This is a genomic window from Claveliimonas monacensis (genome assembly GCF_014982975.1).
Taxonomy (GTDB): domain Bacteria; phylum Bacillota; class Clostridia; order Lachnospirales; family Lachnospiraceae; genus Claveliimonas; species Claveliimonas monacensis.
This window is the reverse complement of record NZ_JADCKL010000004.1, coordinates 115,343-173,013: the sequence shown is the minus strand read 5'-3', so window position 1 is coordinate 173,013 and position 57,671 is coordinate 115,343. Positions and strand designations below refer to the sequence as shown.

General features: G+C 54.0%; 47 protein-coding genes and 1 riboswitch (2 of these 48 running past the window's edge). Of the genes, 37 read left to right on the top strand and 10 right to left on the bottom strand.

The features are described 5' to 3' along the window. The 4 genes from INF30_RS07705 to INF30_RS07690 form a co-directional block, all read left to right on the top strand. Positions 1–2,234, top strand: partial view of a glycoside hydrolase family 2 TIM barrel-domain containing protein gene (locus INF30_RS07705; RefSeq protein ID WP_226394798.1) — the 3' portion only. The gene continues 787 nt to the left of window position 1, outside the view; the window shows 2,234 of its 3,021 coding nt (coding positions 788–3,021); its start codon lies off the left edge, out of view; its stop codon occupies positions 2,232–2,234. 60 nt (positions 2,235–2,294) lie between these two features. Then, complete coding sequence (locus INF30_RS07700; RefSeq protein ID WP_226394797.1) at positions 2,295–2,537, top strand: sensor histidine kinase; 243 nt, start codon at positions 2,295–2,297, stop codon at positions 2,535–2,537. 19 nt (positions 2,538–2,556) lie between these two features. Further along, on the top strand, positions 2,557–3,399 hold the full coding sequence (locus INF30_RS07695) for an AraC family transcriptional regulator (protein WP_226394796.1): 843 nt from the start codon (positions 2,557–2,559) through the stop codon (positions 3,397–3,399). A gap of 109 nt (positions 3,400–3,508) precedes the next feature. Continuing rightward, positions 3,509–5,752 (top strand): alpha-galactosidase, encoded by a 2,244-nt coding sequence (locus tag INF30_RS07690; RefSeq protein ID WP_226394795.1) that lies wholly within the window; start codon positions 3,509–3,511, stop codon positions 5,750–5,752. A gap of 62 nt (positions 5,753–5,814) precedes the next feature. On the opposite strand, the gene INF30_RS07685 is transcribed toward INF30_RS07690, so the two are convergent. The 3 genes from INF30_RS07685 to INF30_RS07675 form a co-directional block, all read right to left on the bottom strand. After that, complete coding sequence (locus INF30_RS07685; protein WP_226394794.1) at positions 5,815–6,222, bottom strand: PIN domain-containing protein; 408 nt, start codon at positions 6,220–6,222, stop codon at positions 5,815–5,817. After that, the gene (locus INF30_RS07680) at positions 6,219–6,440 is read right to left on the bottom strand and encodes a type II toxin-antitoxin system Phd/YefM family antitoxin (protein ID WP_076778747.1); all 222 of its coding nucleotides are present in this window, start codon (positions 6,438–6,440) and stop codon (positions 6,219–6,221) included. Before INF30_RS07680 ends, INF30_RS07685 begins: the two co-directional genes overlap by 4 nt. Positions 6,441–6,559: 119 nt before the next feature. Continuing rightward, positions 6,560–7,414 carry an AraC family transcriptional regulator gene (locus INF30_RS07675; protein WP_226394793.1) on the bottom strand — a complete coding sequence of 285 codons (855 nt, stop codon included), beginning with the start codon at positions 7,412–7,414 and terminating at the stop codon, positions 6,560–6,562. Between the two features lie 206 nt (positions 7,415–7,620). On the opposite strand from INF30_RS07675, the gene INF30_RS07670 reads away from it, so the two are divergent. The 5 genes from INF30_RS07670 (at position 7,621) to INF30_RS07650 (ending at position 14,843) form a co-directional block, all read left to right on the top strand. After that, on the top strand, positions 7,621–8,910 hold the full coding sequence (locus INF30_RS07670) for an ABC transporter substrate-binding protein (protein WP_226394792.1): 1,290 nt from the start codon (positions 7,621–7,623) through the stop codon (positions 8,908–8,910). Positions 8,911–8,931: 21 nt separating this feature from the next. Further along, on the top strand, positions 8,932–9,798 hold the full coding sequence (locus tag INF30_RS07665) for a carbohydrate ABC transporter permease (protein ID WP_087173835.1): 867 nt from the start codon (positions 8,932–8,934) through the stop codon (positions 9,796–9,798). Beyond that, on the top strand, positions 9,798–10,643 hold the full coding sequence (locus INF30_RS07660) for a carbohydrate ABC transporter permease (RefSeq protein WP_226394791.1): 846 nt from the start codon (positions 9,798–9,800) through the stop codon (positions 10,641–10,643). The genes INF30_RS07665 and INF30_RS07660 overlap by 1 nt, the downstream gene beginning before the upstream one ends. A gap of 117 nt (positions 10,644–10,760) precedes the next feature. After that, positions 10,761–12,944, top strand: a complete 2,184-nt coding sequence (locus INF30_RS07655; RefSeq protein ID WP_226394790.1) for an alpha-galactosidase — start codon at positions 10,761–10,763, stop codon at positions 12,942–12,944. Between the two features lie 27 nt (positions 12,945–12,971). After that, entirely contained in the window at positions 12,972–14,843 is a 1,872-nt protein-coding gene (locus INF30_RS07650; RefSeq protein ID WP_226394789.1) for an alpha-amylase family protein, read from the top strand. A 94-nt stretch (positions 14,844–14,937) separates the two neighbouring features. Here the strand turns inward: INF30_RS07650 and INF30_RS07645 are convergent, their stop codons facing one another. The 3 genes from INF30_RS07645 to INF30_RS07635 are packed head-to-tail and all read right to left on the bottom strand — an operon-like array spanning position 14,938 to position 19,109. Then, positions 14,938–15,837, bottom strand: coding sequence for a helix-turn-helix transcriptional regulator (locus INF30_RS07645; RefSeq protein WP_226394788.1), 900 nt, complete (start codon positions 15,835–15,837; stop codon positions 14,938–14,940). Between the two features lie 18 nt (positions 15,838–15,855). Then, positions 15,856–17,058 (bottom strand): MFS transporter, encoded by a 1,203-nt coding sequence (locus INF30_RS07640; RefSeq protein WP_076778720.1) that lies wholly within the window; start codon positions 17,056–17,058, stop codon positions 15,856–15,858. Then, positions 17,040–19,109: a TIM-barrel domain-containing protein gene (locus tag INF30_RS07635; RefSeq protein WP_226394787.1), complete on the bottom strand. Its 2,070-nt coding sequence runs from the start codon at positions 19,107–19,109 to the stop codon at positions 17,040–17,042. The genes INF30_RS07640 and INF30_RS07635 overlap by 19 nt, the downstream gene beginning before the upstream one ends. Before the next feature lie 116 nt (positions 19,110–19,225). Between INF30_RS07635 and INF30_RS07630 the strand changes: the two genes are divergently transcribed. Further along, entirely contained in the window at positions 19,226–20,149 is a 924-nt protein-coding gene (locus INF30_RS07630) for an AraC family transcriptional regulator (protein ID WP_076778713.1), read from the top strand. Here INF30_RS07630 and INF30_RS07625 read toward each other — a convergent pair. Together INF30_RS07625 and INF30_RS07620 are read right to left on the bottom strand one after the other, a co-directional pair. Continuing rightward, positions 20,040–21,362 (bottom strand): MATE family efflux transporter, encoded by a 1,323-nt coding sequence (locus INF30_RS07625; RefSeq protein ID WP_076778710.1) that lies wholly within the window; start codon positions 21,360–21,362, stop codon positions 20,040–20,042. The genes INF30_RS07630 and INF30_RS07625 overlap by 110 nt on opposite strands. After that, on the bottom strand, positions 21,349–21,804 hold the full coding sequence (locus INF30_RS07620; RefSeq protein ID WP_226394786.1) for a MarR family winged helix-turn-helix transcriptional regulator: 456 nt from the start codon (positions 21,802–21,804) through the stop codon (positions 21,349–21,351). The genes INF30_RS07625 and INF30_RS07620 overlap by 14 nt, the downstream gene beginning before the upstream one ends. Positions 21,805–22,017: 213 nt before the next feature. Here INF30_RS07620 and INF30_RS07615 point away from each other — a divergent pair, with 213 nt between their 5' ends. The 23 genes from INF30_RS07615 (at position 22,018) to INF30_RS07505 (ending at position 51,550) form a co-directional block, all read left to right on the top strand. Further along, on the top strand, positions 22,018–22,812 hold the full coding sequence (locus INF30_RS07615; protein ID WP_226394785.1) for a Cof-type HAD-IIB family hydrolase: 795 nt from the start codon (positions 22,018–22,020) through the stop codon (positions 22,810–22,812). A gap of 99 nt (positions 22,813–22,911) precedes the next feature. Next, positions 22,912–24,078: a galactokinase gene (locus INF30_RS07610; protein WP_226394784.1), complete on the top strand. Its 1,167-nt coding sequence runs from the start codon at positions 22,912–22,914 to the stop codon at positions 24,076–24,078. A 36-nt stretch (positions 24,079–24,114) separates the two neighbouring features. Next, positions 24,115–25,605 carry a UDP-glucose--hexose-1-phosphate uridylyltransferase gene (gene galT, locus INF30_RS07605; protein ID WP_226394783.1) on the top strand — a complete coding sequence of 497 codons (1,491 nt, stop codon included), beginning with the start codon at positions 24,115–24,117 and terminating at the stop codon, positions 25,603–25,605. Between the two features lie 224 nt (positions 25,606–25,829). Further along, positions 25,830–26,003 (top strand): type II toxin-antitoxin system HicA family toxin, encoded by a 174-nt coding sequence (locus tag INF30_RS07600; RefSeq protein WP_226394782.1) that lies wholly within the window; start codon positions 25,830–25,832, stop codon positions 26,001–26,003. Between the two features lie 66 nt (positions 26,004–26,069). After that, complete coding sequence (locus tag INF30_RS07595; RefSeq protein WP_226394781.1) at positions 26,070–26,483, top strand: type II toxin-antitoxin system HicB family antitoxin; 414 nt, start codon at positions 26,070–26,072, stop codon at positions 26,481–26,483. Positions 26,484–26,794: 311 nt separating this feature from the next. Beyond that, complete coding sequence (locus INF30_RS07590; RefSeq protein ID WP_226394780.1) at positions 26,795–27,844, top strand: glycosyltransferase family 2 protein; 1,050 nt, start codon at positions 26,795–26,797, stop codon at positions 27,842–27,844. Then, complete coding sequence (locus INF30_RS07585) at positions 27,735–30,254, top strand: YfhO family protein (protein WP_226394779.1); 2,520 nt, start codon at positions 27,735–27,737, stop codon at positions 30,252–30,254. Before INF30_RS07590 ends, INF30_RS07585 begins: the two co-directional genes overlap by 110 nt. 107 nt (positions 30,255–30,361) lie before the next feature. Next, positions 30,362–31,825 carry a UDP-N-acetylmuramoyl-L-alanyl-D-glutamate--2,6-diaminopimelate ligase gene (locus INF30_RS07580; RefSeq protein ID WP_226394778.1) on the top strand — a complete coding sequence of 488 codons (1,464 nt, stop codon included), beginning with the start codon at positions 30,362–30,364 and terminating at the stop codon, positions 31,823–31,825. Between the two features lie 17 nt (positions 31,826–31,842). Continuing rightward, a complete protein-coding gene (priA, locus tag INF30_RS07575) occupies positions 31,843–34,071 on the top strand; it encodes a replication restart helicase PriA (RefSeq protein WP_226394838.1) in 2,229 nt (742 codons plus the stop codon). A gap of 54 nt (positions 34,072–34,125) precedes the next feature. After that, entirely contained in the window at positions 34,126–34,602 is a 477-nt protein-coding gene (gene def / locus INF30_RS07570; protein ID WP_076778678.1) for a peptide deformylase, read from the top strand. Next, the gene (gene fmt, locus INF30_RS07565) at positions 34,603–35,535 is read left to right on the top strand and encodes a methionyl-tRNA formyltransferase (RefSeq protein WP_226394777.1); all 933 of its coding nucleotides are present in this window, start codon (positions 34,603–34,605) and stop codon (positions 35,533–35,535) included. It abuts the gene before it with no gap. Positions 35,536–35,619: 84 nt separating this feature from the next. Continuing rightward, positions 35,620–36,327, top strand: a complete 708-nt coding sequence (locus tag INF30_RS07560) for a zinc metallopeptidase (protein ID WP_330601288.1) — start codon at positions 35,620–35,622, stop codon at positions 36,325–36,327. An 11-nt stretch (positions 36,328–36,338) separates the two neighbouring features. After that, entirely contained in the window at positions 36,339–37,637 is a 1,299-nt protein-coding gene (gene rsmB, locus INF30_RS07555) for a 16S rRNA (cytosine(967)-C(5))-methyltransferase RsmB (protein WP_076778674.1), read from the top strand. A 16-nt stretch (positions 37,638–37,653) separates the two neighbouring features. Next, positions 37,654–38,727 (top strand): 23S rRNA (adenine(2503)-C(2))-methyltransferase RlmN, encoded by a 1,074-nt coding sequence (rlmN, locus tag INF30_RS07550; protein ID WP_083582699.1) that lies wholly within the window; start codon positions 37,654–37,656, stop codon positions 38,725–38,727. Beyond that, positions 38,705–39,448, top strand: coding sequence for a Stp1/IreP family PP2C-type Ser/Thr phosphatase (locus INF30_RS07545; RefSeq protein WP_076778670.1), 744 nt, complete (start codon positions 38,705–38,707; stop codon positions 39,446–39,448). The genes rlmN and INF30_RS07545 overlap by 23 nt, the downstream gene beginning before the upstream one ends. Next, positions 39,442–41,454: a Stk1 family PASTA domain-containing Ser/Thr kinase gene (gene pknB / locus INF30_RS07540; protein ID WP_226394776.1), complete on the top strand. Its 2,013-nt coding sequence runs from the start codon at positions 39,442–39,444 to the stop codon at positions 41,452–41,454. Before INF30_RS07545 ends, pknB begins: the two co-directional genes overlap by 7 nt. Positions 41,455–41,457: 3 nt before the next feature. After that, positions 41,458–42,336, top strand: coding sequence for a ribosome small subunit-dependent GTPase A (gene rsgA / locus INF30_RS07535; RefSeq protein ID WP_226394775.1), 879 nt, complete (start codon positions 41,458–41,460; stop codon positions 42,334–42,336). A 4-nt stretch (positions 42,337–42,340) separates the two neighbouring features. Further along, on the top strand, positions 42,341–43,003 hold the full coding sequence (gene rpe / locus INF30_RS07530) for a ribulose-phosphate 3-epimerase (protein ID WP_226394774.1): 663 nt from the start codon (positions 42,341–42,343) through the stop codon (positions 43,001–43,003). Further along, positions 42,996–43,655, top strand: a complete 660-nt coding sequence (locus tag INF30_RS07525) for a thiamine diphosphokinase (protein WP_226394773.1) — start codon at positions 42,996–42,998, stop codon at positions 43,653–43,655. Before rpe ends, INF30_RS07525 begins: the two co-directional genes overlap by 8 nt. Before the next feature lie 31 nt (positions 43,656–43,686). Beyond that, a complete protein-coding gene (ychF, locus tag INF30_RS07520) occupies positions 43,687–44,787 on the top strand; it encodes a redox-regulated ATPase YchF (protein WP_076778659.1) in 1,101 nt (366 codons plus the stop codon). A gap of 30 nt (positions 44,788–44,817) precedes the next feature. After that, on the top strand, positions 44,818–45,696 hold the full coding sequence (lgt, locus tag INF30_RS07515) for a prolipoprotein diacylglyceryl transferase (protein ID WP_226394772.1): 879 nt from the start codon (positions 44,818–44,820) through the stop codon (positions 45,694–45,696). A gap of 92 nt (positions 45,697–45,788) precedes the next feature. Next, positions 45,789–49,328, top strand: coding sequence for a pyruvate:ferredoxin (flavodoxin) oxidoreductase (gene nifJ, locus INF30_RS07510; protein WP_076778655.1), 3,540 nt, complete (start codon positions 45,789–45,791; stop codon positions 49,326–49,328). Positions 49,329–49,591: 263 nt separating this feature from the next. Then, a riboswitch (Lysine riboswitch) is annotated at positions 49,592–49,762 on the top strand. Between the two features lie 168 nt (positions 49,763–49,930). Next, a complete protein-coding gene (locus INF30_RS07505; protein ID WP_226394771.1) occupies positions 49,931–51,550 on the top strand; it encodes a Na+/H+ antiporter NhaC family protein in 1,620 nt (539 codons plus the stop codon). Positions 51,551–51,605: 55 nt separating this feature from the next. On the opposite strand, the gene INF30_RS07500 is transcribed toward INF30_RS07505, so the two are convergent. Then, positions 51,606–52,493 (bottom strand): LysR family transcriptional regulator, encoded by an 888-nt coding sequence (locus INF30_RS07500; protein ID WP_226394770.1) that lies wholly within the window; start codon positions 52,491–52,493, stop codon positions 51,606–51,608. A 156-nt stretch (positions 52,494–52,649) separates the two neighbouring features. On the opposite strand from INF30_RS07500, the gene INF30_RS07495 reads away from it, so the two are divergent. Genes INF30_RS07495 through INF30_RS07485 form a run of 3 tightly spaced genes read left to right on the top strand, consistent with a single transcriptional unit; the run spans position 52,650 to position 56,018 of the window. Further along, positions 52,650–54,113, top strand: a complete 1,464-nt coding sequence (locus INF30_RS07495; RefSeq protein WP_076778649.1) for an SLC13 family permease — start codon at positions 52,650–52,652, stop codon at positions 54,111–54,113. Between the two features lie 40 nt (positions 54,114–54,153). Beyond that, positions 54,154–55,416 (top strand): FAD-dependent oxidoreductase, encoded by a 1,263-nt coding sequence (locus INF30_RS07490; RefSeq protein ID WP_226394769.1) that lies wholly within the window; start codon positions 54,154–54,156, stop codon positions 55,414–55,416. Between the two features lie 41 nt (positions 55,417–55,457). Continuing rightward, positions 55,458–56,018 carry a chorismate mutase gene (locus INF30_RS07485; RefSeq protein WP_226394768.1) on the top strand — a complete coding sequence of 187 codons (561 nt, stop codon included), beginning with the start codon at positions 55,458–55,460 and terminating at the stop codon, positions 56,016–56,018. 74 nt (positions 56,019–56,092) lie between these two features. Here the strand turns inward: INF30_RS07485 and INF30_RS07480 are convergent, their stop codons facing one another. Continuing rightward, positions 56,093–56,629 carry a GNAT family N-acetyltransferase gene (locus INF30_RS07480; protein ID WP_226394767.1) on the bottom strand — a complete coding sequence of 179 codons (537 nt, stop codon included), beginning with the start codon at positions 56,627–56,629 and terminating at the stop codon, positions 56,093–56,095. Positions 56,630–56,801: 172 nt separating this feature from the next. On the opposite strand from INF30_RS07480, the gene INF30_RS07475 reads away from it, so the two are divergent. Beyond that, positions 56,802–57,671 carry the 5' portion of an insulinase family protein gene (locus INF30_RS07475; RefSeq protein WP_226394766.1) on the top strand. It continues 2,052 nt past the right edge of the window, so 870 of the gene's 2,922 nt are visible here — the first part of the coding sequence; the start codon lies at positions 56,802–56,804; its stop codon lies off the right edge, out of view.

Below are 57,671 nucleotides of genomic sequence, written 5' to 3'. Positions count from 1 at the left end.
AGGGAAATAAGGTGGCCGAGGGCTCCTGCCAGGCGGACAGGGAAGTCTCTCTTACGTGCGGCGCAGGAAAGGTGAGATGCTGGAGCGCCGAGGACCCTTACCTGTACACACTGCGCATTTACCTGGAGGACCAGGAAGGAAATATAGCCGAGGTGGTGCCCGAAGAGGTGGGCTTCCGGAGATTTGAGATGATTGACAAAGTCATGTGTCTCAATGGAAAGAGGATCCTTTTCCGGGGTGTGAACCGCCACGAATTCAATGCCAGAAGAGGCCGTGCTGTGACAGAAGAAGATATGCTGTGGGACATCCGCTTTATGAAGCGGCACAATCTGAACGCGGTGCGCACCTCCCATTATCCAAACCAGACGCTGTGGTACCGCCTGTGCGACAGGTACGGCATCTATCTCATCGACGAGACTGATCTGGAGAGCCACGGCTCCTGGCAGAAACTGGGCCAGTGCGAACCGTCCTGGAACGTGCCGGGAGATAAGGAAGAGTGGAAAGCCTGCGTCCTGGACCGGGCAAACTCCATGTTCCAGAGAGATAAGAACCATCCCAGTGTGCTGATCTGGTCCTGCGGAAATGAGTCTTACGCAGGCACCTGTATCGAGGCCATGTCGGATTTCTTCCACAGGGAGGACCCGGGCAGGCTGGTGCACTACGAGGGCGTGTTCTGGAACAGGGCCTTTGACCATATCAGCGATATGGAAAGCCGCATGTACGCAAAGCCCCAGGAGATCCGGGAATATCTGGAAAAGGATCCGAAGAAGCCCTATATAAGCTGCGAGTACATGCACGCCATGGGCAACTCCTGCGGCGGCATGAAGCTGTACACAGACCTGGAGAGGAAGTTCGATCTGTACCAGGGAGGATTTATCTGGGATTACATCGACCAGTCCCTGTACAGGATCAACGAGCAGGGGGAGGAAGTGCTGACCTACGGCGGCGACCACGACGACCGGGCTACGGACTATGAGTTCTGCGGAAACGGCCTTGTGTTCGCAGACAGGAAAGAGTCTCCCAAGGCCCAGGAAGTGAAAGCGCTCTATTCCAATGTAAAACTGATGCCCACTGAAGAAGGCGTCACTGTGCGCAACGAGAACCTGTTTATCACCACAGGCGGATATACATTCAGATACCGTCTGCTAAGAGACGGCGTCTGCATATTTGAAAAGACCCGCAGCGATATTGCCATCCCTGCCCGGAGCGAAGCATTTGTGGAGCTGGATTACCCGGAGGCAGAAGAGCCAGGAGAGTATATCTTTGAAGTGCAGATGCTTCTTTCAGAAGACACACTGTGGGCCAAGGCAGGCTATGAGATCTGCTTTGGCCAGCATGTGAAAAAAGTGGAAGAAGAAAAGAAAGAGAAAAAAGTTTCCATGGAGATCATACACGGCGATGTGAATATCGGCGTAAGAGGCGAAGGATTTACTGTCATGTTCTCCAAAGCGGAAGGGGGCATCGCCTCCCTGTGCTACGACGGGAAGGAATATATCACAAGAACGCCGAAACTGACATACTGGCGGGCCCTCACGGACAATGACAGGGGCGCGAAGCTTGGATCTGCCTGTGCTCCGTGGATGACGGCGGGGCTGTTCCCGAAACTTACCGGCGGGGATATGCAGGAGGAGAAGGACAAAGTAAGTATTACCTTTGAGTACACTCTGCCTGTAGTGCCTGTGACAAAAAGCTTTGTCACCTACACCGTGACAGGGGACGGCGTGATCCACGTCCACCTTCTTTACAGAGGGGAAAAGGGACTGCCCCATCTTCCGGCTTTTGGTATGGACTTCCGTCTCAAAGAGAGGTATCATAATGTAAGATATTATGGATATGGACCGGAGGAAAATTACATTGACCGCAGGGAGGGCGCGAAGCTGGGCGTCTACGAAAGTACCGCGGCGGACAATGTATCGCCCTATCTTGTACCCCAGGAATGCGGCAATCACACAGGGGTCAGATGGGTGGAAGTGACAGACGACGAAGGGGCGGGCCTTCGCTTCCAGGCGGAGGAAGGATCCTTTGAAAACAGTGTGCTGCCCTGGAGCGCTTATGAGCTGGAGGCTGCCACCCACCAGGAAGAGCTGCCGCCTGTGCACTACACATGGGTGCGGATACTGGCAGCCCAGATGGGCGTGGGAGGAGACGACAGCTGGGGAGCTCCTGTACATGATCAGTTCCTTATTTCCTCTGACAGTAATCTGGAGCTGCGTTTTGCCATCAGAAAATCTTAGAGGAGTGAGCCGCGGCGCGTGCTTTCATAAGGCATGCGCCCAGTTTCTTTTGTGTGAAATATGAGTGAGTATTGCAAAGTAGTAATTGTAGACATTGAAGACGACGGCGTCGGCATGACCACGGAGAAGCTCATGGATATCCGGGGGAAAAACGGGCAGAAGACAGAGCATTTCACAGGCATCGGGGTCAACAATGTGGACAACTGGATCAAGATGATCTACGGGATGGACTACGGCATCAATATTGTCAGCCAGGAGAACGAGGGAACGAAGATCACCATCTTATTGCCTTTGAGAGAGTAAAAAGCCGGAGGAGTTTTGTATGGAAGACGCACATGTATTGCAGTTAAAAAACAGAAAATTTTCAGATCTGTATCTTTGCTTCTGCGGCTACGCCCGGTGCCTGCCCCTGCACAGCTTCGGCCCTGCGGTCAGACCCAATTATATTCTTCATTATATCATAAAAGGGAAGGGCCGGTTCACGGTGGGAAATGAGGAGTACCGGCTCCGCGGGGGACAGGGCTTTCTCATTGAACCGGAGGTACTGACATTTTATGAGGCGGATAAAGAAGATCCCTGGACGTACGTGTGGATCGGATTTTCCGGGGAGCGGGCAGGAGAGTACCTGCGGGATCTGGGCCTTGGCAGCGGACACCCTGTCTACCAGTGTTCCAACGGAGAGAAGCTGGAGAAGATTGTCCAGACCATGCTGGAGAACAAGAATTACACAGTGGCAAACGAGTATCTGCTGGAAGGGCTGCTCTACCAGTTTTTCTCTGTGCTGGCAGAAAATATAGAGATCGGGGAGGGACGGAAGGAAAAAGATGACAACCTCTATATCCGTAAGGCGGTGGAGTATATCCAGAACCACTATTCCTACCCGGTGCAGGTGGGGGAGATCGCCGACTATGTGGGCATCAACAGGAGCTATCTCTGCACCCTCTTTAAAGAACATCTTCACTTGTCGCCCAAAGAGTATCTGACCAGCTTCCGCATCACAAGGGCCGCCCAGCTTCTGGAGATCACGGAACTGTCCATAGAGAGCGTGGCCATGTCCTGCGGCTACCAGGATACGCTGGGATTTTCCAAGATCTTCAAGGCCAGGATGGGGGTGACGCCCTCTGCCTACAGAAAGAAAAACGAAGAGCGTCAGTTAACATTCTGACTGTTTTTTATCACGTAATAACCTGTTGCAGGAGCTCCCTTTTATATATAATGGTGGGAGCAGTAAAGCGAAGAGACAAAAGACTTTTCAGACAGGAGGCAGAAGAGAGATGAGTATGGTATGGAGAGAAGAGAACAGGACATTTCATCTTTATAATGAAGAGATCAGTTATATCATGCAGGTGCTTCCCAGCGGACATCTGGGACAGCTCTATTTTGGAAAAAGGGTACATGACAGGGAGGATTTTTCCTATCTGCTAGAGAGCCTGCCCAGGCCCATGGCGTCCTGCGTGTTTGAAGGCAACAAGGCGTTTTCCCTTGAACATATCAAGCAGGAGTATCCTTCTTACGGAACAGGGGATTACCGCGCCCCGGCAGTGGAGGTTCTGCAGGAGGACGGAAGCAGGATCTCGGATTTTATCTATAAAGAACACAGGGTAAGGAAAGGAAAGCCGTCTCTGGAAGGACTTCCGGCCACCTACACGGAGGCTGACGATGAGGCGGAGACACTGACTGTGGCGCTGGAGGATGGGATGACAGGGCTTGGCCTGGAGCTGTCCTACACCATCTTTGCAAAAGGAGGGATCATTGCCCGGAGTGCCAGATTTGTGAACAGAGGGGAGAAGGATCTGCATCTGACGACAGCCATGAGCCTTTGCATGGATCTGCCGGACCACGACTACGAGTGGATGCAGTTCTCCGGCGCCTGGTCAAGAGAGAGACACACCCGGGTGAGAAAGCTGGAATACGGTGTGCAGTCTGTGGGCAGCAGAAGAGGACACTCCTCCCACGAGCATAATCCATTTGTCATACTGAAGCGTCCCCATGCGGATGAATTCCAGGGGGAGGCCATAGGCTTCAGCCTTGTGTACAGCGGCAATTTCCTGGCCCAGGCGGAAGTGGGGGCCCACGACACCACAAGAGTGCTTCTGGGGATCCACCCGGACGGCTTTGACTGGAAGCTGGAGCCCGGGGAGACTTTCCAGACACCGGAGGCGGTGATGGTCTACACAGACCGAGGACTGAATGATCTGAGCCAGACCTTCCACCGGCTGTATCAGAAAAGGCTGGCCAGGGGATACTGGAGGGACCGGGAGCGCCCCATCCTTATCAACAACTGGGAAGCCACCTACTTTGACTTTACAGAGGAGAAGATCCTGGAGATTGCCGGAAAGGCAAAGGCGTGCGGCGTGGAGATGTTCGTCCTGGACGACGGCTGGTTCGGCGCGCGGTGCAGCGACCGGGCAGGTCTTGGTGACTGGACACCCAACACAGAAAGGCTGCCGGAGGGGATCACTGGTCTGGCGCAGAAGATCGAGGATATGGGAATGAAGTTCGGTCTCTGGTTTGAGCCGGAGATGGTGAACAAAGACTCAGATCTCTACCGGGCCCACCCGGACTGGATCCTCCATGTGCCGGGAAGAGCCACTTCTCACGGCAGATACCAGTATGTGCTGGATTTCTCCCGGGAAGAAGTGGTGGACTGCATTTACAATATGATGAGAAAGATCCTGTCAGAGGCAAAGATTTCCTATATTAAATGGGACATGAACCGGAGCATTACAGAGTGCTTCTCTGTGGCGCTTCCGGCGGACCGGCAGGGGGAAGTGTTCCACCGGTATATTCTCGGCGTGTACAGCCTGTACGAAAGGCTGACAAGGGAGTTCCCCCATGTTCTTTTCGAGTCCTGCGCAAGCGGCGGGGCCAGGTTCGACCCGGGGATGCTGTACTACGCGCCCCAGGCATGGACAAGTGATGACACAGATGCGGTGGAGAGACTGAAGATCCAGTACGGCAGCTCCTACTGCTATCCGGTGAGCAGCATGGGCAGTCATGTGTCCACCATCCCCAATCACCAGACAGGCAGGACGGCGCCCCTTCACACAAGAGCCAATGTGGCCTTTTTCGGAACATTTGGCTACGAGCTGGATCTGAATACGCTGACGGATGAGGAGCAGGAGGCGGTGAAGAAACAGATCCGCTTTATGAAAAAATACAGACGGCTTCTCCAGTTCGGTACCTTCTACAGGCTGGAAAGTCCTTTTGAGGGAAATGTCACCGCCTGGATGGCGGTAAGCCCGGACAAAAAGGAGGCTGTGGCAGGCTGGTACAGGACGCTCTCCGGCGCCAACCTGGCTTACACAAGGCTTCCGCTCAAAGGGCTGGACCCGGAGACGAGATATGAGATCCAGGTGAGAAAAGAGACAGAGAAACCGTACGGAAGCTTTTACGGCGATGAGCTGATGAACATCGGCCTTATCACGACAGACGGAACTGCCGGGGAGGTGACAGACCGGGAGCAGGCGCCCCGGGACTTTGACTCCAGGCTGTTCCTTTTGAAGGCGGTAGAATAAGACAAAATTTGAAAACGGAAGTATCCCTATTGTTTTCAGTGGATTACTTCCGTTTTTTGATGTTACTTTTTCAAAAATTCAGTCGGTGTGATCGCCGGAACAGAGGAACCGGCAAAATCTTTGATATTCCTTGTGAGAATATACTTTGCACCGTTCCGCTCCGCCACAGCGTCTACAACGGCATCTTCAAAGTCGGGCATAGAGCGCATGAGTGCGGTATGAATATCTACACTCTGTACATCAGCAAATGTGACAAGTTGAGAAAGCTGTTCAATCCGATCCTTTGCCTTTTGAGCGGATTGAAACGCTTTGCGGAGTATATAGAAAATATCTGTGGCAGCAGATGCGGAGATGAGACATTCCACATCATTTTCTATGGCCTTGCGGAACGCTTGGTAGGAGTCTGCGAAAAACGGTTCTCGTCTTTGGATAATATCCATAATGACATTGGTATCAATCAGTATTCTCATTGTCTGGCCAACCGCTCCTCTCGTATAGTATCTTCATCCATTGTCTGACTTTCTGGAATAATTCCCACAAGATCATCAAGAAGAGCCAGTTTATTGACAGCGGGGCTTGTAAGGCGGGCAATATTTTTGCCGTTCTTGGTAATAAAAATATCCTGGGACGCTGCTATTTCCAGATATTTTCCAAGGTTGGTCTTAAATTCGGTTGCAGTAATGATCATACAAATTCCTCCCTTCGAGGTGTGGTTTATATATTGTTATTATACACAAATCATACGAAAATATCAATATATTATCGTACGACATTATATGTTCGATGCGGATGATGTTTAAGGATCAACTACTCCATTTTCTCCTGCTGTTCGTACCGCCACGCCCTGGGGGATACGCCGTACACGTTTTTAAATGCCCTTGAGAAATGCAGCTGGTTCGGATAGCCCACCGCGTTTCCGATGTCCGCAATAGACAGGGACGTCATCTTCAGAAGTTCTCCCGCCTTGGATATGCGGTAGGAGATCAAAAACTCCTGGGGAGATTTCCCTACGGTGTCCCGGAAGATCTTTCCAAAGTAGCTCCGGTTCAGATTACAGAAAGCGGCAATGTCCTCCACTGAGATATCATTCTGGAAATTCTGCTCAATGAAAGAGAGGGCTTCCTTAATATAGAAGTCCCGCATCCTGTTCCCCTGGGTCTGGATGGGGGAGGAGTTGGACTTTGCCAGATAGTCCAGAAAGAGGTACAGATGGCCGATCAGATGTAAGGGGGACTCCTGGGAATGGTTGGCGATGTAGAGCATCTCATACGTCATCTGTTGTGCAATGTCTTTGTGCCGGGGCCGGTAGATGGGTGTGTTCATGGTGAGCCCGGCAGTCTCGATGAACTCCTTTACTTTCAGCCCGTCAAATTCAAGCCAGGTGTACTCCCAGGGGAGTTCGCTGTCAGCGATGTAAGTGCAGATCTGGTGCGGGAAGAGCATAAATCCCTGGCCGCTCTTGACGTTGTAGGTGACGGACTCCCGTCGGGAGTTTTCCGCGGTCAGAGTGCCGGTCCCGGATATGACGTAGTGGAACAGATAGTGGTTCCTGGCGGCAGGTCCGAAGGAGTGGGCCGGGTCACACTGTTCCCACCCATACTGGTAAAGCCCCAGGTCTATAAAGTTCTCGCTTGGAAAGATGGAGTACAGTACATTGCTCATACATTCACCTCCTGCAGCATTTTTTCGGTATCTTTCGTATCTGATATCATTATATACCAAAATGCTAGATGACATCAATATATAGGACAAAAACAAGTATAAAGGCATAAAACAAAAAAAACAGCGGTATTTATAGACGCATATTGATATGTTAAAATGGAGCTACCGTAAAAAAGAAAGGACAGAGAGAGAAAGGAGATATGAAAATGAGAGGAAAAAGCGCAAGATATCTCAGCGCTGCGCTGGTCGTTGTCATGACCGGCGGGCTGATGCTGTCGGGCTGCTCGGGAAGCGGCGAGTCCAGCGGGAAGACCGAGATCGAGATCCTGCAGTACAAGCCGGAGGCGGCTACCTACTTTGATCAGGTGGAAGAACAGTTTAATGCCACCCACGATGACATCCATCTGACCATCGACTCCCCCAACGATGCGTCCACCATCATGCGGACAAGGTTTATCCGGGAGGACTATCCGGATATCATCGGCATTGGCGGTGACATCAACTATTCTTACTATGTAGATGCGGAGATACTGGCTGACGTGTCCGACTACGCTGGGATGGCGGACATCAAGGATTCCTACATCGACATTGCGGAGGCTCTGGAGATCGTTCCCACAGACGGCACCTACATTGTGCCCTATGTGGCCAACGCGGCAGGCATCCTTTATAACAGGGACATGTTTGAGGAGCACGGATGGGAGATCCCCACAAACTGGGGAGAGCTGATGAGCCTGTGCGAGGAGATCAAGGCGGAGGGTATCCTTCCCTTCTATTTTGGGTTCCGCGACACCTGGACATGTCTGGCACCCTGGAACGGCATTGCGGTGGACTTAGCTCCCTCTGACCTGTGCAAGCAGGTGAACAGAGGAGAGGCGAACTTTACAGAAGGCTACGCAGAGGCTGCTGAGAAATATATCCAGCTTATGGAGTACGGCCCGGAGGATCCGGTGGCATACGGCTACAACGACGCATGTACAGCCTTTGCAAGAGGCGAGTCCGCCATGTACCCCATCGGAAGCTACGCGGTTCCCCAGATCCTTTCCGTCAATCCGGATATGAACATTGACTCCTTCGTTATGCCTGCCAGCGACTCTTCAGACGGCAACACGCTGAACTCCGGTATCGACCTTGGCTTCTGCGTGACAGCGGACTGCCCCAACAAGGAGGCTGCCTATGAAGTCCTTGACTTCCTGCTGGAGGATGAGAACATCCAGGCCTATGTGGATGACCAGAATGCCATCCCCTGCCGTGAGGGAGACTTTGAGCTGGCCCCCTACGTGGACGGCATGACCGAGTACATAGAGTCCGGCAATATGACCGACTACCAGGACCACTACTATCCGTCGGAGATGGCTGCGGACGCGATCCTTCAGACCTATGTGATCGACAAGGATACAGACGCCTTCCTGGCACGATTCGATAAGGACTGGCAGCGGTACAACCGCGACATCATCCGCGAAGTACAGGAGTACGAAGAAAACGGCGGCAATGAGTAGTAGGAAAGGAGTGGGGATACAATGAAAAATGAGAGAAAACGCACCTTCCTGTTGATAACGATACCGATCCTGGCATTATTTGTGTGCTTTAACACCATCCCTCTGATCCGGGGCGTTATCTACAGCTTCACGAACTTTAAAGGCTTTGGGACCTACGACTGGGTAGGCCTTCGGAATTACATGGACCTGTTCACGGACTCACGTGTGGGCGGCTCCTACCTGTTTACATTTAAGCTGGCCATCTGTGCCACCATCATCACCAATGTGATCAGTCTGATCCTGGCCCTGGGGCTGAACAGCAAGATCCGGGCAAAAGGATTTTTCCGGGCAGCCTACTTCCTGCCAAACGTGCTTGGCGCCCTGGTAGTAGGTTATGTGTTCCAGTATCTGTTCACCTACATCCTTCCGGCTCTCGGCGAGATGATCGGAAGCGAGACCTTGAGCTCCAGCCTTCTCTCCAACGAGAGCACGGCCTGGTTTGCCATCGTCATCGTGTGCTGCTGGCAGAATATAGCCATGAACACCATCATCTACATCTCCGGTCTGCAGACCGTGCCGGAGGACGTGTACGAGGCAGGCTCCCTGGACGGAGCTACGGGATGGAAGCAGTTCAGACATCTGACCTTCCCGCTGATCATCCCCTTCTTCACCATCAACATGGTGCTGTGCGTGAAGAACTTCCTCATGGTATTTGACCAGATCATGGCCATGACACAGGGAGGACCTGCACAGAGCACAGAGTCCATTTCATTCTTGATCTACAACAATGGTATGAAGGGCGGAAGCTTCGGTTACCAGAGCGCTAACGCCGTCATCTTCTTCATCGTGATCGTGGCTATCTCCGCGGCGCAGATGAGCATCTCCAGCAGGAAGGAGGAGCAGTTATAATGAATAAAAAAGTAGATAAAGTCAAGACAAACTGGCCGGTCGTGGTCCTTCTCATCCTGGGACTGAGCACCATCGTGTTCCCGCTGTACATGGCGATCGTCATCGCCTTCAAGCAGCCCTCTGAGATGACCAACAGCATCTCCGGCATCCTCTCCCTCCCGGAGAGCTGGAGTCTTTCCAACTTTGCCCAGGCTATGGAGGTGACGGACTTCTGGAGATCCCTGGGGAACAGCGTGCTGATCACAGTCGTGACCGTGGTGCTCTCCATCGTGCTCCACTCCATGATGGGATACGCCATCGGCCGGAACCGCGCCCACAGCAAATTTTATAAATTCGTGTACCTCTTCATTGTAAGCGGTATGTTCGTACCTTTCGCCATCCTGATGATGCCCCTGGCAAAACAGACGGCGGAGCTGGGACTTGCAAACTGGGCTGGCGTTATCATCCTGTATGTGGTATTCTATATGCCTATGAACGTGCTTCTGTACTCGGGGTATCTGGTGAACATTCCCATTGCCCTTGAGGAGGCGGCAAGGGTGGACGGCGCCAGCACATGGCGCACATACTGGAAGGTCATCTTCCCCATCATGAAGCCTATGCACGCTACAGTGGCCATCATCACAGCACTGGCTGTATGGAACGATGTGATGACACCACTTGTCATCATGTCCGGTACAGGGCAGAACACACTGCCTCTGGCACAGCTGAATTTCCAGACGCAGTTTGGTACAAACTACAACCTGGCATTTGCATCTTATCTGCTGGCGCTGATCCCGATCCTTATCTTCTACGTGATCTGTCAGAAACAGATCATCAACGGTGTTGTAAATGGTGCTGTAAAATAAATACATTCAGATACACCATACAGATGGATGTATCTGCCGCAGAGCGGGTCTGTGTACCGGAAGGTATATGTACCCGCTCTTGCGGCACTTGATAATTTACAGAGCAGGAGAGACAAAATGAGCATTATTTATGATGAAAAGTATAAGACCATCACATTACACACAAGAAATACCACGTATCAGATGCAGATAGACCGGTACGGCTTCCTTCTGCACCTGTACTACGGAAAGACAGCGGAAGGGTGCATGGATTATCTGCTGACCTATTATGACCGGGGATTTTCAGGAAACCCCTACGAGGCGGAAACGGACAGGACCTACTCCATGGACGCGCTGCCCCAGGAGTTCCCGTCCCTGGGAACCGGGGACTACCGCACGCCGGCCTGCATCATCAAAAACACGGACCGCACCTACGCCAGTGATTTCCGGTATGTGAGCCATACCATCAAAGAAGGAAAGTACTCCCTTCCCGGCCTTCCGGCTGTGTACGCGGACACGGACGAGGCCCAGACCCTGGAGGTGGTGCTGGCAGATCCGGTGACAGGGGTGCAGGCGGTACTTCTCTACGGCGTGCTGCCCCAGTATGATGTGATCACAAGAAGTGTGAAGATTGTCAATGCCAGCAAAGGGCATATCTCTGTCAAGAAGCTGGCGCCGGCCTGCCTGGACCTTGTGGGCGGAGCGTATGATTTTATTACATTTTACGGCCGCCATGCCATGGAGAGAAACTGCCAGCGGATGCCTGTGGGACACGGCGTGGCAAAGATCGGAAGCCTTCGGGGAACTTCCAGCCACCAGTACAACCCGGCGGTGATCCTGGCGGAGCATGACGCCACGGAAGACGCAGGAAGCTGCTACGCCATGACGTTCGTCTACAGCGGGGGATTTCAGAGCGAGGCAGGACAGGACCAGTATTACCAGACCCGTCTGCTCATGGGAATGAGCGAGGAGCAGTTTGCCTACCCGCTGAACCCGGGAGAGCAGTTCCAGTCGCCGGAGGTGATCTTAAGCTATTCTTCCGAAGGACTCTCAAAGCTGTCCCAGAATATGCACCGCTGCATCCGTTCCCATCTGTGCAGAGGAAAATATAAAGAGACTGTGCGCCCTATTCTCCTCAACAGCTGGGAGGCCTCCTACTTTGACTTTACAGGGGACAGCCTTCTTGCGCTGGCGCAGCAGGCAGCGGACTTAGGGATTGAGATGTTCGTTCTGGACGACGGCTGGTTTGGAAAGAGAGACAGCGACATGCGGGGCCTGGGAGACTGGGTTGTCAACGAGGAAAAGCTGGGCTGCACGCTTGGGGAACTCATTGAAAAGATCAACGGCATGGGACTGAAATTCGGTATCTGGATCGAGCCGGAGATGGTCAACGAGGACAGCGACCTCTACCGGGAGCATCCGGACTGGGCTTTTGTCATACCGGGACGCCGCCCCAACCGCTCCAGATACCAGCTTGTCCTGGATTTCTCCAGAAAAGAAGTGGTGGATTACATCTACGAGAAGATCTGCGCTGTCCTGGACCAGGGCAATGTGGAATATGTGAAATGGGATATGAACCGGAGCCTTGCGGACATCTATTCCGCCACGGCGGACAGCCAGGGGAGGGTGCTCCACGACTATGTGCTGGGACTCTATGATTTCCTGGAGAGGCTGGTGGACCGGTATCCGGATATTCTCATCGAGGGATGCAGCGGAGGCGGCGGACGTTTTGACGCGGGCATGCTGTACTATACGCCTCAGATCTGGTGCAGCGACAATACAGATCCCATTGACCGCCTGGAGATCCAGTACGGCACCTCCTTCATTTACCCGGCTTCCTCTGTGGGAGCCCATGTGTCCGCCTCGCCCAACCATCAGACAGGGCGTCTCACATCCATGAAGACCAGGGGCATGGTGGCCATGGCAGGCACCTTCGGCTACGAGCTGAACCTAAATGAACTGAGTGCGGAGGACAAAGAGGAGATCCGCCGCCAGATCGCGGAGTATAAAAAGTATGCGGCTCTTGTGCAGAGAGGAGACTACTACCGACTCACCAATCCCCAGACTGACAACCAGGGGGCCTGGGAGTTTGTGTCCGAAGACCGGAAGGAAGCTCTCGTGCAGGTAGTGGGCATCCGGAAACATGCCAACATGACTGTGGACTACATCAAAGTCAGAGGGCTGAAAGAGAACACCATGTACCGTGATACAGAGACCGGCATGCTGTACAACAGCACGGCCCTTCGGGAAGTGGGTGTGCCAAAGCCGGTGCTGGAAGGAGAGTACCAGGCGTACCAGTGGCATTTTGTATGTGAAGACTAAAATGATTGTGATCGGGGGATAAGACAGATGGCAGGAAAAACAGCGAAAAAAAGAAAACCCGCAGGAAAGGCGGCAGCCGACCGGATTTTTGCGGAGAGGCTTGGCCGGCATCACGATGAGCTGCGGTGGCTGTACATGGAGCTGTACGGCAACGACGACATGTTTGCCGAGCTCTGCGACCAGATGAAATGGTACTATGACCAGAGAAACGACAAACTGAAGAAGCTGGACGCCCGGCGGGAGGCGGAAGGCGCATGGTACCGGAAGAGAGACATGCTGGGCATGATGATGTACATTGACAACTTTGCCGGAAATATAAAAGGGGTGGAGGAGAAGCTCTCCTACCTGGAGAAGTGCCATGTGAATTACGTGCATCTGATGCCCTTCCTGGACTCCCCGAAAGGGAGATCAGACGGAGGCTACGCCGTGGCGGACTTCCGGAAGGTGAAGCCGGAGCTTGGGACCATGGAGGATCTGGCCCGCCTGGCGGGAAAATGCCATGAAAAAGGGATCAGCCTGTGCATGGATTTTGTCATGAACCACACCTCCGAGGATCACGAGTGGGCCAGGAAAGCCCGCCAGGGAGACGGAGAGTACATGAGCCGGTATTTCTTCTACGCCGATCCGGCCATCCCGCGGGAGTATGAGAAGACGGTGCCCCAGGTGTTTCCCACCACAGCGCCGGGTAATTTTACCTATCTGCCGGAGATGGGACATTATGTGATGACGACGTTTTACCCCTACCAGTGGGATCTGAACTACAGCAACCCCAGGGTATTCAACGAGATGATGTACAATTTCCTCTACCTGGCCAACCAGGGCATGGACATCATCCGCATCGACGCAGTGCCCTATATCTGGAAGCAGCTGGGGACCAATTGCCGGAACCTGCCCCAGGTCCACACCATTGTCCGCATGATGCGCATGATCGGCGAGATCGTGTGCCCGGGGATCGTGCTCCTGGGAGAAGTGGTCATGGAGCCAAAAGAGGTGGCTCCCTATTTCGGCACAGTGGAGAAGCCGGAGTGCCACATGCTCTACAATGTGACCACCATGGCCACTACCTGGCACACGGTGGCTACAAGGGATATCCGCCTGCTTCGCAGACAGATGGACGTGGTCTGCTCTCTCCCGAGAGAGTACACATTCCTCAACTACCTCCGGTGTCACGACGACATCGGCTGGGGGCTGGACTATGCCTCCCTGCGTGAGTGGGGCATGGAGGAAGTGTCCCACAAGAAATATCTGAATGACTATTTCCAGGGAAAGACAGAGGGAAGCGTAAGCCGGGGCGAGCTGTACAACGAGGACCCGGTTACCGGGGACGCCAGGTTCTGCGCCACCACGGCGTCCATGTGCGGTGTGGAGAGCGCGGGATTTGAACAGGACCAGGAGAAAATGGCCTGCGCCATCCGCAAGGATCTCATGCTCCACGCCTACATGTTTACCCAGTCCGGCATCCCCATGCTCTACAGCGGGGACGAGATCGGCCAGGTGAACGACTACACCTACAAGGAGGATCCGGACAAAGCGCCCGACTCCAGATATATCCACAGGGGAAAATTCTGCTGGGATCTGACAGAGCGCATCAAAGACGGGTCCAGCGTACAGGGCCGGATTTTCGCAGGACTGGAAGAGCTGGAGAAGATCCGAAGGACAGAAGCCGTGTTTGGCGCGGATGCAGAGGTGTACACAAAGGATTACAACGATAACTCCATCCTTTGGATCGTGCGCAGGGCTGGAGATGAGGAACTTCACGCTGTGTTTAATTTCAGCGATGAGGGACGCACCATCTGGATGCCGGAAAAAGCGCAGTACACAAACCTTGTGACAGGCGTCACCAAGGAAACGGAGACAGTGGAACTGTCCGGATGGGATTTCGTCTGGATGAAGAGGTAGAAAACAGTGAAAAACAGCGCCCGCGGGAATTATATTTCCTGCGAGGCGCTGTTTTTGCAGTATAAGAGGGTGCTCTGCCCCCAGAAATCCATGGTCAGCTTTGTTTCTTTGCATGGACCGATTTCGTGTACTCCCTGGGAGTGCAGCCCATAAACTTGCGGAACAGCTTTGTGTAGTAGGAGGGGCTGGAGAACCCGCACTGCAGGGAGATGTCCGTGATGCTGTCCTTCCCCTGGACGAGAAGGGGGATGCTCTGCCGGATGCGGTAGTGGAGGAGGTAGTCAAAGAGAGGCTGGTTCATGTTCCGCTTGAACAGACGGCAGCACTCGCTCTTGCACATATTGACGCATCCGGAGATATCCTCCAGAGAGATGTGTTCCATATAATGTCCGTGTATGAAGGTGACGATGCGGCGCAGCCGCTCCAGCTCCCGCACATCCCCGGAGGAGGGGCGTGCATCCAGGTCCAGGTGGTCAAAAAGCAGGATCCAGATCTGGTAGAGCTCCGTGAGGAGCCGCAGCTCGTAGGAGCGTGGCGGCTCCTGCCAGAGCTGCCGGATCGTGTCCAGATGGGAGAGGACCTCCCTCTCCCAGGGCACCTCTCTGGAGAAGGAGGCGGAGGGGAGGAGCGGGTTTTCTGTCACGGGCTGGATGAACTTGGTCTGCAGAAGGCTGGCCTCGTAGCCGTACAGAAGGGAAGGGTTGACGGTGACCGACAGATAGGTGCAGTCATGGCTGTCCGCGTGGCGGCCTGTGTGCAGCATGTTGGCGTTGCAGAAGACGCCGTCCTCCTTTTTCAGGTGATAGGTGCGGTCATTGACCTGGTACAGGATTTCGCCCGTAAGGATCAGGGTAAACTCAATCTCCGGGTGCCAGTGGCAGGCAAAGCTGCCCATCTCATAGGCGTCCAGCCGCTCAGGGCTGACAAGCACGGGGAAAGCGTAGTCCCCGTGGGACTTGATCTCCCGCCCGTCGCTGCGCAGTGTGATCTGCATGTTCCTTCCTCCTTATTTTTACAGGGATTTCGCGGTTTTCTTCAGCATCTTCTCGTGCATCACAAACATCAGTACAAGGATGGCAAGCAGATAGAAGGGAAACAGGGAAATGCTGATGTGGTTTGCCATCAGTCCGAATACAGGCGGCATGAGGCAGGTGCCCACGTAGGCAGAAGCCATCTGGACGCCGATAAGTGCCTGGGACCGGTCTGCGCCGAAGCGCTCCGGTGTGGAGTGGATGACACAGGGGTACACAGGCGCACAGCCAAGGCCCACGATGATCAGCCCTGCCAGGGACGTGTTTCCACCCAGGGGCAGGAGGATAGTCAGCACGCCTGCAAGGATCAGGATCAGACCCAGCCGGATCATCCGGGTATCGTTAAAGCGCATGGTGAGAAAGCCGCTGGCCCCCCTTCCCACGGTGATGCCGATGTAGAAGAGGCTGGCGTAGAAAGCGGCGGTCTCGGAGGAGATGCCTTCGTGGAGCATAAGGTAGCTGGCTGCCCAGAGCCCTGCCGTCTGCTCCAGGGCGCAGTAGCAGAAGAAGGTCACCATGACCTCTTTTGCCCCGGGGATGGCGGCGATCTGCTTTAAGGACAAGGGCTTTGCCGGGGCGGTCTGTCCGGAGTCCTCCGGGGCATGTCCCCGGGAGGCCTCACTGTCCGTTCCGGTCTGCCGGTTCTTCCACAGAGGAAGGCTGAGGAGCAGGATGGCCGTGAGGATGACCTGCAGGATGCCGACATACCGGTAGCCGGTGTTCCAGGGGGCGCCGCCGGAGAGTACAAGGCCCATGATGTAGGGGCCTGCGGAGGCTCCCACACCCCACATGCAGTGGAGCCAGCTCATGTGTGTGCTGGAGTAGTGGAGAGCTACATAGTTGTTGAGGGCGGCGTCCACGCTGCCCGCACCCAGGCCGTAGGGAATGGCCCACAGGCACAGAAGGATGAAGGAGTGGCTGAAGGAGAAGCCGAACAGGGCGGCCGCTGTCATGGCCACACTGATAGCTGTCACCTTTCCGGGCCCCAGGCGCAGGGTCAGCCGGTCGCTCTGGAGGCTGGAGATGATGGTGCCTGCCGCGATGATCATGGAAATGATGCCGGCGTAGGACACCGGCACCTGGAATTCCTGGTACATGGAGGGCCAGGCGGACCCAAGGAGTCCGTCGGGAAGGCCCAGGCTTATAAATGCAAGGTAAATGATCGCTAAGAGCAGATGAAACATATGTCGATAGTCCTTTCCTGTGATCCCTCATATCTTACCCCGCCGTCTGCTGTCACGTCAATAGCGGACAGGTGGGAGGGATCCTCGTAGTCTTTTCCGTAGCCGTCATCATCGTAGAGTGTGTAGCAGCATGTATCCGCAGGGTAAGCGATGACATGCAGGTGGGATGCGTCCAGTTCTTCCACATTTTTTGCCGCCTCTGCCAGAGGAAGGAGATGGCCTTTGCGGACGAAGAAGATCAGTTCCTCTTCCGCCACAGGTACATAGTGGTGTCCGGCCGTCATTTTCTGACAGCGGAAATCCTCCGGCCCGGAGGTGGTCACGCAGAGCATGTCCTCCGGCAGGTAGACGTAGCGGCCTGTGGCATTCTGCTGATAGACGGGGGCCAGCATAAGACTCTCGCCAAGGAGGATCTGGTCCTCCACCTGGGCAGCTAAAGCGTCATCCGGGTAGGCGAAGGACAGGGGCTGAAAGAGCATGTCGTCGTTGAGAGCCGCTTTCATGTACTCGCTGTACAGGTAGGGCAGCAGGCAGTAGCGGAGCCCTATGATCTGTCCCAGCGCCTTTGCGTTTGAGAAGCGGTAAGCCTCCTGCTCCCTTGTGCCCATGGCGGAGTGGTTCCGCATGAGCGGGGTGAAGATGCCGAACTGGAGCCAGCGCATCACCAGATCCTCCGTGGTGTCCGCCCCGAAGCCTGCCAGGTCCGCCCCTGTGTAGAGGAAGCCGCACATGCTAAGGGAAGGCATCATTTTCACGTTCATGAGCAGATGGGACCACCAGGACAGGTTGTCTCCCTGCCAGATGCCGCCGTAGCGGTGCATACCGATGTAGGAGGAGCGGGAGAACATAAGGATCCGCTTGTCCGGCTCCAGCTCCTCAAAGGCCTCCCCGGCTGCCCGGGTCATGTTGTAGCCGTACAGGTTGTGGACTTTGTCGTGGCGCACTCTGGGAAGGCCGCCGCCCGGCTGGTGGTAGAAGCTCCGGTAATCCTCCGGGTTGTTTGCCAGGGTGTTCACAAGGCCCAGCAGGTGATCGTTCTTGTCCAGATCCAGGTTCTGCCCCTTCATGGAGGCCACCTCGTCAAATACTTTGTTCAGACGCTTCTCGGAGTAGAAGATGGCTGGCTCGTTCATGTCGTTCCAGAAGCCGTCGATGCCCTGGTCCAGAAGGAATTTGTATTTCAGACCAAACCATCTCCTGGCCGCCGGGTTCAGCATATCCGGGAAATGCGCCCGTCCCGGCCACACAGCTCCCACAAAGTCGGTGCCGTCCTCCTCCTTGCAGAAGTAGCCGGCCGCTTTTCCTTCCTCGTAGACAGAGTAGCCATCCTCGATCTTGACGCCGGCGTCGATGATGGGGACCAGGTGGATGCCCTCCTTTTTCATGTCCGCAGCCAGGGCGGGCAGATCCGGGAATTTCTCTTCTGACACAGTGAAGTCCTCGTACCGCTCCATGTAGTCGATGTCCAGATAGATGGCGTCCAGGGGAATGCCGGCCTCCTTGTACTTTGCGGCCACCTCCCGCACATCCGCCTCGTTTTTGTACCCCCAGCGGCTCTGGCCGTAGCCGAAGGCCCACTTCGGCGGGATGTAGCTTCTGCCGATCAGCTGGCGGAAGCTGCGGACGATGGAGGGGAGAAGGCCGTCCTCCTCCTGGATGACGTAGATGTCCAGGTCCCAGTCCTCCGGGGTGATGCGCAGGGTGTCCTTCTGCGTGTAGCCGATGTCAAAGGTGAGGCGCCCGGGATAGTCGATGAAGATCCCGAAGGGCTCACTGCCGCCTATGAGAAGGAAGTTGTGTGCTCCGTAGAGGGAGTGGGTGGTCTCCAGGTGGTGGGGATCATCGGTGCAGTTGCTCGTGTAGAGCCAGCCTCTCTTGTTGATGCCCCGCACCTGCTCGCCAAGGCCGTACACCGGAGCGTCCTTCTCCATGGTGAGGACGAGACTTCCATCTTTCATGGAAAAACAGGGGAGCGTTCCCTGGGAGGCGGGAATCTCCTTTACGACTGCCTCTGTGGGGAATGGGTTTCCAAAAGTATATTTGCGGATCATGCGTAGTTCTCCTTTCAGTTCCGTTTATAGTATGCTACTATTATATAAGTGAAAAGCAGGATTTACTTGCATATTCCTAGCAGTTTTTGACACAATCCTGCCATGGAGGAAAAGATATGGAGGAAAAAAGACAGTATCTTGAGAAGCGCCATCACGGGACAAGCCTGTTCCCGGCAGATTACTATCACTGCGTGTACCCGGCAGGGCTGGCCGGCCTTCCGGTCCACTGGCACGAGGAGTTTGAGATCACGCGGGTGCAACGGGGGAGCTGCACCTATCTTATCAACCTGGAGCCCTGCCAGGTGAAAGAAGGGGACTTCCTTTTTCTCCCCTCAGGTATGCTCCACGGGATACCGGAGGGAAAGACAAGGCTGCTGGAGACAGACAGCTTTGTCTTCCACCCCGCTATGCTGGGGGGCAGGACGGACGCCTGCGGTGTGAAGTACATTGCGCCTGTGGAGAAGGGGGAGATCTGTTTCCCGGCGGTGGTGCGGGCGGAGGACACAGGCCGGGAGTTTTCTGAAAGGCTGGAGAGCCTGGTCGGCCGGCTGAGGAGGAGCTTTGTCGAAAAGGAGGAGGGCTATGAGCTGGAGGTGAAGGCCGGGCTTCTGGAAATCCTGCTCCTTCTGTACAGGCAGGTCCCGTTTGAGAGGAAGAGACAGGAGAACCGGGAGGTCATTGAGAAGCTCCGGGCGGTCCTCCAGTACATAAAGGAAAACTATCAGCACCCACTGAGCGTGGCCGAGCTGGCAGAGGTCTGCCACCTCAGCGAGTACTATTTTATGCGCTTTTTCAAACAGCATATGAACATGACCTGCGTGGAGTATATCAATCAGTACCGGATGGAGATCGCCGCGGGCAGACTGGCCGAGGGCCGGTCCAGTATTACGGACATTGCCCTGGACGCGGGCTTTAATAATCTTTCCTATTTTAACCGCGTGTTCCGCCGGAGCTTCGGGATGACACCCAAAGCCTACAGGCAAGCGCTGTCACAAAGGTCAGCGTCTGGGCAAGAGGGATGCTCAGCCACACGCCGGTAAGACCGGCCAGCCGCGGCAGAAAAAGAAGGAGAAGGAAGAGGAACGCCGGCTCCGCATACACCAGGATGTAGGACAGGAACGTCTTTTCCGTGGCGTAGAAGGCGGAGGTGGTGACCCGCACAAAGGCCAGGAAGACGAGGCTTATAAGGAAGCAGGGCAGGACCTGTCCAGCCTCCGCGCGTACCTGGTCCGAGGCGCCGAAGAGCCCTCCGATCTGATAGCGGGTCAGGAAGATGAGGAGCATGCAGGCGGCCGCGATGAGGACTCCGCTCAGGTAGGCCAGGCTGCAGACCTTCTTCATGCTTTTTGCCTGGTCTTCTCCGTAGTACCTGCTGATGAGAGGCTGGCAGCCGTCTCCCACACCCTGGAGCAGCAGGTACACGATGACAATGACGTACACGATGCAGGCGTAGCAGGCAGCTGCCTTCTCCCCGCCGTAATCCATGAGAAAACGGTTCATGAGGATGATGGTGATGTTGGGGGAGAAGGTGATCCCGAAGGGGGACAGCCCGATCTTCACAATGCCTCCGAGGAGTCCGCCCGCCCTTCCGGAGGAGAAGACAGAGCGGAGCAGGTGGAAGGATACGCCCCTGCGCAGGAAAAAGAGGAGTCCGCCTGCCATGGTCACCGCCTGCCCGATGAGAGTAGCCAGGGCCGCACCGTCCACGCCCAGGTGCAGGACCCACACAAAGGCGTAGTCCAGCACAATGTTTGTGAGAAAGCCCGCCACCATGATCATCATGGCGTAGAAGGCGCCGCCCATGTTGCGGATGAGGGGCACAAGCCCTGTGCCGAAGATCTGGAACACAGACCCAAGGACGATGATGCGCAGGTAGGAGTTCCCCAGGTCCAGGATATGCCCGGAGGCCCCCAGCGCCGCCAGGACAGACGGGGAGGCCAGGTAAAAGACCAGGGTGGAGATGAGGGAGGCGGCCAGGAGAAGGAGTACAGTGCCGTCTGTGTATCTCTCCGCCTCCTCCCTTTTCCCGGCTGCCAGCCGGATGGAATAGTGTACGGCGCCGCCCATCCCGATGCCGGTGCCGGCAGCCTGCAGGAGGGCCACTACCGGGTAGGCGATGTTGATGGTGGTCAGTCCCACATCGCCGATGCTGTTCCCCACAAAGAAGCCGTCTACGATACAGTAGACACCCGACAGGGCGAAGGCCAGGAGTGAGGGGATGACATAGCTGAAAAATTCTCTATAAAGCTTCATGCTCTTGTTCCATTCCTTTCTTAAAATGCTGACAGAACAGCTCCATGCCGCCGATCATGGCGTCCACGAGGGCCGGGTCCAGCTGCTCCATGATAAAAAGCTCCAGCTTCTTCAGGCTCCCGAGGGTACTCCCGCAGAAGTCCCGCCCCCTTTCTGTGAGCTGTATGGCCTTGCTGCGCCGGTCCTCCTCAAGTGGGACAAGCTCCAGCAGGCCCTGCTTTTCAAAATCCTTCAGTATCGTGTTGACTGTCTGCTTGGGGAGGGCCCACTCCCGGCAGATGCTCTTCTGGGTACAGGTCCCGCGCCTTCTGTCTGCGACCGCTATCAGCACAGTCAGGCTGTTGTAGGTGAGACCGTGGAGCCGCGCCCATCTCTCGTACAGAATGGTCGTCTCCTGCCAGAGATTATAATATTTTTCCAGAGATTTCCTGTTTTTTGTCATAGTGTCCTCTCTTCCTGCAAGTTCATATTAAAACGGATTTAGTCCGAAAACGGACAAAAAATATTATAGTCCGAACTCGGATTTCATGTCAAGAGGAAACGGCACGGGCTGGAAACAGGATTTACGAACGACTCTGGTCATGCTACAATAGAGGCGGCCGCAGAGCCGGGAAAGGCCCGTGCTGCCGCGGAAAAGTCAAGAGGAGAAAGAAGAATGGAGAGAGCAGTTTTATTTTTCGATATAGACGGCACCCTGCTCAGCGAGGTGACCAGGACCATACCGGAGAGTGCCGTGCACGCTCTGGAGGAGGCCAGGAGGAAGGGACATCTGGTCTTTATCAATACCGGCCGGACAGCCTGCTCCGTGCCGCCGGAGATACGCAGACTCCCGGTGGACGGCATCCTTTGCGGGTGCGGCATCTATGCGGAGTACAGAGGACAGGTGATCTTCGAGGAGCACCTGGATGCGAAGGCCGCTGCTTCTATTGTGGAGATGGCGGAAAAGTGCAGGGTGGATGCCCTGTACGAGGGGATGGAGGACGTGTACTTCTCCTCCAGGATATCCCGGTTTGACAGCCTGGAGAACACCAGGAGATACATGAAGAACAGAGGGCTGGGAGTAGAGAGGTATATCGAGCAGGGCGGCTGTCCCTACGACAAGATCTTTGCCTACACGGACCGGGAGAGCAAAAAGGAAGATTTTTTTGATTTCCTCACGGACTATATGGAGATACTGGACCGGGGGGATAACACCTACGAGTGCATCGTGAAGGGGTATTCCAAGGGAACCATCATCGACTATATCCTGCACTATTTTAATCTGGGGCGGGAGCGCTCCTATGTCTTTGGCGACAGCAGCAACGACCTGGCCATGTTCCGGTACGCGGCTCACGGCATTGCCATGGGGAAACATGACAAAGTGCTGGATCCGTACACGGAATATGTGGCTCCGAAAGTGGAGGAGGAAGGCATCTGGCAGGCCATGAAGCATCTGGGGCTGATTGATTAGTGAAAAACGCAATATTTTTATAGTTTCAGCAACTATCCTTATAGTTTTTGGCGGGAAATCCAACTATAATTATAGAAAAAGAGAAAGGTGTATGTGGAAATGAAAGAGAAAGTATTGAGCGTTTTCAAAGAAAAATACGGCGACGGCGGGGATATCCGTCTGTATTTCGCGCCGGGCCGTGTCAACCTCATCGGGGAACATACGGACTACAACGGGGGACATGTTTTTCCCTGCGCGCTGACCATCGGTACATACGGCGCGGCAAGAAAGCGGGAGGACCGGAAGATCCGCTTCTACTCTATGAACTTCAGGGATCTGGGAGTCATCGAGACCAGCCTTGACGAGCTTACACCGGACAAGAAAGCCGGATGGACCAACTACCCGAAGGGAGTGATGTGGGCCTTCAGGGGAAGAGGGTACGAGATGGACTGTGGTCTGGACGTAGTCATCTACGGCGATATCCCCAACGGCTCCGGGCTTTCTTCATCAGCCTCCCTGGAAGTGCTGACAGGCACCATGCTGAAGGACCTGTACGGCTTCCCGGTATCCATGGTGGAGATCGCGCAGATCGGACAGTATTCTGAAAACAATTTCAATGGTTGCAACTGCGGGATCATGGACCAGTTTGCCAGCGCCATGGGGAAGAAGGACCATGCCATTTTCCTGGACACCAATACGCTGCAGTACGAGTACGCGCCTGTGAAGCTGGAGGACGCAAAGATCGTTATCACCAACAGCAAGGTGAAGCACAGCCTGGTGGACTCTGCCTACAATGACAGAAGAAACGAGTGTGAGAGGGCTCTGGCAGATCTTAAGAAAGTGACGGATATCAGCGCCCTGGGAGACCTGACCGAGGAGGCCTTTGAGGCCCACAAGGACGCCATCCAGGAGGAAGTCTGCCGGAAGCGGGCCAAGCATGCGGTGTACGAGAACCAGAGGACCATCCACGCAGAGGCGGCGCTGAAAGAGGGAAATGTGGAGCAGTTCGGAAAGTATATGAACCAGTCTCACATTTCTCTTCGGGACGACTATGAGGTGTCCTGCGAGGAGATCGACGTGCTGGTGGATCTGGCATGGAGCGTGCCCGGCGTCATCGGCTCACGGATCACAGGAGGCGGATTTGGCGGCTGTACAGTCAGCATTGTGAAAAATGACGCGGTAGACACATTTATCGACACAGTGAAAAAGGGCTACAAGGACAAATGCCACAAAACGGCAGAGTTCTACGTAGTTGAGGTCGGCGACGGGGCGCACCGGCTGGCATAGTGAGGGCGGATGCCCTGTATTCAGGAGGAAAAGGGAATGTTATATAAGAATATAAAGAAGCTTGTGGAGTACGGTGTTCAGACCGGTCTTACGCCGGAGTGTGAGAGGACCTACACCACCAACCTGCTTCTGGAGATTTTCAAAGAAGATGACTATGAGGACGTGTCCATAGAAGGCGAGGAGCTGGATCTGGAGCAGATCTTAAAAGAGCTTCTTGACGAGGCTGTGGCAAGGGGACTTGTGGAGGACAGCGTGGTGTTCCGCGACCTCTTTGACACGAAGCTGATGAACTGCCTTCTGCCCAGACCTGCCCAGGTGCAGAAGACTTTCTGGGAAGAATATGAGAGATCCCCGGAGGCTGCGACAGAATTTTTCTACAAATTCAGCCAGGACAGCGACTACATCCGCCGCTACCGGGTGAAGAAAGATATGAAGTGGAAAGTGGACTCCCCCTACGGTGAGATCGACATTACCATCAACCTGTCCAAGCCGGAGAAGGATCCCAAGGCCATCGCGGCGGCAGGGGCGGCAAAGGCAAGCAGCTACCCCAAGTGCCAGCTCTGCATGGAGAACGAGGGCTACGCCGGGAGGGCAAACCATCCGGCCAGGGAGACCCACCGCATCATCCCTATCACCATCAACGACAGCAGATGGGGCTTTCAGTATTCTCCCTATGTGTACTACAATGAGCACTGCATCGTGTTCAACGGTCAGCACGTGCCCATGAAGATCGACCGGGCTGCTTTTGTGAAGCTGTTTGACTTCGTGAAGCAGTTCCCCCACTACTTCCTGGGTTCCAATGCGGACCTTCCCATTGTGGGCGGCTCTATCCTGAGCCACGACCATTTCCAGGGCGGAAACTACACATTTGCCATGGCAAAGGCTCCCGTAGAGATCCCGGTGACCATCCCCGGCTACGAGGATGTGGAGGCTGGCATCGTGAAGTGGCCCCTCTCCGTACTCCGTATCCGCCACGCAGATGAGAAGCGACTCATCGACCTGGCAGACCACGTGCTGCAGGCATGGAGAGGATACACGGACGAGGATGCCTTCATCTACGCAGAGACAGACGGCACACCCCACAACACCATCACTCCCATCGCCAGAAAGAAGGGAGACATGTACGAGCTGGATCTGACCCTGCGGAACAATATCACCACAGAGGAGCATCCCCTGGGCGTGTACCATCCCCACGCACAGTACCACAATATCAAGAAGGAGAACATCGGCCTTATCGAGGTCATGGGTCTGGCCGTCCTTCCCTCCAGGCTGAAGGAGGAGCTGGAGATCCTGGCGGACTATATCGTGGAGGGCAAAGACATCCGCTCCAACGAGAAGATCGCCAAGCATGCCGACTGGACAGACTCCTTTCTGCCGAAATACGACAGCATCACAAAGGACAATGTGATGGATATTCTGAAGGAGGAGACAGGCATCGTCTTCACCCACGTGCTGGAGGACGCAGGCGTCTACAAGTGCACGGAGGAAGGCCGCAGGGCGTTTATGCGGTTCATTGAGACGCTGTAGGCATGGCGGAGGCGCCGGTTTATTTCATATGGATGACAGTATGCCACCAGTCAGAAATGGCTGGTGGTTTTTTATGTCCTTGTGCAATATATATGAATAAGAATGGACTTTGTGCATACGTACAATATACGTATGATTTAAGTGTATAAATCTTGACAGACCGAGATTTTGTACGTATAATATACGTATAGAATACGTATTGATAAAAAGGGAGACACATGTAGATGAAACGCAGAGAGCTGGTGAAGCTGCTCGAAGACAATGGATGGTATGTAAAAAGAAATGGTGGGAACCATGATATATATACAGATGGAACAAGGGTAGAACCAATTCCGCGCCATCCGGATATTAATGAGCGGCTTGCGAGAAACATTATCAAGAAGTTGGGGCTTAAATAACCCCTTCTTCTTAAATGTTGCATATCATTAACAGTCAGCTTTTTGAGAGACCAGGAGGAGTGAACGATGCTAATTAAAGAGAGAAAGGCATACCCGATTGTGATATCAAAAGAAAGTGATGGATTTTTCTATGTGGAAATCCCGGATTTTGATATTGCAACTCAGGGTGAAAGCATTGCGGATGCTATGGAAATGGCGAGGGATGCCATCGGACTTATGGGAATTGATTTCATGGATGATGGGAAGGAAATTCCGGAACCAGGTTCGAAAGAAGTAATAGCAGATAAAGATGATATTGTTACGCTTGTAGACGTTGATTTTATGGAGTACAGAAAAAAAGTAGACAATAAAGCAGTCAAAAAGAATTGTACCATTCCGTATTGGCTGAATGTAGAAGCGGAGAAAGCCGGGATCAATTATTCCAAATTGCTTCAGGAAGCTATTATAAATGCACTGGGAATAAGCAAAAAGGTCTATTAATATTCCGTGAAGCTGGCCATGGACATTGCCAAAGTATGACAGAGCTCTCTGAGAACTGGATTCCAGAGAGCTTTTTTCGTTGTAAAAAATGTAAAGAAGCATATGAATTTCGTTGTTTTTTTTGTTTTTCTCCTGTATGCCATAGAGGAAATTTATAAATGTATCCGGAAAATATGAAAACAAACCTTTAGATAATATTTAACGAATTTTAAGATTTCTTTCCACGAATTATCACAAATTAAGTTTAGACTTGTCTGGAGATAAGGCGAGGGCCCCGCGGAGAGGGGCGCTGCGGAAAGGAGTCTTTTTTTATGCTTGAAGAACAAAAACCACTTATCAGTATCATCGTACCATGTTTCAACGAAGAAGAAGTTCTCCCTATCTACATAAAGGAAATGGAGAGTATCATTGGCGGGATGAAGACGGCCCGGGTGGAGATCATCTTTGTGGATGACGGCTCCACGGACGGCACGGCAGAGATGCTGCGGCAGTTCCACAGCAGGCGGCAGAATTACCGTTATCTTTCCTTTTCCCGGAATTTTGGCAAGGAGGCGGCCATGTACGCCGGCATGCAGGCGGCTCTCGGGGATTACGTGGCTGTCATGGACGCGGATCTGCAGGATCCTCCCGAGTATATCCCTCTTATGTTCCAGACGCTGAAGAAAGGAGAGTACGACTGCGTCGCCACCCGGCGGGAAGACCGGAAGGGGGAGAAAAGGATCCGTTCTTTTCTGTCCGCCTCATTTTATAAATGTATCAACAGACTCTCAAAGGTAAAGATTGAGGAGGGCGCCAGGGACTTCCGGATGATGAACCGGAAGATGACGGATGCCCTTCTGTCCCTGGGCGAGAAGAACCGTTTTTCCAAAGGGCTTTTCGGCTGGGTGGGATTTAAGACAAAGTGGCTTCCCTACCACAACGTGGAGCGGGCGGCCGGCGACACAAAGTGGTCTGTGGCAAAGCTTTTCCGGTATTCCCTGGACGGGATACTGGGCTTTTCCACTATCCCTCTGTCCGTGGCTTCCTACGGAGGCATTTTTTTCTGCGGCCTGGCCTTTGTCATGATCGTTTTTCTCGTGATCAAAAATCTGATCTGGCATGACCCGGTGGCAGGGTGGCCGGCCATGATGTGCGCCATCATTTTTATAGGCGGTGTCCAGCTCCTGTGCATGGGCATCATGGGCCAGTATCTGGCGCGGGCTTACACGGAGATCAAAGACAGACCAATCTATATCTTAAGGAGTTCCAGTGATGAAGAAGATGAAAAGCAGCAGGAAAATTTTGTTTCCATTGATACTTACAGTTATACCGATCCTTCTCACTCTGATGAAGATAAGCGGAGGGTATCTGGCGGGATCTGAGACCGACTGGCTCTCCCAGCACATTGTATTTCCGGAGTATTTCCGGCAGAAATTTTATGAGACCGGCAATCTCTGGCCGGACTTTGCCATGGAGCTGGGCGGCGGGCAGAATATATGGAATTTTGCCTACTACGGGCTCTATAATCCCCTGTACCTGCTGTCCTTTCTCCTGCCCTTTGTAAAAATGTCCGACTACGTGCAGGCGGTCATGGTGCTGACCTGGATCGCAGACGGCCTGCTGTGCTACATCTGGCTGAAGAACGGCCACTTCCGTCGGGAGGACAGTTTTTTTGCAGCCCTTCTCCTCGTGCTTTCGGGTCCTGTGGTATTCCATACTTCCATGCAGATCATGTTTGTCAGCTATATGCCCTTCCTGCTTCTGACGCTCATAGGCTATGACAGGTACGTAAGCACAGGAAAATACAGCCTTCTGACCGCGGGTGTGCTTCTCATGGCTCTCACCAGCTTTTACTTTGCAGTAGGAGGGGTGGCGGCGCTTCTGATCTATGGACTGTGCGGCTGGAAGAAGGAGTGGGCTTCCTCCCCTGGGGTCCTTGTCCGGTCTTTGTGGAAACAGTTCTATCCTGCCTTCTTCGGGGGACTTCTGTCATTTTTCTACCTGGTGCCGGTGTGTTTTGCCATGCTGGGTGGAAGGAGCGATGACAGCAGCTATGCGTTGTCGGATCTTATTACGCCGGAAGTAAGTCTCTTTAAAGTTCTCTACTCACCTTACGGCATGGGGCTGACGGCCATGGCGGTGGTGGTCCTGTGCGTCAGTCTGTTTTACTGCCGGTGCAGGGAAAAATACATGGCCATGTGCCTGGGACTTCTTCTCCTCTTCCCGCTGGCGTCTTACATTCTGAACGGCGGGCTGTATATGAGAGCCAAGGCTTTCATCCCCTTCCTGCCGCTGCTCTGCTATCTGGCGGCTGCCTTCTTCGGGTACTTCCGCCGGGGCATTATCGCCAGGTGGAAGCTGCTCTCTGGCTATGCGCTGGCTGTCTGCATTCTGGTATGGGGAAGCATGGGAAATGGTGTCGCAGACGGGGCAAGGGCAGTGCTCTACGTGGATCTTCTGGTATGTGGCCTTTTGTTCCTGGCAGGCGTAAAACTCTGGCGCAGAGCTGTGTGTACAGGCCTTGCGGCGGTTATGCTCTGCGCCTCCTGTGTACAGATTGCCTTCTCAAAGGACAGTCTGGTAAAGGCGGACTGGATGAAGGAATTTTCAAGCGGAGACATGGCGGAGGCGGCACAGAAGATCCGCAGTGAGGACAGCGGACTCTACCGGATGGAGGTCCGGGGCACGAGGGAGCAGGAGAAGGCGGCAGACAACCAGGTGATGACCGAAGGGCAGAACCTGACGAATCTGTATTCCTCTGTGGGGAACAGCGCCTATGAATCATTCCGGGAGGAAATCCTGCATCTGGCCCGTCCGGCCAGAAACGGGCTGATGCAGGAGTCCACGGAAAATCCGGTCTTTCTGCGGCTTATGGGGGTGAAGTATCTCCTGGTGCGGGAGGGAAATGAAACAGAGATCCCGGAGGGCTACGAGAAGACAGGCCAGGTGGGGACGGTGGAGATCTATCAAAATGAAAGCACGGCTCCTGTGGGCTATGTGACAGACCAGGTGATCTCCAAAGAAACCTTTGCGGAACTGTCCTGGCCGGAGCAGTCCCTGGCCCTTCTGACCCTGGCGGCGGCCGGGGAGGAGGATACGGCAGACTTTCAGCCGCAGGTCCGGGAGGCGGATTTTGGTTCTCTGGAAGGAGAATATGAGGTGGATTCCGGCGGGGAGACAAAAGACTTTGCGCTGGAGGACAGACAGGAGACAGACCAGTATCTTTTTCTCAGTTTTAAAGTAAAGAATAACAGGCCCCGCCGGGACGTGAGCATTTCGGTGAACGGGGAGACGAACAAGCAGAGTGCTTCGCAGGGCTATGCCTATGACAATGAAAACCAGGTTTTCTATTATATGTGTCCCCTGGAGGAGGGGCAGACATCTGTGGAAATTGCATTTGGCGAAGGAAGTTATGAGATATCGGATGCCCAGGCCTGGTACGGAAGCGCTGACGACGCCGGGAGCGGCCAGGCAGAGTATGTGGATGCGGGCCTGGAACTGACGGCGGACGGGGACGGGCTGACAGGAAGCTTTACGACAGAGAACGGCGGCTGGCTGATCACGTCCATCCCGTATGACCAGCATTTCACTGTATATATAGATGGGAAGGAGGTTCCGGTCAGCCAGGTCAACGGTGGATTCCTGGGAGCGGAAACAGAGGCGGGAAGCCACCAGGTGGAGATACGATATGACGCGCCGGGAAAGGCGGCGGGACTGGCGGTGTCCCTGGCGGCGGCGCTCTTTCTGGGGGCGGACGCACTGCGGAAGAAATATGGGGTGTCACGGAAGTGACGCCCTTTTTTGTCACCCTCCGGGGAAATTTGGCACACGGAAACAGTTGACGGGATCATTCGGCTGTGTGACAATTATAAATAAGGCCTATATCACAGGAGGCAGATATGGAACTAAGCCAGCTGCTCTCACAGGTGAGATACGAGGTGATACAAGGTACGGTCCACACCCGGGTTGCGGGTGTGACAAATGACACGAGAGATCTGAAGAGAAGGGATGTCTATGTCTGTATCGAGGGGTACGATACAGATGGACACAGGTTTGTCCCGGAGGCTGTGAAAAAGGGAGCGTCGGCCATTGTGACGGCAAAGGAGATCCCCTGCCCGGAGGGGGTGACGGTGATCCGGGTGTCAGATACCCGGTGGGCTCTGGCAGCCATGTCCGCAGCCGCGCTGGGGTATCCGGCGGAGCACCTGCGGGTCATCGGTATAACCGGAACAAAGGGGAAGACCACCACCGCCTGGATGCTCCGGGATATCCTGCGGCGGGCGGAAGGGGCATGCGGGCTGATCGGGACCGTGGAGACAGATACGGGGCTGCGCCGCTTTCCCAGCGCCCGCACAACCCCTGAGTCCTGTCAGCTCATGGCATATTTTCAGGAGATGAGGGAGGCAGAGCTTAAAAGTGCAGTGATGGAAGTGTCCTCCCAGGCCCTGAAGCTGGAGAGGACAGCCTGTATCCCTTTCCATATGGGGATCTTTACCAACCTGGGTGAGGATCATATTGGTCCAGGAGAGCATGCGGACCTGCAGGAGTACCGGTGGTGCAAGCACCTTTTGTTCCTTCAGTGTGAGACCGGGCTTGGGAACAGAGATGATCCCTGCTGGGGGGAGATCTTTGACAGGACCGGGTGCAGGAAGATCACCTTCGGGACCGGGGAAGGGGCAGACTACCGGGCTGTGGAGATCCGCCGGGAGACCCGGGGAGACTGCCCGGGCATGTGCTTTGCGATGGAGGGGAGAGAGGGCACCTTTTTTATCCCTCTTCCTGGGAGATACAATGTGTATAATGCCCTTGCCGCAGCCGCGGCGGCCTTTGAGCTGGGAGTCGGGGAGGAGACTGTGCGGGAGGCGCTGTGCCGGGTTTCCATACCGGGCCGGATGGAGCGGATCCCCTCCGGGGACGGGCGCTGCATTTTCCTTGATTATGCCCACAATGCCCTGAGCCTTGCCAACGCCCTCGGCACGCTGCGGGGCCTGGCTAAGGGCCGTCTGATCGTTCTTTTCGGATGCGGGGGGAACAGGTCCAGGCAGAGGCGCTTCGAGATGGGAGAGACAGCCGGGAGGATGGCGGATGAGACGGTTATCACCAGCGACAATCCCAGAGAGGAAAAGCCGGAGGACATCCTGGCAGATATTGTGGAGGGCATGAGGCGGACAGAAGGGACGTACACAGTCATACCGGACCGGAGGGAAGCGATCCGTTACGCGCTGGACTGCAGCGGGAGCGGAGACGTGGTCCTGATCGCGGGAAAGGGACACGAGACATATCAGGAAATACAGGGAGTGCGCTATCCTATGGACGACAGGGAGATCATACTTGGCGTGCTCCGGGGAGAAAAGGACAGGTAAGGATGCCGGAGAAAAAGATTTACGCAGATATCATTATTGACATTACAAACGAAAAACTGGATAAAATATTTCAGTACACCATTCCGCAGCGGCTGAAGGGAAAGCTGGAGGTGGGGACAGAGGTGCTGGTCCCCTTTGGGAAGGGAAATAAGGAGATCCGGGGATATGTGGTGGGATTTTCCGAGATTCCCGGCTATGACCCGGCCAGGATCAAGGAGATCCTGGAAGTGCCAAAGGAGAGCGTAGGGATCGAGACCAGGCTGGTGGCTCTGGCGGCCTGGATGAAGGAGTCCTACGGAGGAACGATGATCCAGGCGCTGAAGACTGTCCTTCCCATCAAGAAGAAGGAGAGGGAGAGAGAGAAGAAGGCGCTGGTCCTCCTTGTCTCCCGGGAAGAGGGAGAGGAGAAACTGCTCTGGTATCAGAAGAAGAACCAGAAGGCCAGAGCCAGACTCCTTGAGGCGCTCCTTTTGAGCCCCAGGCTGGACTATGATCTGGCCCGGGAGAAGCTGAATATCACCCGCCCGGTGGTGCGGGCTCTGGAGGAGGCCGGCCTTATCCGCATCGAGTCCGTCCGGGTGTATCGGAATCCGCTGCAGGCAGGGGGAGAAGAGGAGAGAAAGATCGCGTATACAGAAGAACAGGAGGCTGCCATCCGCAGGTTTTCGCAGGACTATGACCGGGGACTGCGGCGGACCTACCTGGTCTACGGCGTTACCGGCAGCGGCAAGACGGAGGTCTATATGGCTATGATCCGGAAAGTGGTGGAGTCGGGCAGGCAGGCCATTGTGCTTATTCCCGAGATTGCCCTCACCTGGCAGACCGTGCTCCGCTTTCAAAGGCTGTTCGGCGACCGGGTGTCCATCCTCAATTCCCGGATGTCGGCGGGGGAGCGGTACGACCAGATGCAGCGGGCAAAAAAGGGGGAGATCGATGTTATGATCGGCCCCAGGTCTGCCCTGTTTACCCCCTTTCCCAAACTGGGACTGATCGTCATAGACGAGGAGCATGAGGGAAGCTACAAGAGTGAGCAGGTGCCCCGATATCACGCCCGGGAGACTGCTGTGGAGAGAGCCCGCCTGGAGGGGGCCGGTGTGGTGCTGGGCTCAGCCACACCCTCCCTGGAGGCTTTCTACCGGTGTGGAACAGGAGAGTATGTGCTGCTCCGGCTGCCATCCAGAGCCGGCAGCGCAGCCCTGCCCCATGTCTATGTGTCAGATATGAGGGAGGAACTGAAGAAAGGCAACCGCTCCATCTTCAGCGACAGGCTGAGAGAGCTGATGGAGGACCGGCTGAGAAAGGGACAGCAGGCCATGCTCTTTATCAACCGGAGAGGGTACGCCGGCTTTGTCTCCTGCCGGTCCTGCGGCCATGTCATCAAGTGCCCGCACTGTGATGTCTCCTTGTCCTCTCACCGGGGCGGAAGGCTTGTGTGCCACTACTGCGGCTATGAGAGGCCTGAGGCGAGGACCTGTCCGGAATGCGGGTCCCCTCATATCGGTGGGTTTAAGGCGGGTACCCAGCAGATCGAGGAGATGGTGAAAAGGGAATTCCCGGGGGCCAGAGTGCTCCGGATGGATGCGGACACCACCCGGAGAAAAGACGGCCACGAGAAGATTCTCTCCGCCTTTGGCGACGGGGAGGCGGACATCCTTGTGGGTACACAGATGATCGTCAAGGGCCACGACTTTCCAAATGTAACCCTGGTGGGAGTGCTGGCTGCCGACATGTCCCTCTACAGCGACGATTACCGGTCCGCAGAGCGCACCTTTCAGCTCCTGACCCAGGCCGCCGGCCGGGCGGGAAGAGGGGGCGGGGGAGGCGAAGTGGTGATCCAGACTTACAGTCCGGACCACTACAGCATTGAGACCGCTGCCCGGCAGGATTACGAAGCATTTTACGAGGAGGAGATCCGGTACCGGGAACTGATGGGCTACCCTCCGGCGGCCCACCTCCTGGCTGTGCTCCTGGCGGGGGAGGACGAGGAGAAGCTGGCAGCTGCCTCCTCCTACCTGAAGGAATTTGCGGCCAGGCTGGGATCCTCGGGGCAGTTTGCGGTGATTGGTCCGGCCAGCCCCTACGTGGGGAAGGTGAGTGATGTTTACCGAAAGATCCTCTATCTAAAATGTGAAAAATATGGTATGCTTGTTAAGGCGAAAGACAGGATGGAACAGTATATTGAGCTGAACCGGGGATTCCGTGATATACGGATCCAGTTTGACTTTGACCCGGTACATTCTTTCTGACAGAACGCCGGTTTGACAGATCAATGATTTTTTTATAGAAGGAGCTAAAGACATATGGCAACCAGAAAGATAAGAGAACTTGGAGATGAAGTGCTGACAAAGCAGTGTAAAGAAGTGACAAAGATGACTCTGCGGACCAAGGTCCTGATCCAGGATATGCTGGACACCATGTACGAGGCACTGGGCGTGGGCCTGGCGGCTCCCCAGGTGGGCGTGCTCAAAAGGATCGTGGTCATCGATGTGGGGGAGGGTCCCCTCATCCTTATCAACCCGGAGATCCTGGAGACTTCCGGTGAGCAGACCGGGGAGGAAGGATGTCTCAGTGTGCCGGGCAAATCCGGCCAGGTGACAAGACCGGACTATGTGAAAGTAAAGGCCCTGAATGAGGATATGGAAGAGATAGAGCTGGAGGGAACCGGACTTCTGGCAAGGGCATTCTGTCATGAGATCGACCACCTGGACGGAAAGATGTATGTGGATCTTGTGGAAGGAGAACTCCACGATGTGAGCTACGACGAGGAGGATGAGTAGATGAGAGTGATCTTTATGGGGACGCCGGACTTCTCCGTGGGAACACTGGAGGCCCTGGTTCAGGCGGGACATGAGGTTGTGCTGGCAGTGACCCAGCCTGACAAGCCAAAGGGAAGAGGCGGAAAAATGCAGTATACACCGGTGAAGGAGAAGGCCCTGGAATATGATATTCCGGTCTTTCAGCCTGTGAAAGTCCGGGAGAAAAGCTGTGTGGAGAAGCTGGACAGTTATAAGGCGGATGTGATGGTGGTTGTGGCTTTCGGTCAGATCCTTCCAAGGGAGATCCTGGAGCTTACTCCCTACGGCTGCATTAACGTCCATGCCTCCCTTCTGCCGAAATACAGAGGGGCAGCGCCGATCCAGTGGTCTATCATTGACGGGGAGACGGTGACCGGCGTGACCACCATGCAGATGGACGAGGGGCTGGATACGGGCGATATGCTCCTTAAAACAGAAGTACCCCTGGAGCCGGATGAGACAGGCGGCAGTCTTCACGATAAATTGTCGGCGGCCGGGGCAAAGCTCTGCGTGGAGACGCTGAAGGCTCTGGAAGAGAAGACTGTGACTCCCGAAAAGCAGGGAGAGACGCCTACAAAATATGCCCGAATGCTGGACAAAGAGCTTGGAAAGATCGACTGGACAAAGGATGCTGCCTCCATTGAGCGGCTTGTGCGGGGCTTAAATCCCTGGCCCAGCGCCTACACGTCCTGGGAGGGAAAGACCATGAAGATCTGGTCCGCGGAAGTGGTGGACAGGGAATGTAAAGCGCCCTGCGGCACGGTGGCTGAAGTGACGAAGACAGATTTCTCCGTGCAGACGGGAAAAGGCCTTCTGAAGGTCACAGAACTGCAGATCCCCGGAAAGAAGCGGATGGCTGCGGACGCTTTCCTCAGAGGATACAAAATGGAGACAGGGACGCTGCTTGCTGAATAATAAATGAAAAAGTGTTAAAATTATATGAAAAACAGGTTTGCCGCCTGTTTTTCGTATATAATACTTCCCTGGAGGTTGATGATTATGATGTATCCTATGTATTACTGGTTTGATCCCACATATATACTTGTCATTGCAGGTGTGATCATCTGTCTGGCGGCATCCGCAAAAATGCGCTCTACCTTTAACCGATATTCCAGGGTGAGGAGCCACAGCGGCCTGACCGGAAGAGAGGCGGCCCAGGAGGTGCTTCGCCGGGCCGGCATCTACGATGTCCGTGTGGAGCGGGTGTCGGGCAATCTGACAGATCACTATGATCCCCGCACAAAAGTGCTGCGGCTCTCGGATGCTACGTACAATTCTACATCACTGGCAGCGGTGGGTGTGGCGGCTCATGAGTGCGGGCATGCCATGCAGCACGCACAGGGGTATGCACCGCTGAAGATCAGGGGATCCCTTGTCCCTCTGGCCAATCTGGGAAGCACCCTGGCCTGGCCGCTGATCCTGATCGGGCTTGTCTTTACGGGACGGTCCTCGGAGATGTTTCTGAACCTTGGAATTCTGGCATTTTCACTGGCTGTTCTCTTTCAGCTTGTGACGCTGCCTGTGGAGTTCAATGCATCCAGGCGGGCAGTCAGGATCCTGGGAAGCTCGGGGATCATGTATCCCGATGAGATAGATGGGACGAAGAAAGTGCTGGGAGCGGCGGCGCTCACCTACGTGGCAGGGGCGGCGTCATCCATTCTGCAGCTTCTTCGTATTATTCTTCTGACGGGGAACCGCAGGGATTAAAGGAGGAACCGATGGCAAAAGTCAATACAAGAGACCTGGTGGTGGAGATCCTTCTCCTTGTCACCAGGGACGGACAGTACAGCCATATCGCGCTGAACCAGGTGCTGGAAAAATACCAGTACCTGGATAAAAGCGACAGGGCTTTCATCACAAGAGTGACAGAAGGGACCCTGGAGCGGATGATCGAACTGGACTATATCACGGACCAGTTTTCCAAAGTGAAAGTAAAAAAGATGAAGCCTGTCATCCGGGCTATTGTCAGGAGCGCCGTCTACCAGCTCAAGTATATGGACAGCGTTCCTGATTCTGCTGTCTGCAATGAGGCGGTGAAGCTGGCTGTATCCAGAGGATTTGGCGGGCTGAGGGGATTCGTCAACGGCGTGCTGAGGTCCATTGCCAGAAACCTGGACAGCGTGCAGTATCCGCCGGAGGGGACGAAGGAGTACTTGAGCGTCAGATACTCCATGCCGCCCTGGATCCTGGAACAGTGGCTTGCCTGGTACACGCCGGAGCAGGTGGAACAGATGCTGCGGAATTTCCTGGAGGAAAAGCCTACCTCCATCCGCTGCAACCTTCATCAGATATCCCGGGAGGATCTGAAGAGAAAGCTGGCAGGCGAGGGTGTGAAGGCGGAGGAAGTGCCGGAGCTTCCCTGCGCTCTTCTGATCTCCGGATACGACTATCTGGGAGCCCTTCCCAGCTTTCAGGAGGGGGACTTCCAGGTGCAGGATATCAGCTCCATGCTGGTGGCAGAGAGGGCGAACCCCAGGGAGGGGGACTATATTATCGACGTGTGCGCAGCCCCGGGAGGCAAGGCGCTTCATCTGGCGGATAAGCTGAGAGGCACAGGCATGGTGCAGGCCAGGGACATCAGTGACTACAAGGTGGGACTGATCTGGGACAATATCCGCAGGGCAGGCATGGAAAATATCGAGGCAGTCCGGTGGGACGCCACGGTCCTGGATGAGGAATCTGTGGAGAAGGCAGACATTGTGATCGCGGATCTTCCATGCTCAGGACTTGGAGTCCTGGGGAGAAAGAGCGATCTGAAATACCGGATGACCCGGGAGGGAGAGAAGGAGCTGGCTGCTCTTCAGAGGCAGATCCTCTCACAGGTCTGGAGATATGTAAAGCCCGGCGGGAAGCTGGTCTACAGCACCTGTACCATCAACCGGGAAGAGAATGAGGAAAATGCGGCCTGGTTCCAGGCGGAGTATCCAGAGTTCCGGCTTGTGAGCGAGGAGCAGCTCCTCCCCGGTCAGCAGGCGGGAGATGGATTTTACATTGCTGTTTTCGTCAGAAAGGATTAAACATATGGGGGAAACTATGGGGAAAAAGAAAGATATCTGTTCTTATACATACGAAGAGCTGGCAGAGGAGATGAAGGCGGCCGGCGAGAAGGCGTTCCGGGCCAGGCAGATCTATCAGTGGCTTCACGTGAAGCTGGCGGACAGTTTTGATGAGATGACGAACCTGTCCAAAGTGCTGCGTGAGAAGCTGGACCGGGAGTATGAGATCGCCCGGATGGATCTGGTGGAGCGGCAGATCTCAAAGGCGGACCCCACGGAGAAATTTCTCTTTGAGCTGGAGGACGGCAACATGGTGGAGAGCGTTCTTATGAAATACGATTACGGGAATTCCGTCTGTATCTCCTCCCAGGCCGGGTGCCGGATGGGGTGCGCTTTTTGCGCATCCACCATCGGCGGGCTCAAAAGGAATCTGAAAGCGTCGGAGATGCTCAGACAGATTTATAAGATCCAGAAGACCACCGGGGAGAGGGTGTCCAACATTGTGGTTATGGGCACCGGGGAGCCCCTGGACAACTATGACAATTTCGTCCGCTTTATCCGCATGATCAGCGCCCCGGAAGGGCTGAACATCAGCCAGAGAAACATCACCGCCTCCACCTGCGGCATCGTGCCCGGGATCCTTCGGCTGGCGGAGGAGGGCTTTCAGATCACCCTGGCGCTCTCACTCCACGCGGGCACCCAGGAAAAGAGAAAGAGCCTCATGCCTGTGGCCAACAGATATGAGCTCTCAGAGGTGCTGGCGGCCTGCGATACATATTTTGAGAAGACCGGCAGAAGGATCACCTTTGAGTACAGCCTGGTGAAGGACGTCAACGATACGGACCAGGACGCGGCGGATCTGATTCGCATAGCCGGACACAGGAACTGTCATATCAACCTCATTCCGGTGAACCCGGTGAGGGAGAGAAGCTACGTGCGGCCGAGCCGCCAAAATGCCCTCAAATTCCAAAATAAACTTGAAAAAAACGGAATAAATGTTACTATAAGAAGGGAAAGAGGCTCCGATATTGACGGGGCCTGCGGACAATTACGGAGACGCTACGCGGCTGCGGGAAAGGAAAAGGCAGATGAAAATTTACGCGCTGACTGATGTGGGGAGAAGACGGGAGGTAAATCAGGACTATGTATTTGCGACAGACAGTCCTATCGGACCGTTCCCGAATCTCCTGGTAGTTGCGGATGGGATGGGCGGCCACAAGGCCGGAGACTTCGCATCCAAATTTACCGTTGAGACGCTGAAAAGAGAACTGGAAAAAAGCGCGCCGGGAAGACCGGACGAGATTTTCAAAGCTGCCATCGACACCGCCAACCGCAGATTGATCGAGGAGGCGCAAAGAGACGTAAAGCTGGAAGGCATGGGTACAACCCTGGTGGCTGCCACAGTCATTGACAATACGCTGCACTTTGCGAATATCGGCGACAGCCGTCTATATCTGATCAGCGACAACATCCGGCAGTTGTCCAAAGACCACTCTCTGGTAGAGGAGATGGTGCGGCTGGGAGGCATCAAGGCGGAGGAGGCCAGAAACCACCCGGACAAGAACATCATCACCAGGGCTATGGGAGTCAAGGACGAGGCAGAGGCAGATTTCTATGAGTTCCGCATCAGCAGGGGAGATAAGATACTGATGTGTACGGACGGCCTGAGTAACATGGTGGAAGATGAAGTCATGTTCGGCATTGTGAAAGGTTCCAGAGATATCATAGAGGCTGTGCATATGCTGATCGACAGGGCAAATGCAAACGGAGGCAGAGATAATATAGGGGTAGTGATGGCGGAGCCCATCGCTGATGAGGTAGGCAAATGGTAAAAGATGGTATTTTTTTAGGAAACAGATATGAGGTAATAGAGAAGATAGGCGCAGGCGGCATGGCGGATGTCTACAAAGGCAGGGATACAATGCTGAACCGCTATGTCGCGATCAAAGTTTTGAAAAAAGAGTTCCGGGAGGACCAGACGTTTGTAAAGAAGTTCCGCTCTGAAGCCCAGGCGGCTGCTGGTCTTCTGAATCCCAATATCGTCAACGTCTACGATGTAGGGGAGGACAGGGGTCTTTACTATATGGTTATGGAACTTGTGGAAGGCATTACGCTGAAAGAATATATAGATCGTAAGAAGCGGCTTTCTGCCAGGGAAGTGATCAGCATTGCGATCCAGATGTGCTCAGGTATTGAGGAGGCACACAAACATCACATCATACACAGGGATATCAAGCCCCAGAACATCATTATATCCAACGACGGCAAAGTGAAGGTGACGGATTTCGGCATCGCCAGGATGGTGACATCCACGACCACGACCACAGTGGCTATGGGATCGGTTCACTATACATCACCTGAGCAGGCAAGGGGCGGTTACAGCGACGAGAAGAGCGACATCTACTCCATCGGCATCACGCTGTACGAGATGGTGACAGGGCAGGTTCCCTTCAACGGGGATACCACGGTGGAAGTGGCAATGAAGCACCTGCAGGAGGAGATCACGCCTCCCTCTGAGCTGGTACCGGACATCCCTTACAGTCTTGAACAGATCATTCTGAAATGTACCCAGAAAAACGCAGAGAGAAGATACAGCGATGTGGACGAGCTGATCCAGGATCTGAAGCATTCCCTTGTGGATCCGGACGGAGATTTTGTCCAGATCGTTCCTGTGGGAAATGCAGATACCGTAATCATCACAGAGGATGAGCTGGATGATATACGCAGCTCTTATGGAGACGATGATGACGACAGTTACGGCGAAGAATACGATGAGGACAATGAGGATGATGACGAGGACGACGAGGATCATGACAGCGATGAAGTCAATCCCCGCATGAACAAAGTCATCAAGATCATGACCATTGTTGTGGCGGTTATTATCATATTAGTGCTTGCCCTTGTGATAGGCCGGGCAGCCGGGCTGTTCCGCTTCGGCGGCACAGGGACCCAGCAGGAGCAGGAGAGCGACCAGGTGAAAGTGCCTGATGTAGTGGGAATGACCCTGGAGGATGCCAAGCAGGAGCTCAACGATGCAGGGCTTGGCTGGAAGATTGGCAAGCAGGAAGAGTCCGCTCAGTATGACAAGGGCTATGTCATGGGACAGGATCCGGAGGACGGTGAAAAAGTAAAGAAGAACACGCAGATCACGCTGGATGTGAGCACCGGCAAGGCAGAGGAGCAGGTGGAAGTGCCTGACGTAGTAGGCCAGGATGAAGCCGATGCCCAGAAGACGCTGGAGGACGCAGGCTTCAAGGTGGAGTCCACTGCGGTCTACAGCAGCCAGCCTCAGGGAGAAGTCGTGGCCACCACCCCGGAAGCGGGAACGCAGGCCGCGAAAGGCTCTACTGTGACGATACAAGTCAGCAAGGGAGAAGAGAAGATCAGTGTTCCGGATGTGCGGGGCACAGATGAAAATACAGCCAAGAGCACCCTCTCAGGCGCCGGGCTGAATGTGACAGTTACTACGGATTACAGTGACAGCGTAGCCCAGGGCAATGTCATCTCCCAGGATCCCTCAGCGGGAACCAAGGTGGATGCGGGGACCAATGTGAACATTGTGGTGAGCCTTGGATCCAGACCTGTCAGCGTGCCTTCTGTTGTGGGCGTCTCAGAGAGCAATGCCCGCCAGATGATCGCAAGCGCCGGGCTGACTGTGGGAACTGTGACCTACAGGGAGGACTCTGCGCCGGCCGGCCAGGTGATCTCCTGCGACCCGGGAGTGGGATCTAGCGTGTCCAGAGGATCCACGGTCAACCTTGTGGTGAGTCAGGGACAGTCTTCATCCGGCGGAGATACGGATGAGCCGGATGACTCGGACACAGGAGAAGGACAGTAATACATGCAGGGAAAAATCATAAAAGGTATTGCCGGATTCTACTACGTTCACGTGGCAGGATCCGGTATTTACGAATGTAAGGCAAAAGGAATTTTTAGAAAAGAGAATAAAAAACCCCTTGTGGGTGACAATGTGGAGATCGATGTGCTGGACGAAAAAGACATGGAGGGCAGCCTGGTCCGCATCCTTCCGAGAAAGAATGAGCTGATCCGTCCCGCGGTGGCCAACGTGGATCAGGCTCTTGTTGTCTTTGCGGCAGCAAAGCCGGACCCTCACCTGAACCTGCTGGACCGCTTTCTTGTCATGATGGAGAGAAAGGAGATCCCGGCAGTGCTCTGCTTTAACAAAAAGGACATCGCCGATGGCCCGCGTATTGCGGATCTGGAGGATATTTACCGGGGCTGCGGGTGCAGGATCATTTTTACAAGCGCGGAGAAAAAGGAAAATATCCGGCAGCTGAAGGAGATCCTGGAGGGGAAGACCACCACAGTGGCAGGGCCTTCCGGCGTGGGGAAATCCTCCCTCATCAATCTGCTCCAGAGCGAAATCCAGATGGAGACCGGCTCCATCAGCGAGAAGATCGCAAGAGGGCGGCACACTACCCGCCACAGCGAATTCATTGCCATAGATGAAAATTCCTACATCATGGACACCCCGGGGTTCAGCTCCCTCTACACCAATGATTTTGAGAAGGAAGAGCTGAAGCACTACTTCCCGGAATTCTTCCCCTACGAGGGACAGTGCAGATACAATGGATGCGACCATGTACATGAGCCGGACTGCGCCGTGAAGGCGGCGGTGGACGCAGGAGAGATCCACAGGGCCCGGTACGACAGCTATCTGGACATGTATGAGGAGCTGAAGGAAAAGAGGAGGTATTGAGGCTATGGAGTACATTTTGGCGCCGTCTATTCTGGCGGCAGATTTTACAAAGCTGGGCGAGGAAATCCGACTGACAGAGGAAAACGGAGCTGCCTGGCTTCACTTTGACGTCATGGACGGCATGTTTGTCCCCAGTATTTCTTTCGGCATGCCTGTGCTGAAATCCATCCGTCACGCTACGGGGCAGTTCATGGACGCCCACCTTATGGTACAGGATCCGATCCGCTACGTGGAGGCCTTTCAGGAGGCGGGGGCGGACGGTGTGACTGTCCACCTGGAGGCCTGCCCGGATGTGAAGGCTGCCCTGGACAAGATCCATGCGTGCGGCATGAAGGCGGGGCTCTCCATCTGCCCGGAGACTCCGGCGGAAGAGGTGGAGGGGTATCTGGACGATGTGGAGATGATCCTTATCATGTGCGTCCATCCCGGATTCGGAGGGCAGAAGTTTATTCCGGAGTCTCTGGAGAAGATCCGTGCTGTGCGGCAGATGGTCAGGGAGAAAGGGCTGGATCTTGATATCCAGGTAGACGGGGGCGTGTACCTGACCAATGTCCGGGAAGTGCTGGATGCGGGAGCTAATGTGATCGTCGCCGGCTCGGCTGTCTTTAACGGAGATCCGCAGGAAAACACAAAAAAATTTATGGAGATATTTAAGAGCTATGAGTAGGAGAGCAGTGATCATCAGCGGGGGAATTCTGTATGAGGAGCTGATAGAAAAGACCATCGGGGAGTGCGAAGATCCATGCATTATCGGCGTGGACAAAGGGGTGGAGTTCCTGTATCGTCACAGGATCCAGCCCAGTTATATCGTGGGAGATTTTGACAGTCTGTCCCAGGAGATCGTGGACTATTATAAAAACGAGACCCATGTGTCGGTGCGTGAGTACAATCCGGTGAAAGATGCGTCAGACACAGAGATTGCGGTCAGGCTTGCCATAACGCTGGGATGCCACGAGATGGTAATTCTGGGCGCCACCGGAAGCCGGATCGATCACCTCTGGGCCAACATCCAGACACTGACCATTCCCTTTAAGGCCGGAGTGGAAGCGGTGATCCTGGATCCCCAGAACAAGATCCGCCTTATAGGCGGAGAGACGCATCTCAGGAAAGAGGAGGCCTTCGGAGATTACTTCTCCGTTTTCCCGCTGGGGGAACCTGTCTTTGGATTCAGCATCAGGGGGGCGAAATATCCCTTAACCGAGCATACGCTGACCCCGTACGACAGTCTCTGCGTCAGCAATCAGATCGAGGAGGACGAGGTGGTCATTGATTTTGTCAGTGGTATCGTCATCTTGATGGAGACCCGGGACGGCAGATAATGAAACATAAGAAAGAAAGGAAAAAATAGATATGAAACTTGGTATCGTGGGCCTGCCCAATGTAGGCAAAAGTACACTGTTTAATTCACTGACAAAGGCGGGGGCAGAGTCAGCAAACTATCCCTTCTGCACCATCGATCCCAACGTGGGCGTGGTGACTGTGCCGGATGAGCGCCTGAATGTGCTGGGAGAGATGTATCATACAAAGAAGATCATACCTGCAGCCATCGAGTTCGTGGATATTGCCGGACTTGTAAAGGGAGCGTCAAAAGGCGAGGGCCTTGGGAACCAGTTCCTGGCCAACATCCGTGAGGTGGACGCTATCGTGCATGTGGTGCGCTGCTTTGAGGACAGCAATATTGTCCACGTGGATGGAAGCATTGATCCGCTCCGCGACATCGAGACCATCAATCTGGAACTTGTATTCTCAGATCTGGAGATTCTGGAGCGCCGTATCGCCAAGACCACGAAAGTGGCCAGAAACGACAAGACGGCTGCCAAGGAGCTGAAGCTTCTGGAGAAAATAAAGGAGCACCTGGAAGATGGAAAGCTGGCAAAGAGCTTTGACGGCGCTGAGGACGAAGAGGAGCAGGCGTGGCTGGAAAGCTACAACCTTCTCACCTACAAGCCGGTGATTTTTGCCGCCAATGTAGCTGAGGACGACCTGGCTGACGATGGCGCCGCCAATGCCGGCGTGCAGGCGGTGAGGGAGTACGCGGACAAAGAAGGCTGCGAGGTGTTCGTTGTGTGCGCGCAGATCGAGCAGGAGATCGCAGAGCTGGACGATGACGAGAAGAAGATGTTCCTGGAGGATCTGGGGCTCTCCGAGTCCGGCCTTGAAAAGCTTATCAAGGCAAGCTACCGTCTCCTTGGACTTATCAGCTATCTGACGGCAGGGGAGCCGGAAGTGCGGGCATGGACGATCAAGAACGGTACAAAAGCACCCCAGGCTGCTGGCAAGATCCACTCTGACTTTGAGAGAGGATTTATCCGGGCCGAAGTGGTGGCCTACGACGATCTGATCGCCTGCGGCTCCCACAATGCAGCAAAAGAAAAAGGCCTGGTCCGCCTGGAAGGAAAGGACTACGTTGTGAAAGACGGAGATATTATGCTGTTCCGGTTCAACGTATAGAAAGACTGGCGGGAAAGGACAAGATATATCATGCACACTTCAATTGAATTCCCAAACATTGGCATTCATCTGGACAATGTGGGAAAGACCGTCACGGTTTTCGGATTCGATATTGCCTACTACGGCATTGTCATCGGCATCGGTATGCTGGCGGGCATTGCCATGGCCATGATGGAGGCGAAGCGCACAAACCAGAACCAGGAAGATTACATTGATATCGCTATTTTCGGCATCATCTTCGGTATTATCGGCGCGCGGATCTACTATGTCGTGTTCGCCTGGGATATGTATAAGGACAATTTGCTGGAGATATTCAATACCCGCCACGGCGGGTTGGCCATCTACGGCGGCGTCATAGCCGCGGTCATCACCGTGTTTGTGGTGGCCAGGGTGAAAAAACTCCCGGTTGCCCTTCTGCTGGACACAGGGGGCTTCGGTCTGATCACCGGACAGATGATCGGCAGATGGGGAAATTTCTTTAACAGGGAGGCCTTCGGTGATTACACGGACAATCTCCTGGCTATGCGGATCCCCCTGGATGCGGTGCGCTCCTCGGATGTGTCTGAGAACATCCGGGAGCATATAGATGTGATAGACGGCGTGTCCTATATCCAGGTACATCCGACTTTCCTCTATGAGTCGCTCTGGTGCCTTATGGTGCTGGTGATCCTTCTGCTGTACCGGACCCACAAAAAGTTCAACGGAGAGCTTTTCCTGATGTACCTTGCAGGCTACGGCGCGGGGCGTGTCTGGATCGAGGGCCTCAGGACGGATCAGTTATGGTTCCCGGGCACGGAGATCCCGGTGTCCCAGGTGCTGGCAGGGGTACTGGTGGTGGTGGCTGTCGTGCTGATCGTGTGCGGACGACGGGGGCTTGTACCGAAAAAGAAACAAAAGAAAACAGAGTAAAATCTGGACTTTTAAAATGGCACGGTCTATAATAAAGATATATGTGAAAAATTAAATTATTATTTTTCAAAAATCTAAGGAGGAACAAGAAAATGGCAAGAAAAATGAAGACCATGGATGGTAATCATGCGGCAGCTCATGCGTCATACGCATATACAGACGTTGCAGCTATTTACCCGATCACGCCTTCATCCGTTATGGCAGAGGCCACAGACGAGTGGGCGACACAGGGAAGAAAGAACATCTTTGGACAGGAAGTGCAGGTTACAGAGATGCAGTCAGAGGCCGGCGCAGCAGGTGCTGTTCACGGATCACTGGCAGCAGGTGCCCTGACTACTACTTATACAGCTTCCCAGGGTCTGCTTCTTATGATCCCCAACCTTTACAAGATCGCCGGCGAGCAGCTTCCGGGCGTGTTCAACGTATCTGCCCGTGCACTTGCAAGCCACGCGCTTTCTATCTTCGGTGATCACTCAGACGTTTATGCCTGTCGTCAGACCGGATGCGCAATGCTCTGCGAGTCCAGCGTACAGGAAGTTATGGACCTGACACCGGTTGCACACTGCGCAGCTATCAAGGGACGCATTCCTTTCATCAACTTCTTTGACGGTTTCCGTACATCTCACGAGATCCAGAAGATCGAGACATGGGATTACGAAGACCTGAAGGATCTGGTAGATATGGATGCCATCGATGCGTTCAGAAAACACGCTCTGAATCCGAACCATCCGTGCCAGAGAGGTTCCGCTCAGAACCCGGATATCTTCTTCCAGGCAAGAGAGGCAAGCAACCCGTACTACACAGCTATGCCGGCTATCGTTCAGGAGTACATGGACAAGGTTAACGCCAAGATCGGCACAGACTACAAGCTGTTCAACTACTACGGAGCAGAGGATGCAGAGAAAGTCATCATCGCTATGGGCTCTGTATGCGACACAATCGAGGAGACAGTTGACTACCTGCTCGCGGCAGGACAGAAAGTCGGCCTTGTAAAAGTACGTCTGTACAGACCGTTCAGCGCACAGGCACTGATCGATGCAATCCCGGATACAGTTAAGACAATCTCTGTATTAGACAGAACAAAAGAGCCGGGAGCTCTTGGCGAGCCTCTGTGGCTGGATGTTGTCGCTGCATTAAAGGGAACAAAATTCGACGCAGTTCCGGTACTTTCCGGACGTTACGGATTAGGCTCCAAGGATACAACACCGGCACAGATCGTTGCTGTATACAATAACACAGAAAAAGAGAAATTCACGATCGGTATCGTGGACGACGTGACAGGACTTTCCCTGGAAGAGGGCGAGCAGCTTGTTACAACTCCGGAAGGAACCATCAACTGTAAGTTCTGGGGACTTGGAGCCGACGGTACTGTAGGAGCGAACAAGAACTCCATCAAGATCATTGGTGACAACACAGATATGTACGCACAGGCTTACTTTGACTATGACTCCAAGAAGTCCGGCGGTGTGACAATGTCTCACCTTCGTTTTGGTAAGAAGCCGATCAAATCCACATATCTGATCAAGAAGGCTAACTTTGTTGCATGCCACAACCCGTCCTACATCAACAAGTACAACATGGTACAGGAGCTGGTAGACGGAGGAACATTCCTTCTGAACTGCCCGTGGGATATGGAAGGACTGGAGAAACACCTTCCGGGACAGGTGAAAGCATTCATCGCTAACCACAACATCAAATTCTACACGATCGACGGTATCAAGATCGGTAAGGAGATCGGACTTGGCGGACGTATCAACACAGTCCTTCAGTCTGCATTCTTCAAACTGGCTGCCATCATTCCGGAAGAGGAAGCCATCGACCTGATGAAGGCCGCTGCAAAGGCTACCTACGGAAGAAAAGGTGACAAGATCGTACAGATGAACTACGATGCCATCGATGCAGGTGCAAAACAGGTGCACGAAGTGACAGTTCCCGAGAGCTGGAAAGACTGTGCAGATGAAGGATTATTCACACCTGAGGTTAAGGGCGGAAGGACAGAGGTCGTAGACTTCGTTAAGAATATCCAGTCCAAAGTAAATGCTCAGGAAGGAAATACACTGCCTGTATCTGCCTTCAAGGATTACGTAGACGGTTCCACACCGTCCGGTACATCTGCATACGAGAAGCGCGGTATCGCAGTAGACATCCCGGTATGGAAGTCAGAGAACTGTATCCAGTGTAACCGCTGTGCGTATGTATGTCCGCACGCAGTTATCCGCCCGGTAGCGCTGACAGAGGAAGAGGCAGCCAAGGCTCCGGAAGGATTTGACACGATCGATATGATCGGCATGCCTGGCATGAAGTTCGCCATCACTGTATCAGCTTACGACTGTACAGGATGCGGTTCCTGTGCAAATGTCTGCCCGGGCAAGAAGGGCGAGAAGGCTCTCGTTATGGCAAACATGGAAGAGAACGCAGGATGCCAGACAGGATTCGACTTCGGAAGAGAGATTCCTGTAAAACCGGAAGTAGTAGCAAAATTCAAAGAAAATACAGTAAAAGGTTCTCAGTTCAAACAGCCGCTGCTTGAGTTCTCAGGCGCATGTGCAGGATGTGGCGAGACACCTTACGCAAAACTGATCACACAGCTCTTTGGTGACAGAATGTACATTGCCAACGCTACAGGATGCTCCTCTATCTGGGGTAACTCCTCACCGTCCACACCTTACACGGTAACACCGGAAGGCAAAGGACCGGCATGGGACAACTCCCTGTTCGAGGACAACGCAGAGTTCGGATATGGTATGCTGCTGGCTCAGAACACAATCAGAGCAGGTCTGAAGACAAAAGTTGAGTCTGTTATGGAGTCCGACAAAGCTTCTGAGGAAGTGAAAGCTGCATGCAAAGAGTGGCTTGACACATACGGATGCGGCGCTACAAACGGAACAGCTACAGACAATCTTGTAAAAGCTCTGGAAGGATGCGACTGCGAAGTATGCAAGGACATCGTAAACAACAAAGACTTCCTGGCCAAGAAATCCCAGTGGGTATTCGGTGGTGACGGATGGGCTTACGATATCGGATTCGGCGGTGTTGACCATGTACTTGCAAGCGGCAAGGATATCAACATCATGGTATTCGATACAGAGGTTTACTCCAACACAGGCGGACAGTCCTCCAAGGCTACAAAGACAGGCGCGGTTGCTCAGTTCGCAGCAGGCGGAAAAGAGACAAAGAAGAAAGATCTTGCCAGCATCGCAATGAGCTACGGATACGTATATGTTGCACAGATCGCTATGGGTGCTGATTTCAATCAGACTGTAAAGGCAATCTCTGAGGCTGAGGCATATCCGGGACCGTCACTGATCATCGCATACGCTCCGTGTATCAACCACGGTATCAAGAAGGGTATGAGCAAGGCTCAGACAGAAGAAGCGCTTGCTGTTGAGTGCGGATACTGGAACAACTTCCGCTACAATCCGGCAGCAGAAGGTTCCAAGTTCACTCTGGACAGCAAAGAGCCTAAGATGGAAGGATACCAGGAGTTCCTGAACGGCGAGGTTCGCTACAATTCACTTGTAAGATCCAACCCGGAGAAAGCTGCCGTAATGTTCGCTCAGAACGAGAAGGAAGCAAAAGAGAGATACGAGTATCTGAAGAAACTCGTTACTCTGTACGGAACAGAGGAATAAGAAGGTTCTGTAAAACAGATCAGACAGAGATAAAGCTGCGGCCAGCAGGCGGACAACCGTCTGCTGGCCGCTTTTGTGATGACGGAAAGCCAAAGTCCGGGCCTGTCCGGTACCCTGGCGAGTGCCTGCCATCCCGGAATGCACCCTGAGGCACCCGTGGTGATCCATGCAGGACGGGTTTTCGTCAGATTTACAGTGTGGATGTGGAAATAACGGTTGACTTTCCCGGCCAAAGATGATAGAAATGTATATATGGATAAGTAAGACTGGATAGAGGCGCAGTGTCCATCAGTACCGCGCGGCCATGGTCCCGGGAGGACTGCCGCACAGGGAAAGGGGACTCTGCCGAAGGGAACAGCTGCCCGGAGTGGGTTCCCTGGGCCGTACGGAGAAGATCCTGCGGACTGTCACAACTGTGGAGCGCTATCATAGTATCAATGGATGAGGAACATACACTGTCCTGCCGGCGGGAAGGCAGTATATCTGACCTTGGTTTGACATGCCATGAATGAGTGCACGCAGCGCTTATTCATGGTATTTTTTTTGCGGGGAAGCCCTTTGGGTCCCCTCGAGAAGTCTTTGTATGAGAGAGGAAGGTACTTATGAGAAATGTAAAGAGAAAGATTTTGTGGACGCTCTCCTTGGTCATGCTCTTCGTGGCCTGCAGTCCGCTCCTGGCTTTTGCGGCTGAGGAGGGAGAAGAGTATGTCCCGCAGCTGTTTGCCACGCCGTGGTCCCTGCTTCCGCCCCTCGTGGCCATTGTGCTGGCGCTGATCACAAAGGAAGTGTACAGCTCCCTGTTTATCGGGATCCTGATCGGCGGTATTTTTTATTCGGGATTCACATTTGAGGGGACCATCACACATGTATTCCAGGGAGGCATCATCTCGGTGCTCTCGGACAGCTACAATGTGGGGATCATCGTGTTCCTTGTCATCCTCGGTATCATGGTGTGCATGATGAACAAGGTGGGCGGTTCAGCCGCCTTCGGAGAGTGGGCCAAGGACCACATCAAAACAAGGACAGGCGCCCAGCTCGCCACAGTTCTTCTTGGCGTGCTGATCTTTATCGACGACTATTTCAACTGTCTTACAGTGGGAAGCGTCATGCGTCCGGTGACAGACAAGCACAAGATATCCAGGGCCAAGCTGTCCTATCTGATCGACGCAACGGCTGCTCCGGTGTGCATCATAGCGCCGATTTCTTCCTGGGCTGCTGCAGTGACCGGCTTTGTCCCCGGCGAGGACGGGTTTTCTGTTTTCATCCGGGCTATCCCCTATAACTTCTACGCCCTGCTGACGATCTTCATGATGGTCGGTATTGCGATCCTTAAGGTGGATTACGGACCTATGCGGATTCATGAGAATAACGCTATCAAGGGAGATATCTATACCACGCCGGATCGTCCCTATGCGGATGCGGAGAAGGAAATTGTGACAGGAAAGGGAAAGGTCATTGACCTGGTATTTCCTATCATTACGCTGATCATCTGCTGCGTGATCGGCATGATCTATACAGGTGGTTTCTTCTCGGGAACGGATTTTGTTACATCCTTTTCACAGAGTGACGCTTCCGTGGGACTTGTTCTGGGAAGCTTCTGCGCCTATGTGATTACCATCATTTTCTATATGATCCGCCGGGTCATAAAATTCGGTGAATGTATGTCCTGTATTCCGGACGGGTTCAAGGCCATGGTACCGGCCATTCTGATCCTGTCATTTGCATGGACGCTGAAGGCCATGACAGACAGCCTGGGAGCGGACGTATTTGTGTCCGAGCTTGTGAGGTCCAGTGCGGACGGGCTGATGAATTTCCTGCCCGCCATCGTATTCCTGGTAGGATGCGGACTCGCCTTTGCCACAGGAACATCCTGGGGAACATTCGGTATCCTGATCCCCATTGTTGTGGCTGTCTTCCAGGGACAGAACGAGACCATGATGATCATCTCCATCTCCGCCTGCATGGCAGGTGCTGTGTGCGGCGACCACTGCTCGCCCATCTCGGACACCACGATCATGTCGTCAGCGGGAGCCCAGTGCAACCATGTGAACCATGTCACGACGCAGCTTCCCTACGCGATCACAGTGGCGGCCATCTCGTTTGTGACCTACATCATTGCCGGGTTTGTGCAGACAGCCTGGATCGCTCTTCCGGCAGGTATCGTACTTACGCTGGGAGTGCTGCTTGTGCTGAGACATATTTACGGAAAAGAGGAAGGATAGGCTTCTGCTGATAAAAGAAAAGCGGGGCTGTGCCTTGACGGCGCAGCCCCGCTTTTTAAAATGGATAGGACTTTACAAAATCAGTGAAAGACCGGACGGCGGGGGTATCCAGAAGCTCTTTTAAGGTTACGTAGTAGATGGTGCGGGACAGGCTGACTTCCAGAGGAACGATGCGGCATCCCGGCACGAGGAGCTTTTCCGCAATGGAGCGTGAGGCAAAGCCTACGGCAAGATTCTGGGCAGCGAGCTGCATGACAATGTCAGACTGGCTGGTCTCGCAGAGAACATTGGGGACCGCCTGGAAACGGGCAAAGACCTGCTCAATATCCTTTCGAAAGGCGGATTCCTTTGCGGGCATCAGAATGTCTGCCCCGTCCAGATCCCGGATACGGAGGATGTCTTTTCCGGAAAGCGGATTGGCCTGTGACATAACGGCCACATAATGGTCTTCCATGATCTTGTGGCAGTAGAAGTCCTCGCTGTCCGAAAGGTCGTTGGATGCGATGACGAAAACGGCGTTGAGCTGCCGGGCGGCCAGCATGCGCATCAAGGTGTTGCTGCCCTCCACATGGAGCTGGTAGCTGATCAGCGGAAAGAGCTGGTGGTAGTCGGTGATCACTCTGGGAAGCTGGAGATATCCCGCGATCCAGAGCATGCCGATGCGCAGCGTCCCTGCCTCCAGGATACTGTATTTTTTTATGTTTTCTGTGAGCTGGTCTACTTCATTGAGGATCCGCCGGGCCGCTGTGACGAACTGCTCCCCTGCCTCGGTGAGGGAGACGGACTTGGAGTGCCGGACAAAGAGGGAGACCCCCAGCTCTTTTTCCAGATGGAGGATCTGCTGGGACAGGGAGGGCTGGGAGAGGAATAAAGCTTTGGCTGCCGCTGAAAAGCTCTTTTTTTCCGCGGCGGCAAGCACATAGCGCATCTGCTGGATCTGCATGGGAATGACCTCCTTTATGAATGGATTATGGTATAAGAAAAACCTATTGGTATTATAACATATTAATTCTTTACAAATAGCACGAGATTGTTTATAATATAACAGTAATTTAATACATCAAAGTAATAAAGTAATAGGAATGAGAGGAGAATGACAATGCAAAACAAGAAAAGCGTAAAAGACACTGCATTCCTGGTACTTGCCCTTGTAGTCATCATAGGCTCCCGGTTTATGCCGGCCATGGGAGGACTTTCCGAAGACGCATGGGCTGTGCTGGGTGTATTTTTCGGTTCACTCATCATGTGGATCGGGATTTCCATTGACTGGCCCAGTATGATCACGCTGCTGGCTCTGGGACTGATTCCGATATTCGGATTTTCCGGTACATTTGCAGGGGCGTTCGGCAATACAACGGTAGCCTTCCTGCTGTTTACCTTTATGCTGGTATATCCGCTTTCCAAGACCAACTTTGTGCGTCGCTGTACCATTTATTTTATCACAAACAGGATTGCAAGAAAAGGACCCTGGTATTTTGTGTGTTTCCTGCTTGCGGCTGTGACGTTTATGGGACTTTTTATTTCCCCGTCCGTACTGTTCGTGGCCTTCATGCCCTTCCTGGAGGATATCTACCAGGTGCTGGGACTTAAGAAGGGCGGCAAGGCCGGAAATATGATCATGATGGGCTCTGCTTTCTGCATCAGCCTTTCCTCCGGTATGACAGCCATCGGCCATGTGTGGCCCACAATGGCCATCGGGTACTACACAGCGGCTACGGGAAATGATGTAAACCAGTTCCAGTACATGGCTATGGGTATTCCCACAGGTATCATCCTGATCGTGATCCTGATCCTGATATTTAAATTTATCTACCGCCCGGACGATATGAAGGACATCCAGCCGGATAAGGCCATGAGCCTTCGCGGGACCGTTCCGGCGGCGGATTTCAAAGAGAAAGTGATACTTGGCGTTATGGCCCTCACCGTATTTCTCTGGGTGGCTCCCAGCCTTGTGCAGAATGTGCTTCCGGAGTTCTACGAGACCGTCAACAGCTGGTCAACAGCCATGCCTCCGCTTCTTGGATGCATCATCCTGTTCGTTGTGCGTGTGGACGGTGAGAGCATCATGAACTTTAAAGAGACAGTCAGCAAGGGTGTTCTCTGGGGAAGCGTACTGATGACAGCGGCAGCCACGCAGCTTGGCTCCTGCCTGACAAACGAGGACGTAGGCATCAGCTCCTGGCTGACAGGTGCGCTTGAGCCTCTGACAGCAAACCTCCCCGTGATCGGACTGATCCTGTTCTTCATGACATGGGCGGTTATCGAGACCAACTTCTCGTCCAATATCGTTACCACAACAGTTGTTAGCGCGGTTGCCCTGTCTGTCCTGACAGCCCTTCCGGCAGGTTCCGTGAATGTGGGCGCTGTTGTATGTATGGTAGGCTTTGCGGCGGCGATCTGCAACATGACGCCGGCAGGACAGAGTACGGTGAACACGGTTGCCATCGGTTCAGGATGGACAGACACCAAGTCCATGTTCGTGTGGGGCGGACTGTTTGCCATCGCAGGTATCCTGGTGCTCAGCTTTATCGCATACCCGCTTGGATCTCTGTTCATTGCATAGGAGATAAAAGGATATCTGTTGTGTGAGAGGAGAAATTCACATGAAAAGAAAATATCAGTATGATGTAGTCGTGGCAGGCGGCGGGACGGCAGGAGTTGCTGCCGCCGCCGGAGCTGCCATGGCAGGAGCAAAGACACTGCTTATTGAGAGAAATCCTTACCTTGGAGGCGAGGCCACCCATTCCGGCGTGGCCGCCTTCTGCGGATTTTTCACCTGCGGCGGAAACCCGGTTCGGGTCGTGGAAGGAGCGGGAGAGCTGATCCTGAAAGAGATGAAGGCTCTCAGCGAAAGCTCCTGGAACTATGTTGTCTCTGCCACGGGAAATAAAAATGTCAATTTTCATCCGGAGTATCTGAAGTGTGCCATGGACAATGTGCTGGAAAAGACCGGCGTCACCTGCTTTTTCCACACAAGGATCACAGGCGTTTGCACGGAGGAGCGGGCAGTGACAGCCCTTGAGTGCGTGGACGATGAAGGGTGCTTCCTGGTGGAGGCAAAGGCGTTTGTGGACACAACCGGAGACGCCAATGTGGTCCACCTGGCGGGCGCTCCGACGCTCTGGGGAGATGAAAACGGGAATGTGCAGGCGGCCACGCTTCCCTTCCGCTTAAGCGGCGTGGACACCTCCTGTGACCTGACGCCTCAGGCGGTGGAGAAGGCAGTCATACGGGCAAAGGAGGATGGTATTCCTCACCTGACAAAGGAGAAGGGCTTCATCCTGAAAAGGGAGGGCTCGGATCAGGTGGCAGTCCTGCTTCCCAGCACCATCCCCGCAGGCCTGGACTGCGAGGAGCTTACGAAAATGGAGCTGGATACGAGGAGACAGGTGCTCTACTACGTGGAGGCCTTTAAAAAGTATCTCCACGGCATGGAGGGCTGTGAGCTGACAGTCATCGGTCCGGCCATCGGCTTCCGGGAGACGAGGCGGATGAAGGGCAAGGAGATCATCACGGCAGAGGATGTGCTGGGAAGGAGAAAACGGCCCGATGGTGTGGCCAGGGCCGGATGGAAGCCGGAGATCCACATGGATGCCAACAAGATGGGAACCTACATCGAGGTGTCTGAGGGAAGCTGGTTTGACGTGCCACTGGGCGCTCTCCAGTGCGAGAGCCTGGACAATCTCTACGGTGCCGGAAGAATGGTGTCCTCCGAGCAGACAGCCCACGCGGCGGTCCGGGTCATGGGAACATGCTTTGCTACCGGGCATGCAGCAGGCGTGGCGGCAGCCTGCCAGGCGCTTCACGGTGAGGCTCCGGCAGAGGCGGTGCGCGCGGAGCTGGAGAAGCAGGGAGCGCTTCTGTAGTATAAAATATAACCGGACGGGAAAAGGAAAGGAGACAGACTATGACACTTGAGGAAGCACGTGCAGATATTGACGCTGTGGATACACAGATGAAACCTTTGTTTTTGAAGAGAATGGAATGTGCAAAAAAAGTGGCCGAGGTGAAGGCCCAGACAGGCGGAGATGTGTTTGTCCTGGAGAGAGAGCTTTCCATTATCGAGAAGAGAGCCGGGGATGTGGACAAGGAAGTTTACGATGAGTATGTTACATTCCTGCGCCATCTTATGAGCGTCAGCAGAAGATACCAGTACGGCAAGCTGACAGCCATGCAGGACGCAGTGGTGGATGGCGCTGCGGCTACGGCAGGCGTGGATAAAAATGCCGCCCACACGCAGGTGGAGATCTCCTTTACCTGCCCGGCGGCGACCAGCGATCTCAATCTGTTCATCAATATGACAAAGCTGAACAAGATTGCCATAGACAGCATGAATCTGTCTACAGAGGGTGGAGTACAGAAGATTACCATGACTCTGGACGGGAATCTGAAGGAGAGCAACATGAGGCGTCTCCTCTGCCAGATCGGCAAAGAGGCGGATGATTTCAAGATCCTGGCAGTAAAGTAGCTGATATATAAAAGAAAAGAAAACCCGGCGGGACAAGGAACGTCCTGCCGGGTTTTTGGCTTTGTGTAACTTTTTTACAGGAGCTTTTCAAAGGCGATCCTTGGATCCCCATCCTCGGCTCCACCCTGCAGAAAGATCCTGCCGCAGCGGATGAAACCGGCCTTTTTCAGGGCGCTCTGCATGGGCAGGTTGCCCTCGTGGGTGTCGATCCGGATACTCTTCATTCCTTTCTCCCTGGCAAGGGAGGCGGCATTTTCAAAGAGCTGTCCCGCATACCCTTTTCCGCGCAGAGCGGCATTTACAGCCATGCGGTGGATGGCGGCATAGGCGGGAGCTTTTTCTCCTTCCCGCTCTGTCAGCCACTGCCCGTCAAATATCTCCCGGTAGGAGGGATCTTCTGTGAATGTGATCGCGCACACAGCGGCGATCTGTCCGTGTTCCTCCAGCACATAGCCCAGGCCTGTGCCTGTGTCAGACAGGAAGATCTGCCTGTCCGGGTAGCCCTTCTGCCACTGGTCGATTCCCTGGGCTCTTAAAAAGTCTGAAGCGCAACCTGCAATCTCGGTGATCTTTTCTATGTCTTCTGGGGTGGAATGTCTGAATATGGTCATTTGTATATCCTCCGGTCTTTTTTACGATCTGTATTGATGATAACATATCCTGCATTTTTTTTCATTAGGTCAGACCCGGAAAAAGAGCTGATTAGCTTTCTTATTTACGGGAAAACTGCTATAATATATGTTCAGATATAAAGAGAATAAAAAAGAAATGAGGATAGATAGTATGGAGATCAATAACTGCAAAGCCTATGAACTGATCCGCCGGGAGGAACTGGGCGGGATCAAATCGACAGGTTACCTTTTGAAACACAGGAAGAGCGGTGCCAGAGTGGTCCTCATTGAAAATGATGACGACAATAAAGTGTTCAGCATCGCTTTTCGTACGCCGCCCGCAGACAGCACAGGTGTGCCCCATATTATGGAACATTCGGTTTTGTGCGGATCAAAGCATTTTCCGGCTAAAGATCCTTTTGTGGAGCTGGTGAAGGGTTCCCTGAATACCTTCTTAAATGCTATGACCTACCCGGACAAGACGGTCTATCCTGTGGCCAGCTGCAATGACCGGGATTTCCAGAACCTGATGCATGTGTACATGGACGCTGTGCTGTATCCCAATATTTACGAGCACGATGAGATCTTCCGCCAGGAGGGGTGGAGTTACCGTTTGGAGGAGAAGGACGGGAAACTGACCTACAACGGGGTTGTGTACAATGAGATGAAAGGTGCGTTTTCCTCTCCGGAAGGCGTGCTGGACAGAGTGGTGCTGAACACCCTCTTCCCGGATACGTCTTACGCAAATGAGTCCGGAGGTGATCCGGAGGTGATCCCGGAGCTGACCTACGGGCAGTTCCTTGACTTCCACCGGAGATACTATCATCCGTCCAACAGCTACATTTACCTCTATGGAGACATGGACATGGAGGAGAAACTGAACTGGCTGGATGAGGAATATCTGAGCGCCTATGAGAATGAGCCGGTGGACTCAGCCATCCGTCTGCAGAAGCCTTTTGACAGGATGGTGGAAAAGGAGATCCCCTACTCCATCGCAAGCGATGAACCGGAGGAGGACAACACCTACCTCTCTTACAATAAA

Excerpts from the sequence above, each read along its gene's own strand:
- pknB (WP_226394776.1), top strand. The coding sequence starts at position 39,442 with ATGGTAAAAGATGGTATTTTTTTAGGAAACAGATATGAGGTAATAGAG.
- INF30_RS07680 (WP_076778747.1), bottom strand. The coding sequence starts at position 6,440 with ATGATCATTACTGCAACCGAATTTAAGACCAACCTTGGAAAATATCTG.
- INF30_RS07645 (WP_226394788.1), bottom strand. The coding sequence starts at position 15,837 with ATGCAGATCACACTGCGCAGCGACGGGCGGGAGATCAAGTCCCACGGG.
- INF30_RS07525 (WP_226394773.1), top strand. The coding sequence starts at position 42,996 with ATGAGTAGGAGAGCAGTGATCATCAGCGGGGGAATTCTGTATGAGGAG.
- ychF (WP_076778659.1), top strand. The coding sequence starts at position 43,687 with ATGAAACTTGGTATCGTGGGCCTGCCCAATGTAGGCAAAAGTACACTG.
- INF30_RS07585 (WP_226394779.1), top strand. The coding sequence starts at position 27,735 with ATGAAGAAGATGAAAAGCAGCAGGAAAATTTTGTTTCCATTGATACTT.
- nifJ (WP_076778655.1), top strand. The coding sequence starts at position 45,789 with ATGGCAAGAAAAATGAAGACCATGGATGGTAATCATGCGGCAGCTCAT.
- INF30_RS07480 (WP_226394767.1), bottom strand. The coding sequence starts at position 56,629 with ATGACCATATTCAGACATTCCACCCCAGAAGACATAGAAAAGATCACC.
- INF30_RS07635 (WP_226394787.1), bottom strand. The coding sequence starts at position 19,109 with ATGATCCGCAAATATACTTTTGGAAACCCATTCCCCACAGAGGCAGTC.
- def (WP_076778678.1), top strand. The coding sequence starts at position 34,126 with ATGGCAACCAGAAAGATAAGAGAACTTGGAGATGAAGTGCTGACAAAG.
- INF30_RS07655 (WP_226394790.1), top strand. The coding sequence starts at position 10,761 with ATGAGCATTATTTATGATGAAAAGTATAAGACCATCACATTACACACA.
- INF30_RS07695 (WP_226394796.1), top strand. The coding sequence starts at position 2,557 with ATGGAAGACGCACATGTATTGCAGTTAAAAAACAGAAAATTTTCAGAT.
- INF30_RS07625 (WP_076778710.1), bottom strand. The coding sequence starts at position 21,362 with ATGAAGCTTTATAGAGAATTTTTCAGCTATGTCATCCCCTCACTCCTG.
- rpe (WP_226394774.1), top strand. The coding sequence starts at position 42,341 with ATGGAGTACATTTTGGCGCCGTCTATTCTGGCGGCAGATTTTACAAAG.
- INF30_RS07505 (WP_226394771.1), top strand. The coding sequence starts at position 49,931 with ATGAGAAATGTAAAGAGAAAGATTTTGTGGACGCTCTCCTTGGTCATG.
- INF30_RS07700 (WP_226394797.1), top strand. The coding sequence starts at position 2,295 with ATGAGTGAGTATTGCAAAGTAGTAATTGTAGACATTGAAGACGACGGC.
- galT (WP_226394783.1), top strand. The coding sequence starts at position 24,115 with ATGTTATATAAGAATATAAAGAAGCTTGTGGAGTACGGTGTTCAGACC.
- INF30_RS07685 (WP_226394794.1), bottom strand. The coding sequence starts at position 6,222 with ATGAGAATACTGATTGATACCAATGTCATTATGGATATTATCCAAAGA.
- rsgA (WP_226394775.1), top strand. The coding sequence starts at position 41,458 with ATGCAGGGAAAAATCATAAAAGGTATTGCCGGATTCTACTACGTTCAC.
- lgt (WP_226394772.1), top strand. The coding sequence starts at position 44,818 with ATGCACACTTCAATTGAATTCCCAAACATTGGCATTCATCTGGACAAT.
- INF30_RS07615 (WP_226394785.1), top strand. The coding sequence starts at position 22,018 with ATGGAGAGAGCAGTTTTATTTTTCGATATAGACGGCACCCTGCTCAGC.
- INF30_RS07495 (WP_076778649.1), top strand. The coding sequence starts at position 52,650 with ATGCAAAACAAGAAAAGCGTAAAAGACACTGCATTCCTGGTACTTGCC.
- INF30_RS07600 (WP_226394782.1), top strand. The coding sequence starts at position 25,830 with ATGAAACGCAGAGAGCTGGTGAAGCTGCTCGAAGACAATGGATGGTAT.
- INF30_RS07650 (WP_226394789.1), top strand. The coding sequence starts at position 12,972 with ATGGCAGGAAAAACAGCGAAAAAAAGAAAACCCGCAGGAAAGGCGGCA.
- INF30_RS07580 (WP_226394778.1), top strand. The coding sequence starts at position 30,362 with ATGGAACTAAGCCAGCTGCTCTCACAGGTGAGATACGAGGTGATACAA.
- INF30_RS07665 (WP_087173835.1), top strand. The coding sequence starts at position 8,932 with ATGAAAAATGAGAGAAAACGCACCTTCCTGTTGATAACGATACCGATC.
- INF30_RS07620 (WP_226394786.1), bottom strand. The coding sequence starts at position 21,804 with ATGACAAAAAACAGGAAATCTCTGGAAAAATATTATAATCTCTGGCAG.
- INF30_RS07545 (WP_076778670.1), top strand. The coding sequence starts at position 38,705 with ATGAAAATTTACGCGCTGACTGATGTGGGGAGAAGACGGGAGGTAAAT.
- fmt (WP_226394777.1), top strand. The coding sequence starts at position 34,603 with ATGAGAGTGATCTTTATGGGGACGCCGGACTTCTCCGTGGGAACACTG.
- rsmB (WP_076778674.1), top strand. The coding sequence starts at position 36,339 with ATGGCAAAAGTCAATACAAGAGACCTGGTGGTGGAGATCCTTCTCCTT.
- INF30_RS07660 (WP_226394791.1), top strand. The coding sequence starts at position 9,798 with ATGAATAAAAAAGTAGATAAAGTCAAGACAAACTGGCCGGTCGTGGTC.
- INF30_RS07485 (WP_226394768.1), top strand. The coding sequence starts at position 55,458 with ATGACACTTGAGGAAGCACGTGCAGATATTGACGCTGTGGATACACAG.
- INF30_RS07490 (WP_226394769.1), top strand. The coding sequence starts at position 54,154 with ATGAAAAGAAAATATCAGTATGATGTAGTCGTGGCAGGCGGCGGGACG.
- INF30_RS07610 (WP_226394784.1), top strand. The coding sequence starts at position 22,912 with ATGAAAGAGAAAGTATTGAGCGTTTTCAAAGAAAAATACGGCGACGGC.
- INF30_RS07595 (WP_226394781.1), top strand. The coding sequence starts at position 26,070 with ATGCTAATTAAAGAGAGAAAGGCATACCCGATTGTGATATCAAAAGAA.
- INF30_RS07590 (WP_226394780.1), top strand. The coding sequence starts at position 26,795 with ATGCTTGAAGAACAAAAACCACTTATCAGTATCATCGTACCATGTTTC.
- INF30_RS07630 (WP_076778713.1), top strand. The coding sequence starts at position 19,226 with ATGGAGGAAAAAAGACAGTATCTTGAGAAGCGCCATCACGGGACAAGC.
- INF30_RS07560 (WP_330601288.1), top strand. The coding sequence starts at position 35,620 with ATGATGTATCCTATGTATTACTGGTTTGATCCCACATATATACTTGTC.
- INF30_RS07675 (WP_226394793.1), bottom strand. The coding sequence starts at position 7,414 with ATGAGCAATGTACTGTACTCCATCTTTCCAAGCGAGAACTTTATAGAC.
- INF30_RS07640 (WP_076778720.1), bottom strand. The coding sequence starts at position 17,058 with ATGTTTCATCTGCTCTTAGCGATCATTTACCTTGCATTTATAAGCCTG.
- INF30_RS07670 (WP_226394792.1), top strand. The coding sequence starts at position 7,621 with ATGAGAGGAAAAAGCGCAAGATATCTCAGCGCTGCGCTGGTCGTTGTC.
- INF30_RS07690 (WP_226394795.1), top strand. The coding sequence starts at position 3,509 with ATGAGTATGGTATGGAGAGAAGAGAACAGGACATTTCATCTTTATAAT.
- rlmN (WP_083582699.1), top strand. The coding sequence starts at position 37,654 with ATGGGGAAAAAGAAAGATATCTGTTCTTATACATACGAAGAGCTGGCA.
- INF30_RS07500 (WP_226394770.1), bottom strand. The coding sequence starts at position 52,493 with ATGCAGATCCAGCAGATGCGCTATGTGCTTGCCGCCGCGGAAAAAAAG.